The organism is Sediminimonas sp. (assembly GCF_024637375.1).
Taxonomy (GTDB): Bacteria; Pseudomonadota; Alphaproteobacteria; order Rhodobacterales; family Rhodobacteraceae; genus Sediminimonas.
In genome coordinates this window covers 1-55,895 of record NZ_JAGXFK010000074.1, presented here as the reverse complement: position 1 = coordinate 55,895, position 55,895 = coordinate 1, and the positions used below count along the sequence as shown (strand labels likewise).

General features: G+C 67.1%; 55 protein-coding genes and 1 pseudogene (1 of these 56 running past the window's edge). 31 read left to right on the top strand and 25 right to left on the bottom strand.

Going from position 1 to position 55,895, the window contains the following annotated elements; genetic code table 11:
* Positions 1-1,189, bottom strand: the 5' portion of a protein-coding gene (locus Q0L89_RS11980; RefSeq protein WP_296765371.1) for an ABC transporter substrate-binding protein. It extends 356 nt beyond the left edge of the window; only the first 1,189 of its 1,545 coding nucleotides appear in the window; the start codon lies at positions 1,187-1,189; its stop codon lies beyond the left edge, outside the window.
* Between the two features lie 277 nt (positions 1,190-1,466).
* Here Q0L89_RS11980 and Q0L89_RS11975 point away from each other — a divergent pair, with 277 nt between their 5' ends.
* On the top strand, positions 1,467-2,123 hold the full coding sequence (locus Q0L89_RS11975; RefSeq protein WP_296765369.1) for a GntR family transcriptional regulator: 657 nt from the start codon (positions 1,467-1,469) through the stop codon (positions 2,121-2,123).
* A gap of 142 nt (positions 2,124-2,265) precedes the next feature.
* Here the strand turns inward: Q0L89_RS11975 and Q0L89_RS11970 are convergent.
* Both Q0L89_RS11970 and Q0L89_RS11965 read right to left on the bottom strand, forming a co-directional pair.
* A pseudogene (locus Q0L89_RS11970) lies at positions 2,266-2,445 on the bottom strand (hypothetical protein); the annotation flags it as partial.
* A gap of 281 nt (positions 2,446-2,726) precedes the next feature.
* Positions 2,727-2,915: a hypothetical protein gene (locus tag Q0L89_RS11965; RefSeq protein ID WP_296765398.1), complete on the bottom strand. Its 189-nt coding sequence runs from the start codon at positions 2,913-2,915 to the stop codon at positions 2,727-2,729.
* Between the two features lie 65 nt (positions 2,916-2,980).
* Here Q0L89_RS11965 and glpD point away from each other — a divergent pair, with 65 nt between their 5' ends.
* The 6 genes from glpD (at position 2,981) to Q0L89_RS11935 (ending at position 9,044) form a co-directional block, all read left to right on the top strand.
* Positions 2,981-4,615: a glycerol-3-phosphate dehydrogenase gene (glpD, locus tag Q0L89_RS11960; protein WP_296765366.1), complete on the top strand. Its 1,635-nt coding sequence runs from the start codon at positions 2,981-2,983 to the stop codon at positions 4,613-4,615.
* Complete coding sequence (locus tag Q0L89_RS11955; protein WP_296765364.1) at positions 4,612-5,700, top strand: ABC transporter ATP-binding protein; 1,089 nt, start codon at positions 4,612-4,614, stop codon at positions 5,698-5,700. The genes glpD and Q0L89_RS11955 overlap by 4 nt, the downstream gene beginning before the upstream one ends.
* Before the next feature lie 14 nt (positions 5,701-5,714).
* Complete coding sequence (locus tag Q0L89_RS11950) at positions 5,715-6,794, top strand: ABC transporter ATP-binding protein (protein ID WP_296765362.1); 1,080 nt, start codon at positions 5,715-5,717, stop codon at positions 6,792-6,794.
* A gap of 28 nt (positions 6,795-6,822) precedes the next feature.
* Complete coding sequence (locus Q0L89_RS11945) at positions 6,823-7,701, top strand: carbohydrate ABC transporter permease (RefSeq protein WP_296765360.1); 879 nt, start codon at positions 6,823-6,825, stop codon at positions 7,699-7,701.
* 77 nt (positions 7,702-7,778) lie between these two features.
* Complete coding sequence (locus tag Q0L89_RS11940) at positions 7,779-8,555, top strand: carbohydrate ABC transporter permease (protein ID WP_296765395.1); 777 nt, start codon at positions 7,779-7,781, stop codon at positions 8,553-8,555.
* Positions 8,556-8,747: 192 nt separating this feature from the next.
* A complete protein-coding gene (locus tag Q0L89_RS11935) occupies positions 8,748-9,044 on the top strand; it encodes a GIY-YIG nuclease family protein (RefSeq protein ID WP_366937908.1) in 297 nt (98 codons plus the stop codon).
* Here Q0L89_RS11935 and Q0L89_RS11930 read toward each other — a convergent pair.
* Positions 9,041-9,322, bottom strand: coding sequence for a hypothetical protein (locus Q0L89_RS11930; RefSeq protein ID WP_296765355.1), 282 nt, complete (start codon positions 9,320-9,322; stop codon positions 9,041-9,043). The two genes, Q0L89_RS11935 and Q0L89_RS11930, sit on opposite strands and share 4 nt — an antisense overlap.
* A gap of 29 nt (positions 9,323-9,351) precedes the next feature.
* On the opposite strand from Q0L89_RS11930, the gene Q0L89_RS11925 reads away from it, so the two are divergent.
* From Q0L89_RS11925 to Q0L89_RS11890, 8 genes are all read left to right on the top strand, one after another.
* Positions 9,352-9,624, top strand: a complete 273-nt coding sequence (locus Q0L89_RS11925) for a DUF2160 domain-containing protein (protein ID WP_296765352.1) — start codon at positions 9,352-9,354, stop codon at positions 9,622-9,624.
* Positions 9,625-9,714: 90 nt separating this feature from the next.
* Complete coding sequence (locus Q0L89_RS11920) at positions 9,715-11,424, top strand: ABC transporter substrate-binding protein (RefSeq protein ID WP_296765350.1); 1,710 nt, start codon at positions 9,715-9,717, stop codon at positions 11,422-11,424.
* An 88-nt stretch (positions 11,425-11,512) separates the two neighbouring features.
* Positions 11,513-13,012, top strand: a complete 1,500-nt coding sequence (glpK, locus tag Q0L89_RS11915) for a glycerol kinase GlpK (RefSeq protein WP_296765347.1) — start codon at positions 11,513-11,515, stop codon at positions 13,010-13,012.
* A 123-nt stretch (positions 13,013-13,135) separates the two neighbouring features.
* Positions 13,136-14,137 (top strand): type I glyceraldehyde-3-phosphate dehydrogenase, encoded by a 1,002-nt coding sequence (gene gap / locus Q0L89_RS11910; RefSeq protein ID WP_296765345.1) that lies wholly within the window; start codon positions 13,136-13,138, stop codon positions 14,135-14,137.
* Between the two features lie 89 nt (positions 14,138-14,226).
* A complete protein-coding gene (locus Q0L89_RS11905) occupies positions 14,227-15,009 on the top strand; it encodes a ZIP family metal transporter (protein ID WP_296765342.1) in 783 nt (260 codons plus the stop codon).
* A gap of 379 nt (positions 15,010-15,388) precedes the next feature.
* Positions 15,389-16,354: an ABC transporter substrate-binding protein gene (locus Q0L89_RS11900; protein WP_296765339.1), complete on the top strand. Its 966-nt coding sequence runs from the start codon at positions 15,389-15,391 to the stop codon at positions 16,352-16,354.
* A 125-nt stretch (positions 16,355-16,479) separates the two neighbouring features.
* Positions 16,480-17,517, top strand: a complete 1,038-nt coding sequence (locus Q0L89_RS11895; RefSeq protein WP_296765337.1) for a proline/glycine betaine ABC transporter permease — start codon at positions 16,480-16,482, stop codon at positions 17,515-17,517.
* Positions 17,518-17,527: 10 nt separating this feature from the next.
* Positions 17,528-18,595, top strand: coding sequence for a glycine betaine/L-proline ABC transporter ATP-binding protein (locus Q0L89_RS11890; RefSeq protein WP_296765334.1), 1,068 nt, complete (start codon positions 17,528-17,530; stop codon positions 18,593-18,595).
* 69 nt (positions 18,596-18,664) lie between these two features.
* Here Q0L89_RS11890 and Q0L89_RS11885 read toward each other — a convergent pair whose 3' ends face one another.
* Positions 18,665-19,195, bottom strand: a complete 531-nt coding sequence (locus Q0L89_RS11885) for a transcription termination/antitermination protein NusG (RefSeq protein ID WP_296765332.1) — start codon at positions 19,193-19,195, stop codon at positions 18,665-18,667.
* Positions 19,196-19,358: 163 nt separating this feature from the next.
* Complete coding sequence (locus tag Q0L89_RS11880; RefSeq protein WP_296765329.1) at positions 19,359-20,624, bottom strand: DUF4010 domain-containing protein; 1,266 nt, start codon at positions 20,622-20,624, stop codon at positions 19,359-19,361.
* 266 nt (positions 20,625-20,890) lie between these two features.
* On the opposite strand from Q0L89_RS11880, the gene Q0L89_RS11875 reads away from it, so the two are divergent.
* On the top strand, positions 20,891-21,697 hold the full coding sequence (locus Q0L89_RS11875) for a hypothetical protein (protein WP_296765327.1): 807 nt from the start codon (positions 20,891-20,893) through the stop codon (positions 21,695-21,697).
* Positions 21,698-21,752: 55 nt separating this feature from the next.
* Here Q0L89_RS11875 and Q0L89_RS11870 read toward each other — a convergent pair whose 3' ends face one another.
* The 7 genes from Q0L89_RS11870 to Q0L89_RS11840 all read right to left on the bottom strand — a co-directional run bounded on the left by Q0L89_RS11870 (position 21,753) and on the right by Q0L89_RS11840 (position 27,535).
* Positions 21,753-22,304, bottom strand: a complete 552-nt coding sequence (locus Q0L89_RS11870; protein WP_296765325.1) for a hypothetical protein — start codon at positions 22,302-22,304, stop codon at positions 21,753-21,755.
* A gap of 87 nt (positions 22,305-22,391) precedes the next feature.
* Positions 22,392-22,958 (bottom strand): MFS transporter, encoded by a 567-nt coding sequence (locus Q0L89_RS11865; RefSeq protein WP_296765323.1) that lies wholly within the window; start codon positions 22,956-22,958, stop codon positions 22,392-22,394.
* Between the two features lie 186 nt (positions 22,959-23,144).
* Entirely contained in the window at positions 23,145-23,741 is a 597-nt protein-coding gene (locus tag Q0L89_RS11860; RefSeq protein ID WP_296765320.1) for a methyltransferase domain-containing protein, read from the bottom strand.
* Positions 23,738-24,415: a class I SAM-dependent methyltransferase gene (locus tag Q0L89_RS11855; RefSeq protein WP_296765318.1), complete on the bottom strand. Its 678-nt coding sequence runs from the start codon at positions 24,413-24,415 to the stop codon at positions 23,738-23,740. Before Q0L89_RS11855 ends, Q0L89_RS11860 begins: the two co-directional genes overlap by 4 nt.
* Positions 24,412-25,134 (bottom strand): hypothetical protein, encoded by a 723-nt coding sequence (locus Q0L89_RS11850; RefSeq protein WP_296765316.1) that lies wholly within the window; start codon positions 25,132-25,134, stop codon positions 24,412-24,414. The genes Q0L89_RS11855 and Q0L89_RS11850 overlap by 4 nt, the downstream gene beginning before the upstream one ends.
* A 226-nt stretch (positions 25,135-25,360) precedes the next feature.
* Positions 25,361-26,839, bottom strand: coding sequence for a D-alanyl-D-alanine carboxypeptidase/D-alanyl-D-alanine-endopeptidase (gene dacB / locus Q0L89_RS11845; protein ID WP_296765314.1), 1,479 nt, complete (start codon positions 26,837-26,839; stop codon positions 25,361-25,363).
* 93 nt (positions 26,840-26,932) lie between these two features.
* Positions 26,933-27,535, bottom strand: a complete 603-nt coding sequence (locus Q0L89_RS11840; protein ID WP_296765312.1) for a nicotinate-nucleotide adenylyltransferase — start codon at positions 27,533-27,535, stop codon at positions 26,933-26,935.
* Positions 27,536-27,788: 253 nt separating this feature from the next.
* Here Q0L89_RS11840 and ettA point away from each other — a divergent pair, with 253 nt between their 5' ends.
* Both ettA and Q0L89_RS11830 read left to right on the top strand, forming a co-directional pair.
* The gene (gene ettA, locus Q0L89_RS11835; RefSeq protein ID WP_296765309.1) at positions 27,789-29,444 is read left to right on the top strand and encodes an energy-dependent translational throttle protein EttA; all 1,656 of its coding nucleotides are present in this window, start codon (positions 27,789-27,791) and stop codon (positions 29,442-29,444) included.
* A 793-nt stretch (positions 29,445-30,237) separates the two neighbouring features.
* Positions 30,238-30,444 carry a cold-shock protein gene (locus Q0L89_RS11830; RefSeq protein WP_296765307.1) on the top strand — a complete coding sequence of 69 codons (207 nt, stop codon included), beginning with the start codon at positions 30,238-30,240 and terminating at the stop codon, positions 30,442-30,444.
* 285 nt (positions 30,445-30,729) lie between these two features.
* Here the strand turns inward: Q0L89_RS11830 and Q0L89_RS11825 are convergent, their stop codons facing one another.
* The 7 genes from Q0L89_RS11825 to Q0L89_RS11795 form a co-directional block, all read right to left on the bottom strand.
* Positions 30,730-31,065 (bottom strand): BrnA antitoxin family protein, encoded by a 336-nt coding sequence (locus tag Q0L89_RS11825; protein ID WP_296765305.1) that lies wholly within the window; start codon positions 31,063-31,065, stop codon positions 30,730-30,732.
* Positions 31,066-31,258: 193 nt separating this feature from the next.
* Positions 31,259-32,428 carry an ABC transporter substrate-binding protein gene (locus Q0L89_RS11820; protein ID WP_296765303.1) on the bottom strand — a complete coding sequence of 390 codons (1,170 nt, stop codon included), beginning with the start codon at positions 32,426-32,428 and terminating at the stop codon, positions 31,259-31,261.
* A gap of 58 nt (positions 32,429-32,486) precedes the next feature.
* Positions 32,487-34,364, bottom strand: coding sequence for a long-chain fatty acid--CoA ligase (locus tag Q0L89_RS11815; protein WP_296765301.1), 1,878 nt, complete (start codon positions 34,362-34,364; stop codon positions 32,487-32,489).
* Complete coding sequence (locus Q0L89_RS11810) at positions 34,355-35,125, bottom strand: ABC transporter ATP-binding protein (RefSeq protein ID WP_296765298.1); 771 nt, start codon at positions 35,123-35,125, stop codon at positions 34,355-34,357. Before Q0L89_RS11810 ends, Q0L89_RS11815 begins: the two co-directional genes overlap by 10 nt.
* Complete coding sequence (locus Q0L89_RS11805) at positions 35,122-35,892, bottom strand: ABC transporter ATP-binding protein (RefSeq protein ID WP_296765296.1); 771 nt, start codon at positions 35,890-35,892, stop codon at positions 35,122-35,124. The genes Q0L89_RS11810 and Q0L89_RS11805 overlap by 4 nt, the downstream gene beginning before the upstream one ends.
* Complete coding sequence (locus Q0L89_RS11800) at positions 35,889-36,986, bottom strand: branched-chain amino acid ABC transporter permease (RefSeq protein WP_296765294.1); 1,098 nt, start codon at positions 36,984-36,986, stop codon at positions 35,889-35,891. Before Q0L89_RS11800 ends, Q0L89_RS11805 begins: the two co-directional genes overlap by 4 nt.
* Before the next feature lie 4 nt (positions 36,987-36,990).
* The gene (locus tag Q0L89_RS11795) at positions 36,991-37,866 is read right to left on the bottom strand and encodes a branched-chain amino acid ABC transporter permease (RefSeq protein ID WP_296765292.1); all 876 of its coding nucleotides are present in this window, start codon (positions 37,864-37,866) and stop codon (positions 36,991-36,993) included.
* A gap of 438 nt (positions 37,867-38,304) precedes the next feature.
* Between Q0L89_RS11795 and Q0L89_RS11790 the strand changes: the two genes are divergently transcribed.
* Complete coding sequence (locus Q0L89_RS11790; RefSeq protein WP_296765289.1) at positions 38,305-38,922, top strand: methyltransferase domain-containing protein; 618 nt, start codon at positions 38,305-38,307, stop codon at positions 38,920-38,922.
* A 42-nt stretch (positions 38,923-38,964) separates the two neighbouring features.
* Here the strand turns inward: Q0L89_RS11790 and Q0L89_RS11785 are convergent, their stop codons facing one another.
* Positions 38,965-39,411, bottom strand: a complete 447-nt coding sequence (locus Q0L89_RS11785) for a DMT family transporter (RefSeq protein ID WP_296765287.1) — start codon at positions 39,409-39,411, stop codon at positions 38,965-38,967.
* Positions 39,412-39,436: 25 nt separating this feature from the next.
* A complete protein-coding gene (locus tag Q0L89_RS11780) occupies positions 39,437-39,859 on the bottom strand; it encodes a PaaI family thioesterase (RefSeq protein ID WP_296765284.1) in 423 nt (140 codons plus the stop codon).
* Between the two features lie 132 nt (positions 39,860-39,991).
* Here Q0L89_RS11780 and Q0L89_RS11775 point away from each other — a divergent pair, with 132 nt between their 5' ends.
* The 3 genes from Q0L89_RS11775 to Q0L89_RS11765 all read left to right on the top strand — a co-directional run bounded on the left by Q0L89_RS11775 (position 39,992) and on the right by Q0L89_RS11765 (position 41,470).
* On the top strand, positions 39,992-40,456 hold the full coding sequence (locus tag Q0L89_RS11775; RefSeq protein ID WP_296765282.1) for a c-type cytochrome: 465 nt from the start codon (positions 39,992-39,994) through the stop codon (positions 40,454-40,456).
* 102 nt (positions 40,457-40,558) lie between these two features.
* Positions 40,559-41,011 carry a cytochrome c gene (locus Q0L89_RS11770; RefSeq protein ID WP_296765279.1) on the top strand — a complete coding sequence of 151 codons (453 nt, stop codon included), beginning with the start codon at positions 40,559-40,561 and terminating at the stop codon, positions 41,009-41,011.
* Positions 41,012-41,056: 45 nt separating this feature from the next.
* Positions 41,057-41,470: a cytochrome c gene (locus Q0L89_RS11765; protein ID WP_296765277.1), complete on the top strand. Its 414-nt coding sequence runs from the start codon at positions 41,057-41,059 to the stop codon at positions 41,468-41,470.
* Positions 41,471-41,477: 7 nt separating this feature from the next.
* Here the strand turns inward: Q0L89_RS11765 and Q0L89_RS11760 are convergent, their stop codons facing one another.
* Positions 41,478-42,632 (bottom strand): alpha-hydroxy acid oxidase, encoded by a 1,155-nt coding sequence (locus Q0L89_RS11760; protein ID WP_296765274.1) that lies wholly within the window; start codon positions 42,630-42,632, stop codon positions 41,478-41,480.
* Between the two features lie 129 nt (positions 42,633-42,761).
* Here Q0L89_RS11760 and Q0L89_RS11755 point away from each other — a divergent pair, with 129 nt between their 5' ends.
* Positions 42,762-45,113, top strand: coding sequence for an ATP-dependent helicase (locus Q0L89_RS11755; RefSeq protein WP_296765272.1), 2,352 nt, complete (start codon positions 42,762-42,764; stop codon positions 45,111-45,113).
* A gap of 355 nt (positions 45,114-45,468) precedes the next feature.
* Here the strand turns inward: Q0L89_RS11755 and Q0L89_RS11750 are convergent, their stop codons facing one another.
* A complete protein-coding gene (locus Q0L89_RS11750) occupies positions 45,469-45,690 on the bottom strand; it encodes a DUF1127 domain-containing protein (protein WP_296765271.1) in 222 nt (73 codons plus the stop codon).
* Positions 45,691-45,889: 199 nt separating this feature from the next.
* Complete coding sequence (locus tag Q0L89_RS11745) at positions 45,890-46,522, bottom strand: exopolysaccharide biosynthesis protein (protein WP_296765269.1); 633 nt, start codon at positions 46,520-46,522, stop codon at positions 45,890-45,892.
* Positions 46,523-47,227: 705 nt separating this feature from the next.
* Here Q0L89_RS11745 and mraZ point away from each other — a divergent pair.
* From mraZ to Q0L89_RS11705, 8 genes are all read left to right on the top strand, one after another.
* Complete coding sequence (gene mraZ / locus Q0L89_RS11740; RefSeq protein WP_296765266.1) at positions 47,228-47,728, top strand: division/cell wall cluster transcriptional repressor MraZ; 501 nt, start codon at positions 47,228-47,230, stop codon at positions 47,726-47,728.
* 3 nt (positions 47,729-47,731) lie between these two features.
* Complete coding sequence (gene rsmH, locus Q0L89_RS11735) at positions 47,732-48,721, top strand: 16S rRNA (cytosine(1402)-N(4))-methyltransferase RsmH (protein ID WP_296765264.1); 990 nt, start codon at positions 47,732-47,734, stop codon at positions 48,719-48,721.
* Positions 48,722-48,724: 3 nt separating this feature from the next.
* Positions 48,725-49,075, top strand: a complete 351-nt coding sequence (locus Q0L89_RS11730; RefSeq protein ID WP_296765262.1) for a cell division protein FtsL — start codon at positions 48,725-48,727, stop codon at positions 49,073-49,075.
* Positions 49,072-50,847, top strand: a complete 1,776-nt coding sequence (locus tag Q0L89_RS11725; protein ID WP_296765259.1) for a penicillin-binding protein 2 — start codon at positions 49,072-49,074, stop codon at positions 50,845-50,847. The genes Q0L89_RS11730 and Q0L89_RS11725 overlap by 4 nt, the downstream gene beginning before the upstream one ends.
* Positions 50,848-50,891: 44 nt before the next feature.
* A complete protein-coding gene (locus Q0L89_RS11720; protein WP_296765257.1) occupies positions 50,892-52,385 on the top strand; it encodes a UDP-N-acetylmuramoyl-L-alanyl-D-glutamate--2,6-diaminopimelate ligase in 1,494 nt (497 codons plus the stop codon).
* Positions 52,382-53,830 carry a UDP-N-acetylmuramoyl-tripeptide--D-alanyl-D-alanine ligase gene (gene murF, locus Q0L89_RS11715; protein WP_296765255.1) on the top strand — a complete coding sequence of 483 codons (1,449 nt, stop codon included), beginning with the start codon at positions 52,382-52,384 and terminating at the stop codon, positions 53,828-53,830. The genes Q0L89_RS11720 and murF overlap by 4 nt, the downstream gene beginning before the upstream one ends.
* Positions 53,831-54,913: a phospho-N-acetylmuramoyl-pentapeptide-transferase gene (mraY, locus tag Q0L89_RS11710; protein ID WP_296765253.1), complete on the top strand. Its 1,083-nt coding sequence runs from the start codon at positions 53,831-53,833 to the stop codon at positions 54,911-54,913.
* 227 nt (positions 54,914-55,140) lie between these two features.
* The coding region (locus Q0L89_RS11705; RefSeq protein ID WP_296765251.1) for a hypothetical protein at positions 55,141-55,895 on the top strand (755 nt) is incomplete at its 3' end.

Sequence of the window (55,895 nt, the reverse complement as noted above, 5' to 3'; positions counted from 1 at the left end):
CCTGTTTCTGGTTCCAGCCGGCCACGTCGGTGGCAACGACTTCGCTGTTGATGCCGACCTCCTTGAGGTTCTGTTTCATCGCCTCGGCCCAGCGCTGCCAGGTTTCGCCATAGGGCAGCGGCAGGATACGCACCGGTTCTCCGTCATATCCCGCTTCGGCCAGCAGTTCCTTGGCCTTTTCGACGTCCTGATCGTACATGATCGTGTCGTCGGTGTAGAAATTCGTCTTGGACGACACGGGGCTGGTGGCGACCTTGCCGAAGCCGTTCCAGATCACGTCCCTGACGAATTCACGGTCCATCGCGTACATGACCGCCTTGCGGAAGTTCTTGTTGGCGGTCGGGCCTTCGCGGTTGTTCATCCACGCCATGGCGTGCGGCGCGAAATATTCCCAGCCCTTGCCGGTGGAACAGACGTTGTCCATTTCGGTCAGGCGTTTCACGTCCCAGTTCTCGACCGAGCCGCCGGGCAGAACGTCAACCTCGCCGTTCTCGAAGGCTACTGCGCGCGAGGCGGCATCCGGGATCACCCGATAGTACACCTCGTCCAGGTAGGGCTGCCCATCCAGGTAGTAGTCTTCGTTCTTGACCAGGTGGATATAGCTGCCCTTCTGCCATTCCTTGAACTTGAAGGGGCCGGTGCCGATGGGTGTGTTGTTGGCCGGGTTGTTGGCGAAATCGGTGCCCTCGTAGATGTGCTTGGGGACCATCGGCATGGTGCCGGCCTCGAACACGCCGATGAAGGGGCCGAAGGGATTCTTCATCTTGAAGACGACCGTGTGGTCGTCAGGGGCGGTGATGGTGTCGACATGTTGCAGGCTGACGCGCAGACGGGCGTGGGTTTCCCGCAGGAACGTGTCGACCGAAAACACCACGTCCTCTGAGGTGAAGGGCTCGCCATCGTGCCATGTCACGCCTTCGTGCAGGTTGAACGTATAGGTCATCCCGTCATCGGAGATTTCCCATGACTTGGCCAGCGAGGGCTGCGGGTTCAGGTCGGTGTCATAGCGCAGCAGGCTTTCATAGATGTCGCCCGCGACAAGCTGTGTGGGGCCGTTCTGAACCAGACCCAGCATCAGGCTGGGCGGTTCGGGCTGCACAACGATGTCAAGGCGCCCGCCTGCATCCTGGGCCATGGCCGGAAAGGCCAGCCCAAGCGACAGCAGGGATGCGGTAAAGAGGTTCTTCATTTGTATCTCCCTATTGGAATTGTCCGGTGATGCCACAGGCTGCCCGCATGTGGCAGGCAGGCCAAAGCGCCGGAACGTTCCGTGTCACGCCTGCCGGTTTTTCCGATCTTTGGCGCGTTGTGTTAGACCGGGGGCCGCAGGGCCACCCGTGCCCTAGGCTCGTCGGGGAACACGATCGAAGTCAAGCAAAATTGTCGACAGACGACACTTGTAGCGCTAGTGTTTGATCATGACGCGCGAAAATGAACCGTTGTTCGGACCTCTTGCGCGCGATGCCTTGTCTCAGCGGGTCGCGCAAATGCTGACCGATGCGATTGTGTCGGGCCGCCTAAAGCCCGGTGACCGGGTGGCGGAATCGGTGATCGCCCGGGAATTGGGCGTCAGCCGCGCGCCCGTGCGCGAAGCCGGCCGTCTGCTGGAAAGCGCGGGCTTACTGGTGTCGAAAGCCAACCGTGGGTTTTTCGTGCGCACGATCGATTCCGAAGATCTGGATTCGCTTTACGAATTGCGGCTTTGTATCGAGCGCGAAGCGGCCGCGCGCGTGGTACGCGAGGGGCGCGCCGCCACGATCATCCCGATCTTGGTGTCGCAGATAGAGGACATGATTGCCTCGGCCAGCGAGAACCATCTGATCTACCAGATAGATGTGGACCTGCAGTTTCACCGGACCATCGTGGACGCCAGCGGCAACCGGCGTTTCTTGTCGGTGTTCGACAATCTGGCTTCGGAAATCCAGGCATGCACGGCGTTGATCGAACGGGTGTTCGACGAACCGGGCAGGGTGGCGCGCAATCATTACCTGATCATCGAGGCGCTTGAGACAGGCGACGAGGCGGCGATACGCGCGGCGATGGAGTATCACATCGGCGTCGCGCGCAAGGCCGTGGTCGGCCATTTCCGCAAGCTCGAAGCCGAGGCCGGCGATCAGCCATGAGGCGGTCCGGTTCCGGCATATGCGAAATTCGCCGCCGTCCACGCCCCGCCTTCACCCCTTCGATCGGGCGCTGGGACACGACCTGGTCCATCCCTGATCATATAAACCCTCGCCGGCCGTCGCTGTTCTGCGGTGTCGCCTGTCAGATGGCATCCACCGCCTTGGCCAGCATATCGCGCACCTGGCCCGCGACGGCGTGCAGATCGGCATTGTCGATTGCCTGCATGGATGCGACCGGGTCGATGGCGCTTGTCTCCACCCCGTCGTCAACTGCGCGCAGGATGACGTTGCCGGGCAGCATCGCGCCCACCCGTGGCTCTATCTCCTTTGGTTATTTGAAAAAACCGAACGATTCGGAAGTGGCCATGGGCGGGAAACCCGTTGATTGGGCTAGAACCCACGTCAAGGCGTCGGGCTGTGTGTCATGGTGTCATGCAATATGCGCGGCTGTGTTCGCCCGGGCCGTGGCGGAAACACCCGGACCACCGGATTTCGGGTCCATGTGAGCATGACCTTGATGGTCATGCGGCAAGGGAAGACTCCGCGAATCGTCTGAATTGAACAGCTAGCGACCATAGTAGCTGAAGCTTCAAGCCCCGTCCCTCAGGCGCCGCGCGGCGCCGTCAGGATGATCGTCGCGCCCACAAGGCAGACCGCCGCGCCGATCATGTCCATCTGTCCGGCCTGTATCCTTCCGCCAGCCACATCCACAGCACCGAGGATGCGATGCAGACCCCGCCATAGATCCGCGATTGCTTTCGCAAATTGCCAAAACCGATCAAGAACGAACATTATTTGTTGACGGAACGCGCGCTTTCTGTTTCGTATTGAACAGTTTCGGTGATGGGGAGGAGCCAGTGCCGGCAGCTCGAAAAACGGGACCGGTCGATCTGTTCGTGATCGGCGGCGGGGTCAACGGCTTCGGGATCGCCCGCGATGCTGCCGGGCGCGGGCTCGGCGTCGAGCTGGCCGAGATGAACGATATCGGCTGGGCCACGTCATCGTCTTCGACCAAGCTCTTTCACGGCGGGCTGCGTTACCTGGAATACTTCGAGTTCCGCCTCGTGCGCGAGGCGCTGATGGAACGCGAGGTGCTGCTGCGCGCCATGCCGCATATCGCCTGGCCGATGCGCTTCGTTTTGCCCTACCACCCCGGCATGCGCTTCGAGGGCGACACGCCCACGTCAAAGCTTCTGAACACCGTCATGCCGTGGATGAGGGGCCGCCGCCCGGCCTGGGTCATCCGGCTGGGGCTGTTCCTTTACGATCACCTCGGCGGGCGCCGCATTCTGCCCGGCACCCGCGCGGTCGATCTGCGCAGCGATCCCGCCGGCGCGCCGTTGCAAGACAGGTTTCTCAAGGCATTCGAATATTCCGATTGCTGGGTCGAGGATTCGCGCCTGGTGGTGCTCAACGCCCGCGATGCCGAGGCCCGCGGCGCCCGCATCAACCCGCGCACCCGGGTCGTATCGGCCGAGCGCGCGGATGACATCTGGCGCGTGCGCATGGAATGTACCGAAACTGGCGCGACCCGCACCGTCGAGGCGCGCATGCTGGTCAACGCCGCCGGGCCGTGGGTCGGCGAGGTGATCCGCAACACCGCGCGGCTGAACTCCGGCGAAGGCGTGCGCCTTGTGCGCGGCAGCCACATCGTGACCCGCAAGCTTTACGATCACGACAAGTGCTATTTTTTCCAGGGCTCCGACGGGCGGATCATCTTCGCCATCCCCTACGAGACCGATTTCACCCTGATCGGCACCACCGACGCCGAACATGACGATCTCGACACGCCGCCCGAATGCACGCCCCAAGAGGCGCAATACCTGTGCGATTTCGCCTCGGCCTATTTCCGCGACCCGGTGACGCCCGACGATATCGTCTGGAGCTTCTCGGGCGTCCGCCCGCTATACGATGACGGCGCCAAGTCGGCCACGGCGGCGACGCGTGACTACGTCCTGTCGCTCGACACCGGCGCCGGTGCGCCGGTGCTCAACGTCTTCGGCGGCAAGATCACCACCTACCGGCGGCTGGCCGAGGCGGCGCTTGCCAAGGTGGCCGAGGCGCTGGGGCCGGTGGCGCCGCCATGGACGGCCGGGGTGCCGCTGCCGGGCGGCGATTTTGCCCTGGACGGGGTCGAGGCGTTGATCGCCGATCTGCGCGCACGTTATCCGTTTCTCGATGATTTCTGGGCCCGGCGCCTGGTGCGCGCCTACGGCACCGAGGCGACCGGGATCCTGGGCGAGGCGCGCACTGCCGGCGACATGGGCCGCGACTTCGGTGCGACGCTGACGGAAGCCGAAGTGCGCTGGCTGATCGCGCACGAGTATGTTCACACCGCCGCGGATGTCGTCTGGCGGCGCTCGCGGCTGGGCCTGCGTCTTGACGCAGGCCAGATCACGGCGCTCGATGAGTGGATCGCACACGAACGCGCGGGCGACGGCGACGGCATCAGCCGGGCGCAGACGCCCGCGCAAGGGGGGAGGCGCGCATGACGCTCACGTTGGAACGGGTCACGCGAACGGTTGGCGGGCAGGTGCATATCCACCCCACCGACCTGACGCTTGAAAACGGCACCATGAACGTGCTGCTGGGGCCGACGCAGGCCGGCAAGACGTCGCTGATGCGGCTGATGGCGGGACTCGACGTGCCCGACAGCGGCCGGATCATCTGGAACGGCTCGGATGTGACCGGCATGCGCGTGCAGGACCGCGCCGTCGCGATGGTTTACCAGCAGTTCATCAACTACCCGTCGATGAGCGTCTACGAGAACATCGCCTCGCCGATGCGCCTGCTGGGCAAGTCGCGCGCCGAGATCGACGCCGCGGTGCGCAAGACCGCCGACCTGATGCAGCTTGGGCCGATGCTGGAGCGCAAGCCGCTGGAGCTGTCGGGCGGGCAGCAGCAGCGCTGCGCGCTGGCGCGCGCGCTGGTCAAGGACGCAGGCCTGGTGCTGCTGGACGAGCCGCTGGCCAACCTCGACTACAAGCTGCGCGAGGAATTGCGCGCCGAGATCCCGAATATCTTCGCCGAGGCGGGCAGCATCTTCGTCTACGCCACCACCGAACCCGAAGAGGCGCTGCTGCTGGGCGGCAACACGGCGACGCTGTGGCAAGGCCGCGTGACGCAGGTCGGCCCCACCCCGCAGGTCTACCGCCAGCCCGTCGACGCCACCACCGCGCGGGTGTTCAGCGACCCGCCGATGAACTTTCTCGACATCGCCAAGCAAGGCGACCGACTGCTGTTCGGCGACGGCCAGTCGGCCCCGGCGCTGGGGGCGCTGGCGGCGCTTGCAGATGGCCGCTACACCGCCGGCTTCCGCCCCAGCCATCTCGAGATCGAACCGCAGCCCGGCGACAGCATGGAGTTCACCGGCCGCGTTGCGGTGACCGAGATCACCGGCTCGGAAACCTATGTGCACCTCGACCACCACGGCGCGCGCTGGGTCGGGCTCGTCCACGGGGTGCGCGACATCGCCCTGGGTCAGCCGCTGTCGGTCTACCTCGACCCCGCGCATGTCTACGTCTTTGCCGAGGACGGCACGCTGATCGCGCCCGCCGCCTACGCGCAGGCCGCCTGAGGGAGGAAACCGAAATGGCCAAGATCACCCTCGACAACCTGGCGCATTCCTACCTGCCCAAGCCCACCCGCGACGAGGACTGGGCGCTCAAGGAACTCAACCACGTCTGGGCCGACGGCGAGGCCTACGCCCTGCTTGGCGCCTCGGGCTGCGGCAAGTCCACGCTGCTCAACATCATCTCGGGGCTGCTGGTGCCCTCGCGCGGGCGCATCCTCTTCAATGACCGCGACGTGACCGACGCGCCGACCGCGGCGCGCAACATCGCCCAGGTGTTCCAGTTTCCCGTCGTCTACGACACCATGAGCGTGCGCGACAACCTCGCCTTTCCGCTGCGCAACCGCGGCGCCGACGCGACCTACATCGCCGAGCGGGTGCAGACCATCGCCCGCATGATCGACATGGAGGCCGCGCTCGACCGCAAGGCGCGGGGGCTGACGGCGGATGCCAAGCAAAAGATCAGCCTCGGCCGCGGCATGGTGCGCGAGGACGTCAACGCATTGCTGTTCGACGAACCGCTCACGGTGATCGACCCGCACATGAAATGGGAACTGCGCACCCAGCTCAAGGCGCTGCACCGCGAGTTCGGCCACACCATGATCTACGTCACCCACGACCAGACCGAGGCGTTGACCTTCGCCGACAAGGTGGTGGTCATGCACGACGGCCGGGTGGTGCAGATCGGCACCCCGCAAGAGCTGTTCGAGCGCCCCGCGCACACCTTCGTGGGCTATTTCATCGGCTCGCCGGGGATGAATCTGCTGGATGCCACGGTGAAGGACGACACCGCCCATATCGACGGCGCCGAGATCGCGCTGGGGCGCGGCTATGGCCAGCCCACGGGGCGGGTGCAGATCGGCGTGCGCCCGGAATTCACCCGCCTTGGCACCGGCAATGACGGGTTGCGCGTCAAGGTGGCCCGCGTCGAGGACGTCGGCCGGCACAAGATCGTGCGGATGGATTTCTTCGGTAACGAGATCAACGCCATCGTGCCCGAAGGCACCGAGATCGCGGCCGGGGAGGGCCGCGCGACATTCGATCCCGGCGCCGTCGGTGTCTATGTCGACGACTGGCGCATAGAGGGGCAGGCGGCCTGAGCCGCGCCCGGGGAGGGGAGCGAAAGACATGCACAAGACAGTCAATCACAAGGCGTGGTTTTTGGTCCTGCCGGTGCTGGTGCTGGTGGCGTTCTCCGCCATCATCCCGCTGATGACCGTGGTCAACTACTCGATCCAGGACAGCTTCGGCGGCGCGTTCTACCCGCTGGAAGACCCGTTCCGCTGGTTCCGCGAGACGCTGAGTTCGGACCGGGCGCAAAGCGCGCTGGCCCGCCAGGCGCTGTTCACCGGCATCATCCTGGCCATCCAGGTGCCGCTGGGAATATTCGTGGCGCTCAACATGCCCAAGCGCGGGTTCTGGGCTACCTTCTGCCTGGTGACGATGTCGCTGCCGCTGCTGATCCCGTGGAACGTGGTCGGCACCATCTGGCAGATATTCGGCCGCGTCGATATCGGGCTGCTGGGCTACACGCTGGATGCGCTGGGGCTGGATTACAACTACACGCAGGACGCGCTCGATGCCTGGGTGACGCTGGTGGTGATGGATGTCTGGCACTGGACGTCGCTTGTGGCGCTGCTGGCCTATGCCGGGCTCAAGTCGATCCCCGATGCCTATTACCAGGCCGCCAAGATCGACCAGGCCAGCCGCTGGAAGGTGTTTCGCTACATCGAACTGCCCAAGATGCGCGGCGTGCTGACCATCGCGATCCTGCTGCGATTCATGGACAGCTTCAAGATCTACACCGAACCCTTCGTCGTCACCGGCGGCGGGCCCGGCAACGCCACCACCTTCCTGTCGATCGACCTGGTGAAGATGGCGCTGGGGCAGTTCGACCTCGGTCCCGCGGCGGCGTTCTCGATCGTGTATTTCCTGGTGATCCTCGCCATCAGCTGGGTGTTCTACACGGTGATGACCAATCTCGACAAAGAGGAGGTGGGCCAGTGACCGACGCAACCGCCCCCCGCTCCGGCGCCCGCGCGCGCCGCGCCGTATTGCCCCGCGTGCGCGGGCGCACGGTGGTGATGGCGCTCTACCTGCTGTTCCTGATGCTGCCGATCTACTGGCTGGTGAACATGAGCCTGAAGACCAACGAGGAGATCCTGAGCACCTTCTCGCTGTGGCCGCGCGATCTGACCTTCGCCAACTATGCCACCATCCTGACCGACCCGAGCTGGTACATGGGCTACGTCAACTCGATCATCTACGTGACGATGAACACGGTCATCTCGGTGGCGGTGGCGTTGCCGGCGGCCTATGCGTTCTCGCGCTACACGTTCCTGGGCGACAAGCACCTGTTCTTCTGGCTGCTGACCAACCGCATGGCGCCGCCGGCGGTGTTCGCGCTGCCGTTCTTCCAGCTATATTCGTCGGTGGGGCTGTTCGACACGCACATCGCCGTGGCGCTGGCGCACACGCTGTTCAACGTGCCGCTGGCGGTGTGGATTCTCGAAGGGTTCATGCGCGGCGTGCCGCGCGAGATCGACGAGACCGCCTATATCGACGGCTACGGGTTCTGGCGTTTCTTCGTCAAGATATTCATGCCCCTCATCGCCAGCGGCATCGGGGTGGCGGCGTTCTTCTGCTTCATGTTCTCGTGGGTGGAACTGCTGCTGTCGCGCACGCTGACCGCAACCGAGGCCAAGCCGATCGCGGCCACCATGACGCGCACCGTCAGCGCGTCGGGCCTCGACTGGGGCGTGCTGGCCGCCGCCGGGGTGCTGACCATCGTGCCGGGGGCCCTGGTCATCTATTTCGTCCGCAACTACATCGCCAAGGGCTTCGCCCTGGGGAGGGTGTGATGGAACGGTTTGTTAACCTCTCCCGTGCCATCCTGGGGGCCGACCCGAGGATCGCCGCGCGTAGAGATCGTCCGGTCGAGCCGGACGATGACGGACGCGGCCCCGCGCGCGTCATCCTCGGGCTTGACCCGAGGTTCTCCTCGCGGACCAGTCGATGGGACGCTCAGCCCATGGCTATGGCGGACAACGAACATGATGCGAATGCCTGCCGTTTACATCGTGACGAACAAGCCGCGCGGCACGCTGTATATAGGCATGACCGGGAATCTCGGGCATCGCGTCTGGCAGCATCGCACCCACGCCCTGCCGGGCTTTACCGACCGTTACAATCTGACACGTCTCGTCTGGCTCGAAACCCATTCCGAGTTTCTCGAAGCGATCCGGCGCGAAAAGGCGCTGAAACGCTGGCGGCGCGCCTGGAAGGTCGCACTGGTCGAAAAGGGCAATCCGGCGTGGCGCGATCTGTGGTCCGATATCGCCATTCCCTAGGGTGGCATCCGGTTCCCGTCCCCGTCGTCACCGGGCCCGATGCCAAGGGCGCCGTCCGCGGGGATCGTCCGGTCGAGCCGGACGATGACGGACATGGCCGCGTGCGCGTCACCCCCGGGGCTGACCCCGTCCTCGGGCTTGGCCCTGTCGTCCTCGGGCTTGGCCCCGTCGTCCTCGGGCTTGGCCCTGTCATCCTCGGGCTTGACCCGAGGATCTCCGGCCTTGCGCGTCGTACGGCCGGGCCGGACGGTGACCCGCACGCACGCAAGCCGGCCCATGACACACACAAAGCTGGAGGGGTTTGAACATGACCTGGATGGCATGGACCACGCCGACCGCGATCTTCTTCATCGTCACCGCGGCACTGCTGGCGGTCTTCACCGTGATCGGTATCAAGTATCCCGAAACGCCGCGCCGCGGCATCCTGCGGATCGACACCACCCGCGGCGACCGCCTGTTCATCACCTTGCTGGGATCGGCCTTCATCAACCTGATCTGGTTGGGGCTGGAAGTCGGGCCGCAGCCCTGGGCGCTGCTGGTCTGCCTCGTCTACGCCGCGGCGGTGTTCCGCTGGGTGTGACGAGCAACGATGCGGCGGCCCGTGGGCGTCAATCCTGGCGGGCCGCCGCGACTGAAAAAAACCGAAGTTCCTACAAAACGGGAGGAAAACATGAGACTTGCAATGAAATCAACGACGGCGCTGGGGCTTGCACTTGCCCTCGGGGCCGGGCCGGCCTTCGCCGGCATGGAGGAGGCGCGCGAATTCCTCGACAGCGAGATCGAGCGCTCCGCGCTCACCCGCGCCGAACAGGAAGCGGAAATGCAGTGGCTCGTCGATGCGGCCCAGCCCTATCAGGGCATGCAGATCAACGTCGTGTCGGAAACCATCACCACGCACAAGTACGAGGCCGAGGTGCTGGCGCCCGCGTTCACCGCGATCACCGGCATCGAGGTCACCCACGACCTGATCGGCGAGGGCGATGTCATCGAGAAACTGCAAACCCAGATGCAGTCGGGGCAGAACATCTACGACGCCTACGTCAACGACGCCGACCTGATCGGCACCCACTGGCGCTACAAGCAGGTGCGCAACCTGACCGACTGGATGGCCGGCGAAGGGGCCGACGTGACCAGCCCGACGCTGGACATCGACGACTTCATCGGCACCCAGTTCACCACCGCGCCCGACGGCAAGATGTACCAGTTGCCCGACCAGCAGTTCGCCAACCTCTACTGGTTCCGCTACGACTGGTTCAACGACCCGGAAATCCAGGCCGAATTCAAGGATGAATACGGCTACGACCTGGGCGTGCCGGTCAACTGGTCGGCCTACGAGGACATCGCCGAGTTCTTCACCGGCCGCACCATCGACGGCAAGGAAGTCTATGGCAACATGGACTACGGCAAGAAAGACCCCAGCCTCGGCTGGCGCTTCACTGACGCCTGGATGTCGATGGCCGGCATGGGCGACAAGGGCGAGCCCAACGGCCTGCCGGTCGATGAATGGGGCATCCGCGTCAACGAGAACTCGCAGCCGACCGGCTCTTGCGTCTCGCGCGGCGGCGCCACCAACTCGCCGGCGGCGGTCTACGCCATCGACAAGTACAAGTACTGGCTGGAAAACTTCACGCCCCCCGCGGCGTCGGGCATGACTTTCTCCGAGGCCGGACCGGTGCCCGCGCAGGGCAACATCGCCCAGCAGATGTTCTGGTACACCGCCTTCACCGCCGACATGGTCAAAGAAGGCCTGCCGGTCATGAACGACGACGGCACGCCCAAGTGGCGCATGGCCCCCAGCCCGCATGGCGCCTACTGGGAAGAGGGCATGAAGGTCGGCTACCAGGACGTGGGGTCGTGGACGCTGATGAAATCCACCCCGGTGGACCGCGCCAAGGCGGCGTGGCTCTATGCGCAATTCGTGACCTCCAAGACCGTGGACGTCGAGAAATCGCATTTCGGGCTGACCTTCATCCGCGAGTCCTCGATCAACCACCAAAGCTTCACCGAGCGCGCCCCGAAACTGGGCGGCCTGGTCGAGTTCTACCGCTCGCCGGCGCGCGTGCGCTGGTCGGATACTGGCACCAACGTGCCCGACTATCCCAAGCTGGCGCAGTTGTGGTGGCAGAACATCGGCGATGCGTCCTCGGGCGCCAAGACCGCCAAGGCGGCGCTGACCTCGCTGTGCGAGGCGCAGGAAGACGTGCTCGCACGGCTTGAACGCGCCGGTATCCAGGGCGATCTGGGGCCCAAGCTCAACGAAAAGCGCGACGCCGACTACTGGCTTTCGCAGCCGGGCGCGCCCAAGCCGGCGCTCGACAACGAAAAGCCCGAACCGGTCACCGTGAGCTATGACGAACTGGTGAAATCCTGGCAGGACTGATAGCCCTGTCCCCGGTCGGGGCCTGCGGGCCCCGACCACCAGTGCCGCTCGCGCGCGGCGCCCACGACATCGAACGGAGCCGGCGGCAATGCGCTACATTCTCGCGATCGACCAGGGCACGACATCGTCGCGCGCCATCCTCTTCGACACCGCGATGCGCATCGCCGCCGTCGCGCAGGAGGAGTTCCCCCAGCATTACCCCGAATCCGGCTGGGTCGAACACGACCCCGGCGACATCTGGGTGACCACCGCGGGCACCTGCCGGCAAGTGATCGAACGCGCCGGCATCGACGCCGCCGACATCGCCGCCATCGGCATCACCAACCAGCGCGAAACGACGCTGGTATGGGACCGCACCACCGGCAAGCCGGTCCACAACGCCATCGTCTGGCAGGACCGGCGCACCGCGGCGCTGTGCGAGACGCTGCGCGAGGCTGGGCACGAAGCGGCGGTCATCGACCGCACCGGCCTGCTGCTCGACCCGTATTTCTCCGGCACCAAGCTGAAATGGATTCTCGACAACGTTGACGGCGCGCGCGCCCGCGCCGAGGCGGGCGATCTGCTGTTCGGCACCGTTGACAGCTACCTGATCTGGCGCCTTACCGGCGGCAAGGTGCACGCCACTGACGCCACCAACGCCGCGCGCACGCTGCTTTACGATATCCGCAAGGGCCGCTGGAGCCGCACCATGTGCGAGATGCTCGGCGTGCCCATGGCCATGCTGCCCGACGTGCGCGACAGCGCCGACGATTACGGCCACACCCGGGCCGACCTGTTCGGCCGTGCGATCCCGATCATGGGCGTTGCCGGGGATCAGCAGGCCGCCACCGTCGGGCAGGCCTGTTTCACGCCCGGAATGGTGAAATCCACCTATGGCACCGGGTGTTTCGCGCTCCTGAACACCGGTGCCGAACCCGTCGTGTCGCAAAACCGGCTGCTGACCACCATCGCATACCAGCTCGACGGGCGGCCCACCTACGCGCTGGAAGGCTCGATCTTCGTCGCCGGCGCGGTGGTGCAATGGCTGCGCGACGGCCTCGGCGTCATCCGCGAGGCGGCCCAGACGCAGCCGCTGGCCGAATCCGCCGACCCCCACCAGGACGTGGTGCTGGTGCCCGCCTTCACCGGGCTGGGCGCGCCCTATTGGCGGCCCGACTGCCGCGGCGCGATCTTCGGGCTGACGCGCAATTCCGGCCCGGCGGAGTTGGCCCGCGCGGCGCTGCAAAGCGTCGGCTTCCAGACCCGTGACCTGCTCGACGCGATGCGCGCCGACTGGGCCGGCCACGCCGCCGAGGCGGGCGAGGTCGCCACCCTGCGCGTCGATGGCGGGATGAGCGCCTCGGACTGGACGATGCAGTTTCTTGCCGACGTCATCGACGCGCCGGTCGACCGCCCGAAGGTGCTGGAAACCACGGCCCTGGGCGCCGCGTGGCTGGCGGGAATGCGCGCCGGGCTCTACCCGTCGCAGGCCGAGTTCGCCAAGACATGGGCGCTCGACCGGCGTTTCAGCCCGACCATGGACGCCGCGACGCGCACTGCGCTGACCGACCGCTGGAAACGCGCCGTCACCGCCACTTTGAACGTCTGAGCGGCACGGATGCCGCACAGCGCGGCGTTGCGGGTTGCGGCCGTGCGTCGATGTTAGCGCTACCTGCGCCGCTTGCGCGGCGCGAAAACGACACCAGGGAACAGACATGAAAGGACACAGACCATGACCATCAAGCTGGCGATCAACGGGTTCGGGCGCATCGGGCGCTGCGTGCTGCGCGCCCTTGTCGAGGAAGGCCGCCGCGACGTCGAGGTCGTCGCGATCAACGATCTCGCCCCCGTCGCGACGGCGGCGCACCTGCTGGCGCACGACACCGTCCACGGCCGCTTCGCGCACCCGGTGCAGGCCGACGGCGACCGCTTGGTCGTTGCCGGGCGCGAGATCCGCTTCACCGCCGAACGCGACCCGGCCGCCCTGCAATGGGGCGACGTTGATGTGGCGCTGGAATGCACCGGCGTATTCACCGACCGCGACGCCGCCGCGGCGCATCTGGACAACGGCTCTGACCGGGTGCTGGTCTCGGCGCCGGCCAAGGGCGCCGACCGCACCGTGGTCTTCGGCGTCAACCACGACAGCCTGACCAAGGATGACCGCGTGGTGTCGAACGCGTCGTGCACCACCAACTGCCTGGCGCCGGTGGCGATGGTGCTGCACCGCGAGTTCGGGATCGAGACCGGCTACATGACTACCGTGCACAGCTATACAAGCGACCAGCCCACGCTGGACGCCGCGCACCGCGATCTCTACCGCGCCCGCGCCGCGGCGGCCAACGTCATCCCCACCTCGACGGGGGCGGCCCGCGCCGTGGGGCTGGTGCTGCCCGATCTGGCCGGGCGGCTCGACGGGTCGGCCATCCGGGTGCCGACGCCCAACGTCTCGGCGGTTGACCTGTGCGTGATGCTGCGCCGCGCCGCGGATGTCGATGCGGTTAACGACGCCATGCGCGCCGCGGCGGGGCAGGGGCCGCTGGCGGGTATCCTGGGGCTGTCCGAGGCGCCGCTGGTGTCGTCGGATTTCAACCACGACCCGCGCTCGTCGGTCTTTGCCACCGACCAGACCCGGCAGACCGAGGGCGGCATGACCCGGGTGTTGAGCTGGTACGACAACGAATGGGCGTTTTCCAACCGGATGCTCGACGTTGCCGCCGCGATGGCACGCACCTGACGCGACGCGACAAACTGCGGGCAAAAGACGTAATTGCAAGTCGCTCGCAAAAATGGGAAATAACCTCCAAAGCTCAACAGGAGGTACTCATGGATTCGCTATCGCCCGTCATGCTCGGTTTTCTGGGCAGCCTGATCGCCGGATCGATGACCGCTGTCGGGGCAATCCCGGTTCTGTTCGGGCGCGTCCCGTCGCGGGGGACGCGCGACATGTCGCTCGGCTTTGCGGCCGGGGTCATGCTGTCGGCGTCGTTCTTTTCGCTGATCATCCCGGCGCTCGACGCCGCCGGGTTGCAGTATCAGAGCGCCGCCGCCCCGGCGGCCATCGTCTGTGTCGCCATCCTGCTGGGCATGGGTGCGGTGGCGCTGATGAACGAGAAGCTCCCGCACGAGCATTTCAAGCTGGGCCGTGAAGGGCCCGAGGCGGTCGCCCTGCGCCGCGTCTGGCTGTTCATCATCGCGATCACCATCCACAACTTCCCCGAGGGCCTTGCCGTCGGCGTGGGGTTCGGGGCGCACGGGCTGAGCGGCGGCATGCCGCTGGCGATCGGGATCGGGTTGCAGAACGTACCCGAGGGGCTTGCCGTCGCGGTGGCGCTTCTGGGCGAGGGCTACCCCAGGTGGCGCGCCTGGGGTATCGCCGCGCTGACCGGGCTTGTCGAACCCGTGGGCGGGTTGCTGGGCGCCGGTGTCATCGTCCTGTCGCAGCCGCTGCTGCCCTGGGGGCTGGCCTTCGCCGCCGGCGCGATGCTTTACGTCATCAGCCACGAAATCATCCCCGAAACCCACCGCAGCGGCCACCAGAACAAGGCGACCCTGGGGCTGTCGATCGGGCTGGTTCTGATGCTGTTCCTCGACGTCTGGCTGGGGTGAGGGCGGCGCGGCGGGGCGCACGACCCCGCCGCCGCCCCGACATTCCGCGCGGATTTGTCATCAACAGCCCGGTTGACAAGAAATGATATCAAATAATCCGGGCCCGCACTCCCGGCGCCTCGACGGCGCATAAGCCCTTTTCACATGGGAAAACATGCCGTTTCGCCCCGATTCGCACGTATCTTTCCCCGTTAACGCAAAATTTACGGCTTGAATCCTCAGCCACGCTAAATATCATTCGCCGCGACGGTCGGGCACGGGGCGCTGCGCCGCATTGCGGCAAGCCGCGACGGCCCACCGAATATGGAAACGCGGTGAGCGCGTTTCCCGTGCGAGTCTCGAAGACCGACACAACATACGAGGATTTACGATGAAACATATGACAAAGCTTCTTGGCGCAACCGTGCTGGCATTCCCGCTGGCATCCGGCGCGCAGGCACAGGAGTGCGGCGAGGTGTCGATCGCACAGATGAACTGGGCGGCGGCCAAGGTCACCACCGAGGTGGCCAAGTTCATTCTGGAAGAAGGCTATGGCTGCGACGTCACCCTGGTTCCCTCCGATACCGTCCCTGCGGTCACCTCCGTGGCCGAGAACGGCGAACCCGACGTGATCACCAACTTCTGGCTCAACTCGGCCGGCGATGCCTATGACAAGCTCGAAGAGCAGGGCAAGGTCAAGCGGCTGAACTCGGTGCTCCAACCCGGCGGTGTCGAAGGCTGGTGGATCCCGACCTACCTGGCCGAGGAATACCCCGAGCTGACCACCATTCAGGGCGTCATGGACAACCCCGAACTGGTCGGCGGGATGTTCAACAACTGCCCCGACGGCTGGGGCTGCCGCGTGGTCAGCGACAACCTGGTGCGCGCGCTGGATCTCGAAGGCGCCGGCATCGAGGTGTTCAACCATGGCTCGGGCGAAACGCTGGCAACCTCGATGGGTGCGGCGGTCAACGACAAGGAGCCCTGGTTTGGCTATTACTGGGGTCCGACGGTGCCGATGGGCAAGTACGACATGACCCGGGTCGATCTCGGCCCGGTCGATGCCGAAGTGCACGGTCGCAACCAGAACCCGGATACGCCGAACCCGGGTGTTTCCGACTTCCCGGCGGCGCCGATCCTGACCGCGGCGACCACCGCCTTTACCGAGAGCAACCCCGAAGTGACGGAGTTCTTCTCGAAGATGAGCTTCCAGACCAGCACCATGAGCAAGCTGCTGGCCTGGGCGGACGAGAACAGCGCCTCCTACGAGGAGACGGCCGTCTACTTCCTTGGCAACTACAAGGACCAGTGGGGCGAGTGGCTGAACGACTCCGCGCGTGAGAACCTCGCCGGCCTGCTCGAGTAAGCCCCGGCGTACCTGTCGGCGGGGGCGGCCTGCGTGCCGCCCCCGCCGCGATTATTCCTGCCCCCCGCCGCAACCCTATCCGCGACGTGCGGGTTTCCCGGCACGCATTCAGGAGCGCATGACAGATGGCAACCTATGACTTCGTGTTCTCGGCTCTCGGCCTGAAAGACTGGTGCGAGAGCGGTGGCGGCGGCAGCGCGCCGATGTCGCTGGCTGATCTCAGGGCCAGCTCACGGGGCGAAGAAGCCGCCGACGTTTCGATTTGGGAACTGCCCTTTCCGTCGATGGACGCATTCAATGCGGCGTGCCAGTCGTTCCCGCGCTCGCGCGAGCTGACCCTCGGGCTGGAGCAGGGGTTCCTGAACATCAAGGACAGCCTGAGCTTCGTGCTCGACCCGCTGACACAGCCGCTTAGCTGGGCGCTCGAAGCGTCGCTCTACGGCATCCTCAACACGCCGTGGTGGATCGTCCTTCCGCTTCTGATGCTGATCACCTGGCTGGTGTCGCGGTCTTTCGCGCTCCTGACTTTCGTGACGCTGGCCTTCGGCGGGCTGGCCTTCATCGACCACTACGAATACACCATGCAGACGCTGGCGATCATCTTCGTGTGCGCCTTCATATGCGTCCTCTTCGGGGTGCCGATAGGCATCGCCATGTCACGATCCAACACCATGCAACGCATGACGATCCCGATCCTCGACATGCTCCAGACGCTACCACCCTTTGTCTACCTGATTCCGCTGATCTTCCTGTTCAGCGTGACCGAGCCCAAGCTATACGGCATCGCCATCATCCTTTACGCCATCGTTCCGGTGATCCGCCTGACCGACCTTGGCATCCGCATGGTCGACAAGAGCGTGATCGAGGCCGCCGACGCCTTCGGCATGACCGACCGGCAGAAGCTGTTCGGCGTGCAGGTGCCGCTGGCGCTGCCCAACATCATGGCCGGCGTCAACCAGACGATCATGATGAGCCTCGCCATGGTGGTGATCGCCTCGCTGGTCTCGGCACCGGGCCTGGGCGTGCTGGTGCTGCGCGGCATCCGCAACCTCGAACTGGGCGTCGGCCTGGTCGCGGGGCTTGGCATCGTGCTGCTGGCGGTGATCCTGGACCGGGTCACCAAAGCATCGCTGGCGCGCATCAATACGACCCATAAATCGTGAGGATCAGCCGATGACCGGGAAGCGAACCCTTATCGAGATCAAGCATCTCTACAAGATCTTCGGCGCCGATCCCCAGGCCGCGCTCAAGCGCGTCCGCGAGGAGGGCTTGGGCAAGGAAGAACTGATGGAGGAGACCGGCCATGTGCTGGGCCTCAACGACATCAACACCGAGGTGCGCGAGGGTGACATCACGGTGATGATGGGCCTGTCGGGGTCGGGCAAGTCGACGCTGATCCGCCACCTCAACCGCCTGATCGAACCCACCGCGGGCGAGATCCTGCTCGATGGCGAGGACGTGCTGTCGCTGTCGCAGGAACAGTTGCGCCTCGTGCGCCGCGAACGCATGTCGATGGTGTTCCAGAACTTCGCGCTGCTGCCGCACTGGACGGTGCTGGACAACACCGGCATGGCCGCCGCGACGCGTGGCGACAAGCGCGCCGATTACGAAAAGGACGCGCACAAATGGCTCGACCGTGTCGGGCTGGGCGGCAACGCCGACCAGTACCCGCACGAGTTGTCGGGCGGCATGCAGCAGCGTGTCGGGCTGGCGCGCGCGCTGGCGTCCAACTCGCCGATCATGCTCATGGACGAGGCGTTCTCCGCCCTCGATCCGCTGATCCGCACCGACATGCAGGATCTCTTGCTTGAATTGCAGGCGGAATTGCAAAAGACGGTGGTGTTCATCAGCCACGACCTCGACGAGGCGCTGAAACTGGCCGATCACCTGGTGATCCTCAAGGATGGCTACGTCGTCCAGCAGGGCGAGCCGCAGAAGATCCTGCTGGAGCCCGAGGACGATTACATCGTCGACTTCGTTTCCGACATCAACCGCGCGCGGGTGCTGCGCGTGCGCTCGGTGATGAACGAAAGCGGCGCACCGCTGTCCGAAGGCGCGGTCGAGGTCGACCATGACGATACGCTGGAATCGGTGCTGGCGAAATCCGAGGGCGAAATGGCGGCCCATTTCGTGGTTACCCGCGACGGCAAGCGGGTTGGCACGCTGGACATGGCCGAGGTGGTAAAGGCGCTGGTGCCGGCCGAAGCCTCCGAAAGCGGCATGCGCACGCAAGCCACCTGAGCCGGCCACCGCCGGGTCACGACACGCAGGCCATCCGGCGGGGCTGCGCGCGGCCTGCCGCACAACGCCTCATCCGGCGCCCTCGGGCCGTGCCCCGCGCAGTTCCGCCACGTCCATCGCGACGCGCGTCTGCTGGCCCATGAGGTCCAGCAGCAGCCACACGCGCCGGTCGGGCGCCAGGCTTTCGACGGTGGCGACATAGTCGGCGAACGGCCCCGTGGCCAGCGTCACCCGGTCGCCGGGCGCAAGCGCCTGCGATTCCAGCAACTTGCCCTCGGCGTCGCAACGCGCCTTCAGTTGGTCCACCAGTTCGCCGGGTACGATGCGCGGCGCATTGCCGGCGCCGATCAGCCGGGTGATGCCGACGGTCGAATTGATCGCGCGCCAGTTGCCGCCCGCCGGGTCGAACGCGACGAAAATGTAGCCGGGAAACAGCGGCCGCAGATGGGTGACGAAACGGCCCCGCGTGCGCCGGGTTTCCTCCTGCACGGGCAGGAAGGTGGAAAACCCCTGCCGCTCGAGATTGCGCTTGGCAACCCGGTGGCTGTTGGGCTTGTGCTGGGCCAGAAACCAGCGGGCGCCGGAATCGCGATCTGTCATGGTACCCCCCTGTGCCTCCTGTGCCCGGTGATTTGCCCCCTGCACAGTGCGGACGAATCCCGGCACTATCAAGTCGCGAGTTTTCGCGGCTGCAAAATCGCGCTTGTGGCGAGGCGCCACCCCGCGCCTCGGGCCCGGTTTCCAGCGCGCAGACGCGTCCCGCTCAGCCCCACCACAGCGCCAGACCGCCGACGCCCAGCACCGCCACATAGGCCAGCGCCACGCGCCAGCCAAGGCCCGCACTGCCCGCGGCAAAGGACAGCCCGCCCTTGACGGCGGTGTTGACGGCGGCGGTGACGAAAACCGCCACCGCGCCCTGCGCCGGGGTGAAATCCGCGCCCACCAGCCGCGCCACCGAGATCGTCATCGCGTCCACGTCCGTGACCCCCGACAGCGCCGCGGCGGCATAGACGCCGCGCGCGCCCAGCCAGCCTTCGAGGTAATGCGTGGCCACGATCACCACCGCCAGAACCGCCCCGAACATCAGCGCCGCGCCCAGCTCCAGCGGGTTGCGCAGGGCGTCGGCGCGGTCCGCCGCGTCGGTGGCGTCGCCACTGCCCGCAAGCGAATGGATGACCAGCGCCGCGGCGAACCCCGCCGCCGCCATCGCCGCCATCGGCAGCGCCAGCGGCATTACCAGCCGCGGCTCGAACACCGCCACCAGCACCAGGATGCGCAGAAAGGTGACCGACCCGGCCAGCACCGTTCCGGTGGCCGCCAGCGGCACCAGCGCCGCGTTCTGCCGCGCCAGCCGCGCCAGCGCCACGGTGGTCGAGGTCGACGAGGCCAGCCCCCCGAACAGCCCCGTGGCCAGCACGCCGATGCGCGCCCCCGCCAGCCGGATCGCCACGTAGCCGAAAAACGACAGCCCCGCCACTATCACCACCGCCCACCATATCTGGTAGGGGTTGAGCACCCCGCCGGGCCCGAAACCCCGGTCGGGCAGCAGCGGCAGCACCGCCACCGACAGCACCGCCAGGCGAAGCAGCGCGTCAAGCTCCAGCTGCTCGACCCCGGCGACCAGCCCGTGCAACCGCCGCTTCATCGACAGCAGCAAGGTCGCCACCACCGCCACCACCGCCACCGGCGCCATGGCGCCCAGAACCGCCGCGGCGCCCAGCCCGAAGACCAGCAGCATCGCCACCTCGGTGGTGATCCCGCGGTCGTCGTCGGCGCGCATCCCCGCCCAGTGACCGACCGCGACCAGCGCCGCCAGCCCGGCAAACCCCAGCCCCAGGACCACCGGCGCGGCCAGCGTCGCCAGCCAGCCCGTGACCGCGCCCAAAAGCGCCGTCAGCGCAAAGGTGCGGATGCCGGCCATGCGCGCACCCTCCGAGGCGCCGCGCCCCTGCCAGCCGCGCTCGACCCCGAACAACAGCCCGATCGCCAGCGCCAGCCCGAACCGCATGAAAAGATCAACGTCACCCATGCCCGCCACACTGCCTTACCCGCATGCAAGCGTCCAGCAGATGGTGGGGTGGGGGCGCCTGCTGTTCGGCAACGGAAGGGATCGACGTTCGAGGGCGGCAAACCGGGGCGGCCGCCCGAATCCGACGCGGCGAAATGCACGCCCACGCCGTAGCGGACGCATCACCTGCCCCGACCTTTTCATGACGGTGGAGTTGACACGCATTGCAGCAATCCGGTGAAATATTGCCACGACATCATGCGGTTCCTGGCTACGTGAAAGGAGGTGTGAAAGACGTGCCGGAAATGTGTTTCGAACGGTTTTCGTATATCTTCTCACGGCCCGATACCAAGCAGGGCAAGCTCGATCTGCGTGCCGATCTCTATCTTCCAGGCAATTCGACGGGCCCTTGGCCGCTTGTGGTCTGGGCTCATGCCGGGGGATTTCGCGCCGGGACGCGGCGCAACCGAAAACACGGGCTGATCGCGGAAACGTTGGCTCGGGAAGGCTACGCCATGGCGTGTATCGACTACCGCCTGGCGCGCCCGCCCGCTGTTCTGACCGCCCCGGCACGGCGGGCCATGGGCGCCCTGATCCGGGATTCCGAAAAATGGGGCGAAGAGATGCAGGAGCCCTTTCGCCGCCAGCGCCCGATCGCCGTGGTCGAAGACATCTGCGCATTCTTCAAATGGATCAACATACGGCTGGAACACTTCAACCTGACGGGAGAGTTTGTCCTCGGCGGGTCCTCCGCCGGCGGAATATCGGTACTCAATGCCATCATGCTGCATGACGTTATTGGTCAACCCCTCCCGACCATACGGACCGGCCTGGTTCTTTCGGGTGGTTTCGCGTACCCGTCCTTCTGGCGGCCGACCGACACGAGGTTCCTGGCGATCCACAACCCGAACGACGCGCATGTCCCTTTCTCGTCGGTCGCGCGCATCAACGAACTGGCCGGCGATCAGCTTGATCTGATAGCTGCGCCGGAACAACCACACGGCTCGCCATGTCTGTCCCCGGCCGAACCTTTGCCGGTTGCGGTGCGCCGGCTCGTTGCCTTCGATCAACGGCAATCGTTTGAGGAAGCTTGAACCGCTTTCGCATGCGCTCTGGCCGTCAAATGGGCGCACCCCGGGTTGCCCCCGGTCACGGGCGCGCCATCAGCGCGCCGCGCAGGGGCTGTTCAACCGCGTGACGGTCCCGCAGCAGCAACGCCGTCGCCGCCGGAAGCGTGGCTGCGCCAAGGAACATCGTCCCGGCCCCGTAGGCATCCGCGACAACGCCCGCGATGGCCGGGCCCAGGATGCTCCCGCCCGCCATGGCCAGAAGGGCCGCCGTGAAACTGAACGACGGCAGCAATGGAAACAGCCGTTCCGACCAGAACGCCAGCACGGCGCTTGTCATCATCACCTGCACCCCCTGCAGCCCGGCCGACGGGATCAGACCCAGCCAGCTTCCCGGTGCAAACGCGACAAGCGCGACCGACAGCGCGCCGGCCATCATCAGAAGCCGCAAAAGCCGTGGCAGACCGATCATCGCCCGCACCCGCCCGGCAAGCAGCCCGACCAGGCCGAAGACGCCGTACACGACGAAGACCACCGCCGGCGTGGCCGCGACGGGCACCCCGGCCACGCCGCCGCTGTCAAGCATGTGGTCGGCCGCGAAGGAGATATAGATCGACGAGGTCGTTCCGTACACGAAGGCGATGGCGAAAAGGGGCAGCGCCCCGACCTGCAGAACGTTGTGCCAGCCCTTTTGCGGAATGCCCTCGGGGTTCTTCTCGACCTAGCGCAGGGCGGCCTGGTTGGCAATCAGCGCGACGGCGCCCGCCGCCGCGAAGACCATCCAGAAAACTCGCCAGGACAGGCCTGTCAGCACCATGACGAGCGCCGCGAGGCCGGCGCCAACGACCCCGATACTGGTGCCGGTGCTTATCTGCGACAGGGCCGTCGGCCGGTTCACGTCGCAGACCTTGCGGTGAACCGCGTCGTTGAACGGCGTCCACGCGAAACCGGCACTCGACGCGGCTAGGAACACGCCGACCGCCAGGATGGTTGCGGTGGGCGCGAGGGCGACAATTGCCATGCCGGCCGTGGCCGCGATCATGCCCGACAGGACAGGCGCCTTCGGCCCCCGCCGCGTCAGCAGGGCCTGCGCGATCAGCAGCCCGGCGAAGAACCCGAGAAACCCAAGGCTCGAGACGAAGCCGACCGCCGTGGTCGACATCGAGAACGCCGATCTGAATTCCGGCACGAATAGGCCAAACCCCATCCGCCCCGGCCCGTAACTGATGGCGGTCGCTGCAAACCCGGCGGCGGAGAGGCTCTGGAAATAGGTAATGATGCCCTCCACGTCTGTCTGGCATCCCGATCGGCAAGGCGGCTGGGTGCAACGTGGGCACGCGCGCGGCGCAAGACAACGTGGCACCGGCGGAAATCGCCGCCCCGCCCGCCGCATCGGCCTTGCTGCAATTGCGAAAATAACACTTCGCACCCGCGGGAACAGTGCCCAAGCCGCAGCTTGCGCCCCCGGTCCCGGTCAGGCGCGGGTGAACACCGCCATCTGGCTGGCGCCGCCCAGGTCGGGGTGCGCCCCGGCGATGTCGGTGATGGTGACATCAAAGCCCCTGCCGCGCACCGCGCGCGCGCACCAGGTGCGGAACTGCGCCCGCGTCCACTCGAACCGGTGATCGGGGTGGCGGCGGCGGCGCGCCGGCACGCCCAGCAGGCGGTTGAACTCGGCGTTGGGGGTGGTCAGGACCACGCGCGCCGGGCGCAGGCGCGAAAACAGCGCCTGTTCCAGCCGCGATAGCTGGCCGGGCTCGATATGCTCGATCGTCTCGACCAGCACCGCGCAATCCCATCCGACCAGGTCGTCGGGCGGCGCCAGCATCGAGCCGAGGCGCAGATCGACCCGCCCCGCCGTCGCCGCCACGCGCGCCAGCCGTGCCCGCGCGCGGGCTAGCGCGCCCTCGTCGATGTCGAGCCCCACCAGCGCCGCGATGCACGGCTCGGCGGCCAGCCGCACCAACATGTCGCCGTCGCCGCAACCCAGGTCCAGCACCCGCGCCGGGGCGCCCGCGCGCACCGCCGCCATCACCGCCGCCATGCGTTCCTCGTGCAACTGCCCGGTCATGCCGGCGCCGGGCGCTGCAACAGCGCCACGTCCTTGGCCGGCACCTCGCAGCGCCAGCCCCACAGCCGCGCCAGGTGGTGGAACGTCTCTTCGCGGTAAAAGATCACATGTGTCGGGTCCATGCGGTAGTGCCAGCTCGCAAAGCGCGCGTCGTCGGTCTGGAAACAGCTCATCACCGCCAGCCAGCCGCCCGGGCGCACCAGCGCCCGCAGGCGGTCGAACTCGGCCGCCGGGTGGTGGAAATGCTCGGCCGTCTCGGTGCAGGTGACGAAATCGTAGCACGCCTCCAGCGGCGCCGGGTCGGGGGCGAAGAACGGATCGTATAGCGCCACCTCGTGGCCCGCCTCGCGCAGCATTGCCGCCAGCGCCGGGCCGGGGCCGCAGCCGTAATCCAGCCCCGCCGCCGGCCCCGCCAGTCGCGCCAGCAGCGGATCGGCCAGCTTCGACAGGAAACGCCGGTAGCGCGGGTCGTCGACATCGTTTTCGTGATGCAGGTAATGCGCGTGCTCATCCGCGCGCGCCGGGTGGTGCGCGGGGTCGAGAAACCGCACCCCGCAGGCCGGGCAGCGGCGGTAGGCGCGCGCGTCGATCACCGCGAACGGCACCGTGGCCCCGGCGCGGCACAGCGGGCAGGGCGGGGCGGTGCCGGTATGCGGGGCGGCCGCGCCGCTCATGCCCGCGCCGTTCGCGCCAGGTACACCGTCTGCGTGAACGGCCGCCCCGTCAGCGGGTTGTCGAAGGTCACCGGCGCGGCCCAGGCAGTGGCATAGACCGCCTCCAGCCGGTCGACGAACCGCTGATCCGTCACCTTGTCCGACCACAGCCCGAAGATGCCGCCCGGTTTCAGGTGCCGCGCCAGCGCGCGCAGGCCCTCGGGCTGGTAGAAGCTGTCGCTGTGCGCGTCCAGCAGGTGATCGGGGGCGTGGTCGATATCGGCGAGGATGGCGTCGAAACGCCGCCCCCGGTGTGCTGCGTCAAAGCCCTCGGACCCGCGCGCCATGGCAAAGAAATCGCCCTCCACCAGCCGGCAGCGCGGATCGTCGGCCAGCGCTGTGCCCATCGGCAGCAGCCCCGCCTCGTGCCACTCGATCACCGGGGCGAGGTACTCGATCACCCGCAACTCCGCGACCCCGGGCCGTTCCAGCACCGCCTGCGCGGTATAGCCCAGCCCCAGCCCGCCGACCACCACCTCGGGCGCCTGCGCCTCGCAGGCTTCCAACCCCAGCCGCGCCAGCGCCACCTCGGAGGCGGTGAACAGGCTGGTCATCAGGAACTCGTCGCCGAGCTTGATCTCGAACACGTCGACGCCCAGCTTGGCATCGCGGCGCCGCCGCAGGCTCAGCGTGCCGATCGGCGTCGGGCAGTAATCCAGTTCCTCGAAAAGGCGGCTCATGGCGGGCGGGCTCCGTTCGGGGCAAAGGGCGCGGCGGGGCAGGGATCAGGCGCAGCGGTACCCGCGCCACCTACCTCCGTCAAGCGGGCGGCGGCGGGGGCGGGGCCATGCTGAAAGCATGTGCCATGCGCGATGCGCGGCCACCGTCGCCGTTCGAAAAAGGCGCGGATCGGCACATCCCGGCGGTACGAAACGCCCGGGCTGGCGGTACAAGACGGGACTGCCGTCAGGCGTATAGCTGCTCCCACCGGGTGATCAGCTCACGTTGCAGACGCCGCGCGCGGCGGCTCCAGGGCCGTGCGCCGCTGGGGCGCTCGCGCTGCGCGCGGGGGATCTCGGCGCGCCTTGAAAGGTCCGCGGAAAAGACCGCGAAAGCCAGGTCGCGCCCGCCATCGCCTTCGATGTAACCGGCCAGCCCGCTTACGAAATTCAACGTTCCGGTCTTGGCGCGCACGGTGATGTCGTTGGCGTTCCCGGCGTCGGAAAGCTGTACCTGGATGGTTTTCAGCAGCGGTTCCAGCGCCTGCCGCGCGGGGGCCGACACCAGCGCGCGCACCATGTCGGCCGCCTGCAGCCGCGATCCGTCGCTCAGCCCGGAATGGTCCACCAGCGCGACATCCGCCATGCCCATCTCGACCTCGGTCCATCGGCTCATCAGCTCTGCCGAAGCACGCAGGCCCACGGGCTGTCCGGTGCGTGCGCTGCTCGCGCTCATGCCGATCATTTCTGCCGTCAAGTTATTGGAATACTTCAGCATTGCGCGCAATATCGTGGTCAGGTCATCGCTGTGATGCACGGCGATCTCGCGGCCCCCGGGGGCGGTTTCGGCGATTTCCTCGCGCGGCAGCTCGATGCCATGCGCTCGCGTCAGGGTGCGGAACACGTCCGCTGCGTACAGGTCGGGCCGCCGCACCGGCAGCCACCGCGCGCCGCCGTTGCCAAGCGCGCCGCGCGCCACCGTCCAGTGATCCACGCCAGCCTTTTCGCTGTAGGTATAGACCGGCATGCCGCGGTCCACGACCGTTATCCGCGCCATTTCCACCGCGGGACGATAGCGCCCTGCGCGGGCGTCCAGGGTGACGCCGTAGTCCTTGCCGGCGCGCGTCCACCCAAATCGTATGCGGTTGAAATTCAGCGCCAAGCCACAGATCGCGGGGTTGTAGCTGACATGCGCGGGCTGCGCCGCGTCGATCTGCCGGGTATAGGGCAGCGCCCCCGTCCAGACCACGAACCGCCCGCGCACCTCGCGCAGGCCGGATGCCTTGAGATCGGCGGCCAACGCCGCCAGCCCGCGGGTGTCCAGCGTCGGGTCGCCACCCCCGGAAAGCACCAGGTCGCCCTCCAGCACCCCGTCGCGCAGCGTGCCCCGGGCCAGCAGCCGGGTGGCAAAGCGATGCTTTTCTCCCAGGGTATCAAGCGCATAGAGCGCCGTGATCGTCTTTGCCACGCTGGCCGGCGGCAGGCCGCGCGCGGCGTGGCGATCCTCCAGCATCTCCCCGGTACGCGCATCCGCCACCGCGTAGGAGACAACGCCATCGGGCAGCGCCTGCGCGATCAGCGACTCGGCCTCCGCCGGGACGCCCGGCGCCACATGGCTGGGACGCAACCGTGGCCGCAGCGATGTGCTTATCGCCGCCGACGCCGCACCGGCCAGCAGGCTGCCCGCACCGGCCAAAAAGAGGCGCCGTGAATACTTATTAACCATTGCGAAAAACTAGTGCACCGCAGGGGGTTGCGCAAGTGGTGCCCGCGTGCCGGCGGATGCGTCCGGTGGGGCCTGCAAGGCCGGCGGCAGCGGTCATCGGCGCCAATCCCCGCGCGAGCGGATCATTGATGACGATACATCAACCATGGGCACGTTGACGAAACACCAGGCCGGTGGCGCGGCCCCGGGCAGCAGGTGGCTGGCCCGCGCCCCCAACCGCGCCGCGCGGTAGATTCGCGCCGCCCGCGACACCCGCGCCGATATCCGCTGCCCCGGTCGTGCCAGAACCCCGACGGGAACCCGCGCCATGATGTCGTGCCAGTTCTGCCATTGGTCGAACTGCCCCAGGTTGTCCGCCCCCATCAGCCAGACAAAGCGCACCCCGGGATAGAGCCCTTGCAGCGCCGCAAGGGTCTGGGCGGTGTGGCGGGTTCCCAGCCGCTGTTCGATGTCGGTGACCGTGACGCGCGGGTGCGCCATGACCTGCCGGGCACGCGCAAGCCGCTGCGGCATCGGCGCGGGGCCATCGGCCTTGAGCGGGTTGCCCGGGCTTACCAGCCACCACACGCGGTCCAGCCCGAACAGCTTGAACGCCTCGCGCGTGATATGGGAATGCCCGGCATGGGCCGGGTCGAACGACCCGCCGAGGATGCCGATTCTCTGACCGGCCCGCGCGACCGGAAAGTGATACCTCATGCTGCGCCCCTTCATCCTTGCGCGTCTGCGCGCCCGTCGCTGCCGGCGTCGCGACAGACCCAGCCGATAGCATGCGCCCGCGCGGTTATCCACGCCGTTCGCGGGGCGCGTTCGGCGGCCGGCCCGGCCGGGTGGGGTGCCGCCGGGGGCCGGCCGCGCACGCGCCGCCCTCTTGCCCCGCCCGGGCAATGTCACTAGACACGGTCAACGCATCCACCATGACCTTAAACGCGCAGTTTGCCGGGGAGTCGCAATGGCCTCTTATCAATACGTCTATCACATGTCCGGAGTGTCCAAGACCTACCCCGGCGGCAAGAAGTGCTTCGAGGACATCCACCTCAACTTCCTGCCCGGCGTCAAGATCGGCGTCGTCGGCGTCAACGGCTCGGGCAAGTCCACGCTGCTGCGCATCATGGCCGGCCAGGACACCGATTTCACCGGCGAGGCATGGGCGGCCAAGGGCGCGCGCGTGGGCTACCTGCCGCAGGAGCCCGAGCTCGACCCGTCGCTCGACGTGCGCGGCAACGTGATGCTGGGCGTGGCCGAGAAACAGGCCAAGCTGGAGCGCTTCAACGAACTGGCGATGAACTACTCGGATGAGACCGCCGACGAGATGGCCGCGCTTCAGGACGAGATCGACAGCGACAACCTGTGGGATCTCGACGCGCAGGTCGATGTCAGCATGGAGGCGCTGCGCTGCCCCCCCGACGACGCCGACGTGACCACCCTGTCGGGCGGCGAAAAGCGCCGCGTGGCGCTGTGCAAGCTGCTGCTGGAAGCGCCCGACATGCTGCTGCTGGACGAGCCCACCAACCACCTCGACGCGGAAACCATCGCCTGGCTGCAACAGCACCTGGTCGAGTACAAGGGCACCATCCTGATCGTCACCCACGACCGCTATTTCCTCGACAGTATCACCGGCTGGATACTCGAGCTCGACCGCGGTCGCGGCATCCCCCACGAGGGCAATTATTCAAGCTGGCTGGAACAGAAGGCCAAGCGCCTGGAGCAGGAGGCGCGCGAGGACAAGTCCAAGCAGAAGACCCTGCAACGCGAACTGGAATGGATGCGCGCCAGCCCCAAGGCGCGGCAGGCCAAGTCGAAGGCGCGCATCAACAGCTACAACGAGATGGCGGGCCAGTCGGAACGCGAAAAGGTGGGCCGCGCGCAGATCATCATCCCCAACGGCCCGCGCCTGGGCAATAAGGTGATCGAGGTGAACGGCCTGAAAAAGGCCAAGGGCGACAAGCTGCTGATCGAGGATTTGACATTCTCGCTGCCGCCCGGCGGCATCGTCGGCGTGATCGGCCCCAACGGCGCCGGCAAGACGACGCTGTTTCGCATGCTCACCGGGCAGGAAGAGCCCGACGAAGGCACCATCGAATATGGCGACACGGTGCAGCTGTCCTATGTCGATCAGAACCGCGATGAACTCAACCCCGACGACAACGTCTGGGAGGCCATCGCCGACGGGCTCGACATCATCAAGCTGGGCGATGCCGAGGTCAACGCCCGCGCCTATTGCTCGGCCTTCAACTTCAAGGGCGGCGACCAGCAGAAAAAGGTCGGGCTGCTTTCGGGGGGCGAGCGTAACCGCGTCCACATGGCGCGGCTCTTGCGCTCGGGCGGCAACGTGCTGCTCCTGGACGAGCCGACCAACGATCTGGACGTGGAAACCCTGCGCGCGCTCGAAGACGCGCTCGAAGACTTCGCCGGCTGCGCCGTGGTCATCAGCCACGACCGGTTCTTCCTCGACCGGCTGTGCACGCATATCCTGGCCTTCGAGGGCGAGGCCCACGTCGAATGGTTCGAAGGCAACTTCGAGGCCTACGAAGAAGACAAGAAACGCCGCCTCGGCGCCGACGCGGTGGAGCCCAAGCGGGTGAAGTTTAAGAAGTTCACGAGGTGAATGAAATGCCGAACTGCAATCCGCCAAAGTCGCGCGATTGCCGACGCGCGCGGGGGCGATCCAACCGTTGAGCGGGGCACTTTATGTTGCCACGTCTGCGTAACCTCGATGCCGCGCGCCCAGCCTCACCAAATCGCCGCCGCGTGGGGGCGCGTCGGCGATCGCGCGGCGGCCTGCGGCCTTGATTCCGCGCGTGTATCGCATCACACTCGGCGCAGGAGATGCAGCAGCAAGCGTAGGGTGGGCAGTCCTGCCCACCAATTCCACCCCCCGCGCCATGGTGGGCAATAATTGCCCACCCTACATCTCGGGCCGTTCCGCCCGGCGGCGCAGGGGCAATCGTAGGGTGGGCAGTCCTGCCCACCAATTCCACCTCCCGCGCCACGGTGGGCAAAATTGCCCACCCTACATCTCGGGCCGTTCCGCCCGGCGGCGCCGGAGCAATCGTAGGGGGCAGGTATATTGAGCGCGAAGCGCGATTTTCCAGGATTGGCGCAATCGCCGCCGAGAAAGAGGAGCAAAAGAAGCTCCCGCAGACGGCCCCCAAGGGCACCGAAGCGCCTAAGGGTGACTAGGCTGCAAGTGTCGCGTATCGGGTGATTGCAAGATGGCTGATGCCGCGCGGGCTACGATTACCCCTTGCTATCCGCCTTCAAAACCGTCATACGGCCCATGCAACGTTATTCTACCTCGACCCTGACTTCCTTAACCGGCACTCAGTTCTTCGACTCAGACTGACTACGCCGGGCTGCCGCACCAACGCGGGCAGCATACATCATAAGGAAGACTTCACATGTCCAATGGCACCGTGAAATGGTTCAACACCACCAAAGGCTTCGGCTTCATCGCACCTGAGACCGGCGGCAAGGACGTTTTCGTCCACATCTCCGCTGTCGAGCGTGCCGGGCTGACCGGCCTGTCCGACGATCAGAAGGTCACCTTCGACGTCGAAGCCGGCCGCGACGGCCGCGAGAGCGCGACGAACATCGCCCTGGCCTGAGCCGGACGCGACACGATTCGGAAAGGGGCGGCTTCGGCTGCCCCTTTTTGCGTTCAGCCCACCAATTCCACCCCCGCGCCACGGTGGGCAAAATTGCCCACCCTACATCTCGGGCCGTTCTGCCCGGCGGCGCAGGCGCCCGCGCGGCTTCTCCCCCGTCATCCTCGGGCTCGCCCCGAGGATCTCCGCCCCACCAGATCCTCGGGGCAAGCCCGAGGATGACTCCGTGGGCCGAGGATGACTTCGGGATCCGGGGACGACGCCCACCGGGCCGGGGCAGGGGCCTCAGCCCTCCGCCTCCTCCTCTTCCCCCGCCACCCGTTTCGCCAGGTAGGCATCCAGCCGCACCTCGCCCGCGATCTTCATCTGCGCCCATGTCCTGAGCAGCCGGTTGATGCGCGCGTGATAGCCGCGCCCCATCGCGCGATAGAACCGCGCCACCGACCGGTCGAGGTAAAGCGTCACCTTCTCGCGCGGCTCGTCCACGTCCGTGTCGGCCTCCAGCGTGTGCCAGGCGTCGGGCACCTCCTCGGCCAGCGTCGAGGTGATCCAGCCGTCGCGGTTGAGGTGGATGAGGTCGCGCATCAGCCTGTCGCGGGCCAGGCGTTCGGTCTTGCTCATGCGGGCCATGGGTCTCTCCGGTTGCGGGGGAGGGAGCATCCCGCGTCCCGGTTAACGCGGCCCTTGCCGCCCGCGCGGGCGCACCGCCGCGATACCGACGTTATACCGACGCCATACCGCCCGCCGTTTTGCCCCCCACGAAAAAGGGGGCGCCAACCGGCGCCCCCTGGTGTTCCCGCCAATGTGGCCCGGCTCACTCGATGGTCTTGACCAGTTTCCACGAGCCGTTATCGACGACCGAGACGTAGATCTCGGATGCCGCGACGTGGTCGTCGGCGCTCATCCTGACGTGGTTGCCGGCGACCTCGTCGGCGTAGTCCAGGCTTTCCATCGCTTCGATGAACTTCTCGCGGGTGGGCTCGGGGCCCGCGTTTTCAAGCGCGCGCACCATGATCTCGGCCGCCGAGCGGCCCAGCAGGGCACCGGTGCCGGGGAAGGATTCGCCGGTCGCCTCGGTGTAGTCCTTGACCCATTGCGCCACCTCGGGGGTGTCCATGCGCGCCTCCAGGTCCTGCCAGCCGGCGCCGGCATAGAGGCCGCCCATCACGCCCTGCTGCGCCAGGCCCTTGGCCACCACGGTGTGAAAGCCCGCGCTGGAGGTCAGGAAATCAAGGTCTTCCATCCCCATCTTGTGGGCGGTGGCGACCACGTTGATTGTCTGGCCCACGCCAAGCGCCAGCCCGACCGTGTCGCATCCGGCCTCGCGGATCTTGCCCAGTGCGCCGGTGAAGTCGCTCTGGTCAGGCTTGTGCTGGGTCTCGGTGCCGAACTCGGCGCCCACCTCGGCGGCGGCGTCCTTGACGCCCTGCTCGATCTCGGTGCCGAAATCGGTGGGCAGGTACATCAGGCAGAAGGTCTGCGCGCCCTTTTCCTCGGCCAGGTAGGTGGCCGTTGCCTTGACGCCCTCGTAATAGGATGCGGTGCCGGCGAATTTCCACGGCGCGGGCGGGTCGACCATCTGCCGCGCGGCGGTCAGCGGGCTCACATTGGGGATGCCCTTGGGCCCCATCAGCTTGAACATCGCAAGGTTGTGCGGCGTGCCCAGGCTGAGCAGCATCGCGAACACTTCGTCACGGTTGATCAGCTTGTTGGCCGCCTGCACCGCGCGCGGCACCTGGTAGCCGTGATCCTCGGTGATGTAGGTGATCTTGCGGCCGTGCACGCCGCCATCGGCGTTGATCTGGTCGAAATAGAGATTGGCGGCGGTGACCGCGGGCACCGAGAAGGGCGCGAAGATACCCGACATGTCGTGCGCGCCGCCGATCCTGATCTCGTCCTCGGTGACGCCATTGCCGGCGCTGACGCTACCGGCCGCGCTCAGCGACAGGGCCGCTGTGGCGGCGATTGCCTTGATTGTCCTCATTGTCTTTCCTCCCGTTTGGTTTTCAGTGGCTTGAACGTGCCTGCCCGGTGCCTCCCCGTCACGCGCGAGCCTGGTACATGCTTTCTATCAGATCAGCGTGGCGTTTGTTGACGTAATTGCGCTTGAGCTTCATCGTCGGGGTCAGTTCCTCGTCCTCGGCGGTCAGCAGGATGTCGATGAGGCGGAAATCCTTGATCTGTTCGACCTGCGCGAAGGCGGTGTTGGTTTCGGCCACAACCTGCCCGATCAGTTCGCGCACTTCCGGCGCGCGGGTGAGCGAGGCGAAATCGGCATAGGGTATCTGGTGGTCCTGCGCGAAGCGTTCGACGTTTTCCTGGTCGATCATGATCAGGCAGGTCAGGAACTTGCGCCCATCCCCGATCACCACCGCATCCGAGATGTAGGGCGAGAATTTCAGCCGGCTCTCGATCTCGGCGGGGGTGATGTTCTTGCCGCCGGCGGTGATGATGATGTCCTTGAGCCTCCCGGTGATCGTCAGGCACCCGTGGTTGTCGATCCGGCCCACGTCGCCGGTGCGCAGCCAGCCGTCATCGGTGAAGGTCTCGGCGGTCTTCTCAGGCTTGTTCCAGTAGCCGGCGAACACCGCGGGGCCCTTGATTTGCAACTCGCCATCCTCGGCGATGCGCAGGCCCAGCCCCGGCAGCGGCGGGCCGACGGTGCCGATGTGGTTGTCCTCGACCGTGTTCACGGTGGCCACGCCCGAGGTTTCGGTCATCCCGTAACCCTCGATCAGCTCCACCCCGATGGCCGCGAACCAGCGGATCAACTCGGGCGATATGGGGGCCGCGCCCGAGGTGCAGCGCCGGGTGCGCGCCAGCCCCACGAGGTTGCGCAGGTTGCGCAGCACCAGAAGGTCGGCCAATGCCAGGTTGAGCCGCGCGCCCAGCCCCATGGCGCGGCCCTCCTGGCGCGCCACGACCCTTCGCATGCCCGCGGCAACGGCCCAGTCAAACGCGGTGCGCCCGATCCACCCCGCCTCCGAGCGCATGATCGTCACCCGGCTATAGACCTTTTCCCAGATCCTCGGCACGCCGGTAAAGCTGTGCGGACTGACCTCGCGCAGGTTGTCGAACACCGTCTCGGGGCTTTCGGCGAAGTTCACCCGGCAGCCCGCGAGTATGGGAAACTCGACCGAGATCAGCCGCTCCAGCACATGACACAGCGGCAGGAAACATAGCAATTCGTCGTCGCGGTAATAGTCCAGAATCTCCTGCCCCGCGGACAACTGGTAGATCATGTTGCGGTGGGTAATGATCGCCCCCTTGGGTGGGCCGGTGGTGCCCGAGGTATAGATCAGCATGCGCGGGTCGCCCGGCCGCACGGCCGAAATCGCGGCCTCGAAGCGATCGGTGTGGACGGTCAGTTCCTCCTCGCCGATATCCAGCAATTCGTCGAAGAACATCACCTGCGGGTCGTGGAAATCGGCCAGCCCCTCGCGGTCGAAGACGATGACCTTTTGCAGGCCGGGCATCTGGCCGCGGACCTCCAGGAACTTGTCGAGCTGCTCGTCGTTCTCGACGAACAGGAACACGGCGCCCGAGTCGTTGACCAGGTAGGCAAGCTGTTCGGCGCTGTCGGTGGTATAGACGCCCGACGGGATGCCCCCGACGGCGGCGACGCCCAGATCGCAATAGAGCCATTCGCGCCGGTCCTCGGACAGGATCTGCACCGGCTGGCCCTTTTGCAGCCCCATCGACAGCAGCGCCAGCCCGACGCAGCGCCCACCGTGATAATAGTCGTTCCAGCCGTAAGCCTGCCAGATGCCCAGCTTCTTTTCGCGGTGCGCGACCTTCTCGCCCATTTCGGCGCAACGCTTGGCCCAGAGCGCGACGACGGTCTCGCACCCGTCCAGAATGATCGGCTCATCGTCCGCAATGATCCCCTGATCGGCCCCGTGCGCCACGCTCACCTCCATGTCTTGCGCCGTTTCCAGCGTTTCTGACCGCGCTGGCCCTCGTCCTGCCGGCCAAGGTAGAATTCCTGGATATCCTCGGAATTTCGCAACTCCTCGCTGCTGCCGGCCATCACGATACGTCCCATTTCCAGCACATAGCCCTTGTGCGCGGTTTGCAGTGCGACGTTGGCGTTCTGCTCGACCAGCAGCATGGTCACGCCCCGTTCCGCGTTGAGGCGCTTGATGATCGCGAAAATCTCTTGCGTCAGCAGCGGCGACAGGCCCAGCGACGGCTCGTCCAGCAGCATCAGCCGCGGTCGCGCCATCAGCCCGCGGCCGATCGCCAGCATCTGTTGCTGGCCGCCCGACAACAGGCCCGCCGCCTGTGCCCGGCGCTCCTTGAGCACCGGGAAATAGGAATAGACGATTTCGAGATCCTCGGCGATGCCCGCGCCCTTGCGGCTGTAGGCGCCCATGCGCAGGTTTTCAGCGACCGTGAGGTAAGGGAACACCTCGCGCCCCTCGGGCACATGCGCCAGGCCCATGCGCACGATCCGGTCGGGGTCCATCCCGTCGATCCGGGTGCCGTCGAACTCGATCTGGCCCTTCTCCGGGTCCATCAGCCCCGACACCGTCTTCATCAGCGTCGTCTTGCCGGCCCCGTTGGCGCCCAGGATGGTGACGATCTCGCCTTCCTGCACATCCAGCGTCACGCCGCGCAGCGCCATGATCGCGCCGTAGAACGTCTCGACGTTGCGCACTTGCAGCACGGCTTGGGTCATTGCGCCACCTCCGTGCCCAGGTAAGCCGCCTGCACGCCCGGGTCGGCCTGCACCTGCGATGGCGTTCCCTGCGCCAGCGGCTTGCCGTTGGCCACCGCCAGCACCCGGTCGGAGACCTGCGAAACCAGGCGCATGTCGTGTTCGACCATCAGCACCGTCAGCCCCATGTCGCGGCGCATGTCCTCGATCCAGAAGGCGACGTCCTGGCTTTCCTCGACCGACAGGCCCGAGGCGGGTTCGTCCAGCAATATCAGCTCGGGCCCCACGGCCAGCGCGCGCCCGATCTCGACCACCTTGCGCACGCCGTAGGGCAGGCCGGCGATCATCTTTTCGCGGTAGGCTTCGAGTTCGAGAAACTCCATCACCTCTTCGACGCGGTGTCGGTGCGCCCGTTCGGCCCGGCGCACCGCGGGCAGGAACAGCATGTCCTGGATGAAATTTGTGCTGCGGTGGACGTGCCGCCCCATCAGCAGGTTGTCCAGAACCGTGGAGTGATCGAACAACTCGATGTTCTGGAAGGTGCGCGCGATGCCCAAGGGCGCGACCTGGTGCGCCTGAAGCCCGGTGATGTCGCGCCCGTTGAAGCGGATCGTGCCGCGGGTGGGCGCGTAGATGCGCGAGATCAGGTTGAAGATCGTCGATTTTCCCGCCCCGTTGGGCCCGATGATCGAGAACACCTCGCCCGGCGCCACGGCGAACGAGACGCCGTCCACGGCCTTGACCCCGCCGAAGTGAATCGCCAGATCCTCGACCTCCAGAAGGCTCATTTCTGACGCTCCGTTTTCAGGTAGGATTTCTGCCGCCGGAACATGTCGCGCCGGGCCAGGGGGAACAGCTCGACCCAGGCCTTGATCTTCAGCCAGCGGCCGTAAAGCCCGGTCGGCTCGTAGATGATGAAACCGATCAGGATCATCGCGAACAGCATCGTGTCGAGCCCCGGCATGCCGCCGATATCGACGCCGAGGCTGTCGCGCGCCACCCCGCGCAGGATAGTAATGGCTTGCGGAACCGCGGTGATCAGGATGGCGCCGAAGAACGCCCCCTGGATGAACCCCAGCCCACCGATGGTGACCACCAGCAGCAGGTTGATCGAGATGAAGATCGAGAACAGCTCGTAGTTGAAAAACGCGATGTAGTGGCCCATCAGCGCCCCGGCCAGACCGGTCATCGCGCACGACAGGCCAAAGGCCAGCGCCCGCGTGCGGGTGACGTTGATGCCCAGGGCGCGCGCCGAAACCTCGCTGTCGCGCACCGCCAGGAAACTGCGCCCGGTGGGGCTGCGCAGCAGGTTGGCATAGGCCCAGGTCACCGCGACCACCACCGCCAGGCACAGCCAGTAGAAGCGGTCGAGCTGCCCGTAGCGATCGAAATCAATGCCCGCGATCTGAATCGCGGGCGCCATGATGCCGCCGACGCCGCCGGTGATCGGCTCCGCGATGATGATCATTTCCTCGACGATGACGAACAACGCCAGCGTCGCGATGGCCAGGTAGATGCCCGACATGCGCACCGCCGGGATCGCCACCAGCGCGCCGAACAACCCCGCCGCCAGCGCCGCCGCCGGGAAGGTCACCACGAAGGGCAGGCCGGCGTTCATCAGGGCGGTGTCGGTATAGGCCCCGATCGCCAGGAACGCCGCGTGGCCCAGGCTGACCTGCCCGCTATGGCCGACCAGCAGCATCAGCCCCATCCCCGCCAGCGCCCAGATCAGGGTGTTGGTGGCCTCGGCCAGGTAATACTCGCCCACCAGGAAGGGCAGCGCCGCCATCACTGCCACCAGTGCCACGATGCGCGCGCGCGCCCAGCCGTCCTTGTGCAGGTCGATGTCGCGGTCGTAGCTGGTCTTGAAGATCACTTTCATGCGCTCAGACCTTCTTGGCGTGCATTTGCGCGAACAGCCCGTTGGGCCGCGTCACCAGCACCGCGAGCATGATGATGTAAGGCGACATCTGGCTGAAACCGCCGGGCAGGTAACGCGCCGCCAGGGGCTCGACCACGCCGATCAGGATGCCGCCCAGAAGCGCGCCGGGCAGGCTGCCGAAGCCGCCGATCACCGCGGCGGCGAACGCCTTGATGCCCAGCAGGCCGATATTGGGGTCGATCGCGCCCTTCGAGGCATAAAGCACCCCGGCTACGGTGGCGACCATCCCCGACAGCGCCCAGATGATCGAGTTGATGCGCCGCACCGGCACGCCCACGATATAGGCCGCCATCTGGTTTTGCGATGCCGCCTGCGCGGCCAGGCCGATGCGGGTGTAGGCAAAGAACCCCCACAGCGCCACGGTCAGCAGCGCGGTGACCAGGATGGTGACGATGTCGGCGAGCGAGATGTTGACACCGCCCATCGACAGGTTGCGGCCGGCGAACGGGGTTTCCAGCACCAGCGGCGAATAACCCCAGATCGAACCGGCGATGAATCGCAGCACGAACCCCAGGGCGATGGTCAGGATCACCAGCGCGAACTGCGGTTGACCGAATATCTGGCGCACCACGAAGCGGTCGATCCCGTAGCCGACTCCGCCCATCAGCACCGCGGCCAGCGCCACGCCGGGAATGAACGCAAGCCCGAGATGATCGGAATTGACCAGCCCGAGCGCGATGAATGCGCCCAGCATCATCATGTCGCCCTGGGCGAAGTTCACCCCTTCGGTGGCCTTGTAGATCAGCACGAACCCCAGGGCGACCAGCCCGTAGACGCACCCTGTTGCGACCCCCCCGACAAGAAGCTGGATCAGGTCCATGGGGCGCACCGGCAATCGAATTGGGGCACGGCACGGGGCCGCCCTGCGATAGCTGTCATAGAATATGTCCTCCCTGCCCTGATTTTTTGCGGGCTTGGGAGAAACTAAACAAGCGTCGCGAAACCCTGTCAATGTCGCCGGTGCCGCACGTTGCCGGGTTTCGGGCGCGACGCAACGTAAATCGGGCAGGGGCATGGCGGCGGCGCGCGCCAGCGCGTCAAGGAACTTGCCAGGGCCGGCCTGCGTCAATTGCACGCGGTCCTCGGGCGTGGTCAAGCACCGGCAGGTCTTTCCCGAGCGCGAGGCCTTGTCGGGCGGGTGACGGCGGCGGCGTGTCGCCGCCCTGATGTCGTTTTTAGCCGTGAGTTGTCGCTTTTTGCAAATCCCGCCGGCAACTGCTATCGCTGCGCGCAGGAAAAAATCAACAAGGAGACCGACGTGAGCACCAGTAGTTTTCTCGACAACATCTATTCCGTCGATGGCGGTGACGACATGCGCCGCTACTACGATGACTGGGCCGAGAGCTATGACAGCGACCTGCACGACAGCGACTACCGCACGCCGCGCCGCGCGGCCGAGGCGCTGGCCGCCTATCTGCCCGACCGCGATGCGCCGGTCCTTGATTTCGCCTGCGGCACCGGCCTGTCGGGCGAGGCGCTGCACGCGGCCGGGTTCACCGCGGTTGACGGCACCGACATCTCGCAGGGGATGCTCGACAAGGCACGCACCAAGGGGGTTTACCGCGAGCTGTGGCGGATGAGCGCCGATCGGCCGCTCGACACCGGCGGACGGCACTACCGCGCGATCACCGCGGTGGGGGCCATCGGTGCCGGCGCAGCCCCGGTGGAAAGCATCGACGCCGTGATCGACAACCTTGAGCCGGGCGGGATTTTCGTCGTCTCGTTGAACGATCACACGCTGGAAGACCCGCAGTTCGAGGCGCGGTTGAACGCCGCCATCGCCGACGGCCGGGTCGAAAAGCTGATGGCCGAAGACGGCCCCCACCTGCCCGAGATCGGCCTTGGCGCGCGGGTCTGGGCGGTACGGCGGCTGTAGTCGCGTCGCGGCCAGCCTTTGGCGCGCGGGGGCGGCGGCGGCTCAGAGCTTCTGGGTCAGGAACACCCCCGCCGCCATCAGGGCGATGCCGCCCATGCGGGCCATCGTCAGCGGGTTGGGGCGCGCGCCGAGCAGGCCGAAATGGTCGATCGCCGCGGCGCTGATCAACTGCCCCAGCAACACGAAGAAAATCGCGTTGCCGACCCCGAAATGCGGCGCGACGAAGGTGATCGACAGCACGTAGAACGCCACCAACAGCCCGGCCAGGAACAGGTGGCGCGGCGCCCCGACCGCGCGGGTCAGCGCCTGCGGTCCGGCGGTGGCGAACAGCACCACCAGCGCCGCGCAAAGCGCCACCAAAAACAGGATCACCGATGCCGCCGCCGGCGCAGCCATGCGCGCGCCGAGCGCGGCATTGAGCGCCGCCAGAATCGGGATGCCAATCCCCGCGGTCAGCATGATCAGGGCGTAAACTGTCGTTGTGGGCATCGCGGTGTTGCCTCCTTGGTGGGTCTCAGGGTGCGTCGGGCGGCACGAAAAAGGTTGCCGTGGCCGACGCGATCAGCCGGTCGTCGGGCAGGGCGTGCATGTCGGCTTGCGCGAACAGCATCGCCTTCCCAGCCCGGCGCACCCGCGCCACGCAGCGCACGCGGTCGCCGCTGCCCGGGCGCAGGAACTGGGTGTCGAGGTTGGTCGTCGCCACCGGGCGCGGGTGGCCGTAGTGACCGGCGGTGGCGATCACCATCGCGGTGTCGGCCATGGTGGCCAGCGCCTGCCCGCAGACGATGCCGCCGATACGCGCGATGTCGTCGGTGATCGGCATCGACAGCACCGCCTGTTGCGGGCTGATCTCCTCGACCGTCAGGTCGAGCGCCCGCACCCAAGGGGCAAAGGCGTGTGCCAGAAAATCCTGCGCCTGCGCTGAATCGAAGCTCATCACTGGTCTCCCTGCCGCGTTTCGCGCGCCCACCATGGCGTGGGCGGGCAGGTTTGTCACCGGTCTTTGCGCACCGGCGCTGGCCCTTGGCCGTGAAACCCTGCTAGGGTACCCAAACGGGGAGGCCAAGAGATGGCGGATCGGATCGGCAGGATGGTGGCAGTGGCCGCGGTGCTGGGGCTGGCGGGGCTGGCGGGCTGCGATGAAGGCGGCGCCGGGCCTTGGCAGGGGCTTGCCGCCGCGCCGGATGCCGCGTCGCCCGAGGTCAGCCGCGGGCGCGCGGCCTATCGGCGCCATTGCACCGCCTGCCATGGGCCCGAGGGGCGCGGCGACGGGCCGCTTGCCGCCGATCTTCCGGTGGCGCCTGCGGACCTGACGATGCTGAGCGCCGCCAACGGCGGGCAGTTTCCCCGCGACAGGGTCTATGAGCAGGTGCATGGCTACCCTGGGCGTTTCAACACCTCGGTAATGCCCGAGTTCGGGCCGCTTCTGAAAGGGCCGCGCGTGCCGGTGGTGGCCGGGGACGGTGCCGTCGTGCCGACCCCGCGGGCCGTGGTCGACCTGGTGGCATGGCTTGAACATGTGCAACGGAACTGATTCCGAGCAAGGTGCGCGGCGTGCGCCGCGTGTATAGACTCGACCGGCAAGCCCGCTGTAGGCCGCGCCGATCCAAGGATGACACGGACAGGAGGACAAGTGATGTTTTTCAAGGCAATGACCCCCGGACGTGCCGTCGCGGCGGCGCTGGCCGCGCTGATGGCGGTGGCCGGGCCGGTGGGGCCGGCGGCAGCCGAAACCGGCAACGCGCCCGGCAATGCGGATGACGGCCGCGCGCTCTACATGGAATACTGCGTTGCCTGCCACGGACCGGCGGCTGAGGGCGCCGGGCCGATGGCCGGGGTGCTGACGATCAAGCCTGTCGATCTGACGGCTCTCGCCGCGAACGACCCCGATGGGCGCTTTCCGCGCGGCCGCGTCGTGCGGCGTATCGACGGGCGCGACCCGCTGGTCAGCCATGGCAGCCCGATGCCCGTCTACGGGTTCTTTTTCGAGGGCAGCGATGTCGCACTGCGTACCGACGCCGGCCAACCGATCATGACCAGCCAGCCTGTCGCCGATCTTGTGTCCTTCCTGGAAACGCTTCAGGATTGATCAACGCCGGCGCTACCGCCGCCCGGCCGCACGAGGAGCATGCCGATGAAATACTGGATGATGGCCGTGGGCGCCGCGGGGGTGTTCGTGGCCTGTGCCACGCCCGAGATGCCGTTGCCGCCCGAAGGCGCCGCGCTATATGACGAGAACTGTGCGCTCTGCCATGGGCCGGGCGGGCGCGGCGACGGGCCGCTGGCGGCGGGGCTCGACCCCGCACCGGCCGACCTGACGCGCATCGCCGCGCGCAATGGCGGGGTATTCCCGCGTGCCGACGCGCTGTCGACCATCGACGGCTACACCCGCATGGATCGCGCCGACATACCCCAGGAAATGCCCGAGTTCGGCCTGCTGCTGCGTGGCGAAACGGTGCCGGTGGACGTGGGCGACGGCAAGCTGACGCCGGTGCCGCGCCCGCTGGCGGCGCTGATGGTCTATCTGGAAAGCATCCAGGAAAGCTGAGCACGGCCTACAGCGACAGCGCCGGCGGCGCCGCGACCAGGCGGCCGGGCAGATCGGACAGCCGGCGCGCGCCCAGTTGGCCCATGTTGGCGTCCAGATCGCGCCGCAGCATGTCGATCAGATGCGCCGGGCCGGCCGCCCCGAGGGCCCCGAGCGCGTAGTGCCAGGCGCGGCCCAGCATCACGAAATCGGCGCCCAGTGCGATGGCGCGCACCATGTCCAGCCCGCCCTCGATGCCGCTGTCGAAAATGACGGGCAGGCGCGTGGCGGCGCGGATCGCGGGCAGCGCCTCGATGCTGGCGGGGGCGGCGTCGAACTGCCGCCCGGCATGGTTGCTGATCCATATTGCGTCAACGCCCGCTGATTCCAGCGCGGGCACGTCGCGCGCGTCCAGCACGCCCTTGACCACCAGCGGCCCGTCCCATGCGGCGCGCAGCGCGTGCAGGTAGCCCATGTCGGGCGAGGTGCGCAGCATGTACCCGGCATGCTCGGTCGATCCCAGCCCGGTGATCGCGCCTGCGTAATCGTCGATCAGCCGCATGCGCGGCATGCCCTGCCGCGCCGTGCCCAGTGCCCAGGCCGGGCAGCGCGCAACCTGCGCCATCAGTCGCGGCGTCAGGCGCGGCGGGCTCGTCAGGCCGGATCGCGACTGCCGCTCGCGGCGGCTGGCCACCGGCACATCCGCCGTCAGAACCAGCGTGGTGAACCCGCAATCGCGCGCACGGGTCAGCATGTCGTCGCGGATGCCCGTGTCGCGCGGCGGATACATCTGAAACCAGCCGTTGCCGTCGAGATGCGGCGCGACATCCTCGGGCGTGCGGCTGGCGACGGTCGACAGGCCATAGGGCAACCCGGCTTCGGTGGCCGCGCGCGCCAGCAGGCGTTCGGCATCGGGCCAGAACAGCCCCGACATGCCCACCGGGCTGACCCCGAAGGGCAGCGGGTGGTGCCGCCCCAGCAGGGTGGCGGACAGATCGGCGCTGAATTCGCCGTGCAGGATCGAGGGCATCAAGAGCACCTCGTCGAGCTTGCGGCGGTTGCGCGCCTGCGTGGCCTCGGTGCCCGTGGCGCTGTCGAGGTACTCGAAGGCGAACCACGGGATGCGGCGGCGGGCGCGGGCCTTGAGATCGGCAATGGCCGGGTATCGTCGGTGCAGGTCCATGCGCTTTTGTGGGGCGGGCGCAACGGTTTGGCAAGGGCCCCGCGCGAGTCCGCGGGGGTGTGAAATTTCGCTGGAACATCCCGCGAACATGCCTTTCGCTCGGACGCGGGTCGGGCTAATGTCGGCAGCATGAGCGATTTCGATGAAACCGACGCCTTTGAAGGCGCCTCATTGTCGGCCCGCGCCATGGCCGCGCGGCCGGCGCCCTATCTCGACGATCTCAACCCCGCGCAGCGCACCGCGGTCGAGACGCTGGATGGCCCGGTGCTGATGCTGGCCGGCGCGGGCACCGGCAAGACCCGCGCGCTGACCGCGCGCATCGCGCACCTGCTGGCCACCGGGCGGGCGCACCCTGGTGGGATACTGGCGGTGTCCTTCACCAACAAGGCCGCGCGCGAGATGAAGGCGCGCGTTGGCGCCCTGACGGGTCAGGGAAGCGAGGGCATGCCGTGGCTGGGCACCTTCCACGCGATCTGTGTCAAGCTGCTCAGGCGCCACGCCGAACTGGCCGGGCTGAAGTCGAATTTCACCATCCTCGACCGCGACGACCAGTTGCGCCTGCTCAAGCAACTGGTGCAGGCGGCGGGCATCGACGACAAGCGCTGGCCGGCCCGCCACCTCGCCGGGGTCATCGACGGCTGGAAGAACCGCGCCTGGACCCCCGACAACCTGCCCGCGGAGGAGGCAAGCGCCTATGACGGCAAGGGGCCGGCGCTTTACAAGCTCTACCAGGCGCGGCTGCGCGAGCTGAACGCGGTGGATTTCGGTGATCTGCTGTTGCACATGGTCACGATTTTTCAGGCCCACGAGGACGTGCTGGCACAGTATCAGCAGCGGTTCCGCTATATCCTCGTGGACGAGTACCAGGACACCAACGTGGCGCAATACCTGTGGCTGCGGCTGCTGGCGGGCGGGCATCACAACATCTGCTGCGTGGGCGATGACGACCAGTCGATCTATGGCTGGCGCGGCGCCGAGGTGGGCAACATCCTGCGCTTCGAGAAGGATTTTCCCGGCGCGCACGTCGTGCGGCTGGAGCAGAACTATCGCTCGACCCCGCATATCCTGGCCGCCGCAGGCGCGGTGATCGCCGGCAACGAGAACCGGCTGGGCAAGACCCTGTGGACCGATGCGCAGGAGGGCGAAAAGGTACGCCTGATCGGCCACTGGGACGGCGAGGAAGAGGCGCGCTGGATCGGCGAGGAGATCGAGGCGATGCAACGCGGCACCCGCGGCATGCGGCCCTTTTCGCTGGATGAAATGGCGATCCTCGTGCGCGCCAGCCACCAGATGCGCGCCTTCGAGGACCGCTTTCTGACCATCGGCCTGCCCTACCGGGTGATCGGCGGGCCGCGGTTCTACGAGCGTCAGGAAATCCGCGACGCCATGGCCTATTTCCGGCTGGTGGTCAGCCCCGCCGACGACCTGGCCTTCGAGCGGATCGTGAATACCCCCCGGCGCGGCCTTGGCGACAAGGCGCAGCAGGCGATTCGGGCGGTGGCGCGCGAACGCGGCATGCCGCTGCTGGACGCGGCGGCGTGCGCGGTCGAGGAGGGCGCGATCAAGGGCAAGGGGGCGTCGGCGCTGCGGCAACTGGTGATCGACCTGGCCCGCTGGGGCCGGATGGTGGGCGGCACCGAGGTAAGCCATATCGAACTGGCCGAAACGATACTGGACGAATCGGGCTACACCGCGATGTGGCAGAACGACAAGACACCCGAGGCGCCGGGGCGGCTGGAAAACCTCAAGGAACTGGTCAAGGCGCTGGAAGGGTTCGAGAACCTGACCGGGTTCCTGGAACATGTCAGCCTGATCATGGACAACGACAGCGACGCGGGCGAGGCGAAGGTGTCGATCATGACCCTGCACGCCGCCAAGGGGCTGGAATTTCCCGCCGTGTTCCTGCCGGGGTGGGAAGACGGGCTGTTTCCCTCGCAACGCTCGATGGACGAAAGCGGCCTCAAGGGGCTGGAGGAGGAACGCCGCCTCGCCTATGTCGGCATCACCCGCGCCGAAGAGGTCTGCACCATATCCTTCGCCGGCAACCGGCGCGTTTTCGGCCAATGGCAAAGCCAGATGCCGTCGCGTTTCGTTGATGAATTGCCCCCCGATCATGTCGAGGTGCTCACGCCGCCGGGGTTGCATGGCGGGCCGATGGGCGGCTCGGGCGCGGGCGTGGCGGACAGCGAGCTCGACCAGCGCGCGGCGCGGGCCGATGTCTACGATTCGCCGGGCTGGCGGCGCCTGCAGCAGCGCACGGCGCGCCGACCCGTGGCGCAGCCGCACGCGGCGCGTGCCACCGTGATCGACGCCACCGCTACCAGCGCCCACACCATGGGCGAGCGGGTTTTTCACCAGAAGTTCGGCTACGGTGCGATCACGGGGATCGATGGCGACAAGCTGGAAATCGCCTTCGACAAGGCCGGCACCAAGAAGGTCGTGGCGCGGTTCGTGACCGCGGCGGACGACATGCCGTTCTGAACACCCGGAGACGCCCTGCCGTCGCGCGCTGCCTTCGGCCTTGCGCGCGCGCCGGCGGTACGCTCCACCTTCACGCCCCTTGCGCCAATGGTCACGGGGGCGTGGTGGTGAACCTTCATGATGATCGGGATGATAGCGGATCGGCAAAAAGAAATCGGCGACGCCCAGGGAGGAGGGGGCGCCGCCGATCCTTGTCTACGACCTGCGCCCAGGGAGGAGGAGGGGCGCTTGCCGTATTTCGTTTGGCCCGGTGTCCGGGCCGGTATCCAACGCGACGGCATCAGGGAGGAGGAGGATGCCGCCGCCTTGTCTCAGGGTTTCCGGGGAGGAGGAGAGGAAACCCTGATTCTCAGCATCAGGCGCAAGGCCCGTATGCGTGTTCCATTGCCACCGACCGGATCTGCGTCCGGGAAAGGCCGATATCGGCAAGCTCGCGGTCCGACAACTCGGACAGTTCGCTGACCGTTTCACGGAAGGCGGCGTAGCGCGCGTGCCGTTCGGCCAGCGACTTGAGCATCGCGCTGATCCGGTCAACAAGAGCAGAGCGCGGGGCGCGGATGTCGGTTACGTGTGCCATGTTCGTTTCACTTTCGTCACAATTCGCTTGGGCGATATCTTGTTGCCCTGTTGAGATCGAATATACGTAGTTTCTGCGGTTGCACAATGGACAGATCGGCAATGCTGCTATGCAGAAAATGCATATGAAGACCTGACCTATTTTTTGTGCAAACTGCCGCGAAATTGGGCGTATGGCCAAGTGGAAAGGGGGCGGGCCGTCAGCCGAGTGCAAGCACCGCAGTGCCGGACAGTATCAGCGCCGCGACCAGCAGGATGCCGTAGCCCAGCAGCATCAGCACCCCGTCGCGCACGAAAATGCCCAGCCCGAACAGCGCCATGGCGGTGGCGACGACCGAGGTCAGAAAGGGCACGAACTCGATGATTGGCATCATCAGCGGGATGACGCAGCAAAGGACCAGCGCGACCAGGTTGCCCGGCCGGTCGGTCAACCCGGTAATGCGCTCGTTCAGATAGGGGTCGAGCCGCTTGAGCAGCGGGCGGAGCGATTCGAGCGCCCGCACCAGGCGCCGGCACGAAAGGCTGCGCCGCAACAGTACCTGCGGCAGCCACATTGCCGGACGGTCGAGGATGATCTGCACCGCGACCAATCCGATCATCGCCGCCAGGATCGTGGGCACCGCCGGCACCGCAGAAAGCGGCGAGACGATCAGCAGCGACGGCACCAGCAGCAGCGCGCCGAACGACCGCGTGCCGAGCGCCGTGACGATGTCGCCAAGGCTGACGGGATCGTCCGGCGCGCGCCCCCGGCCGACCGCTTCAAGCTGGTCGAGCAACCGTTCGAGGTTGTCGTTTCCGGCAAAGCCGTCTGGGCGCGGCAGATGATCTGACATGGGGTCCGTTGGGCGAGGGGCGAGCCGTTGCGCGAAAGATACGGGCTGGCGATGAAACTGCAAGCCCCCGCTGCGCCGCGGAATCGAGCGCGCCCACGAGATACCACACGGGAAACCATGGGACACGCCTGCGCCGGGCTGCGGCAGGCGTCGAATCGCGGTGCAGGATTCGCGGGGTCAAGGCCGTCTTCAGGCCGTGAAGGGCGCGATTTCACTGCAAATCCGCCGCCGAGATCAAAAAATTCGGGAATTCGTGGGAAAAATCCGGATGCGGCCTGAATGTCAATATATGGTGTCCGTTTTGATTTGTATCGCAATGGAGGGTGTAGTGGGGGTGGTTCTCCGCTGCCAATGCACGTCGAGATGGCGCGTTGTAGGGCCTTTTGAAGAGATATCAGGAAAGAAAATAATTGATTTCCATAAATTCCCATGGCATCCCTATTTGCACGATGGGACGGGAAATAGGGGCACCAAACGACCCCGCAACAACTCCCAAGAGCAGGTTTCATACAGGCCCCGCTCTCATCGAGACGACGAATCCGGCGCGCGGGCGAGCAGACATCCCCCCAGGTGGCGCGCGCAGTCGGAAACCCCGCGAGCAGCGGGACGAGGGCGGCGGATTGGGCAGTGGCAGCAGCTCAATCCGCCGTTTCGTTTCCGAGGGGTCGAAAATTCAGGGGATGCAAACAGAAGGATCACGGGACAGTGGTTCGCAGGTTCAGAGGTGAAAGCCACCACAAGGTGGACAGCAAGGGGCGGGTGTCGATTCCGGCCTCCTTTCGCCGTGTTCTCGAGGCCGGCGACCCGAACTGGACCGAGGGCCTCAGCCCCGATCTGGTGATCGTCTACGGCGATCACCGCCGCAATTACCTTGAATGCTACACGATCGACGCGATCACCGAGGTCGACGAGAAGATCGACGCGCTGCCGCGCGGCTCGATGGAGCGCAAGATGCTCCAGCGCCTGTTCCATGGGCAATCCTACCCCACCAACGTGGACGAGACCGGCCGCCTGGTGCTGCCGGCCAAGCTGCGCACCAAGATCGGGCTGGAAAACGAGGCGTTCTTCATCGCCGCCGGCGACACTTTCCAGATATGGAAGCCCGAAACCTACGCGGCCGAGGAAGCCAAGACCGAAGAATGGCTCGACGAGTTGCCCGAGGATTTCGACCCTCTCATCCTGCTGGACCGCGACAAGGGGGAATAAGCGTTGCCCGGCTCGCCCCACAGCCATGACGCGCCCGCCCATGTCCCGGTCCTGTTGCAGCCGCTGTTGCGGGCGGTGGCGCCGGTGCACGGGGTCTGGGTGGATGGCACCTTCGGCGCCGGTGGCTACACCCGCGGCCTGCTTGCAGCGGGCGCCGGGCGCGTCATCGCCATCGACCGCGACCCGCTGGCGTTTCGCATGGCCGAAAGCTGGATCGGCGATTTCGCGGGCCGCATCGATTGCGTCGAGGATGTCTTTTCGTCCCTTGACTGCCATGCCCAGGATGTTGACGGCGTGGTGCTGGATCTCGGGGTATCGTCGATGCAGCTCGATCAGGCCGAGCGCGGCTTTTCCTTTTCGCGCGACGGGCCGCTCGACATGCGCATGAGCCAGTCCGGACGCAGTGCCGCCGACCTGGTGGCCGAGCTTGACGAGGCCGACCTGGCCGAGATCCTTTATGTCTATGGCGAGGAGCGCGCCAGCCGTCGCATCGCGCGCGCCATCGTGCGTGCCCGCGCCCAAACGCCGATCACCCGTACCCGGCAATTGTCGGAAATCGTCGAATCCTGCCTGCCGCGCCGGCGCCCGGGTCAGTCGCACCCCGCCACGCGCAGTTTCCAGGCGCTGCGGATCGCGGTGAACGACGAATATGCCGAACTGGTGGGCGGGCTGGAAGCCGCCGAGCGCGCCCTGCGGCCGGGCGGCAAGCTGGCGGTGGTGACCTTCCACTCGGTCGACGACCGCATCGTCAAGCGTTTCCTGCAAGCGCGCACCGACACCGGCGGCGGCGGCAGCCGCCACGCACCCGACCGACCGCAGCGCGCGCCGCAGTTCACGCAAGCGATACGCAAGGCGATCGGCCCCGACGACGATGAACTGGCCGCCAACCCGCGCGCCCGCAGTGCCCGGCTGCGGGTGGCCGAACGTACCGATGCGCCGCCGGGGCAGAGCGATGCACGCAGCCTCGGCATGCCGACGCTGAAAGGGGGGTAAGACATGCGCACCGTATTCTACGTTCTGGCCGCGCTGGCGGTGATCGGGCTGGCCTATTGGGCCTATCACGAGAACTACAAGACCCAGCTTGCCCTCAAGCGGACCGAGCAGTTGCAGTACGATATCGCCCGCGCCCGTGCGCGGCTGTCGATGCTGCGCGGCGAGTGGGCCTATCTCAATCGCCCTGACCGGCTGCGCGAGCTGGCCGATCTCAACTTCGACAAGCTGGGGCTCATGTCGCTGGCGCCCGAACAATTCGGCAAGGTCGACCAGGTGCCCTATCCGCCGCAGAAAGCGCGGCATGTGCCGATTACCGGCGTTGTCGATGCGATGGCGGTGGAGGACCGGCCATGATCCGCACCCCGCTGCGCCCGCTGGCGCGGATTCTCGACGCGCGCGGCAAGGGCGAGAACCCCGATGCCATTGAACACGAAAACCTGCGCCACAGGCACGAGGAAATGCGCGACCGCGCGCGCATACAGGCCGAAGGCCGCCTGCTGCTGTTGGGGGTGACATTTCTGGCGCTGTTCGTGCTGGTCGGGGGGCGCATGGCCCTGATTGCCGGGTCCGAGCCCGCCGAGCCGCGCGCCAGCGCCGCCGGCGCCCAGATACGGGCGCAGCGGGCCGACATACTCGACCGGCGCGGACGCATCCTTGCCACCAACATGGAGACCTTTTCGCTCTACGCGCAGCCGCCGCAGATGATCGACCCCGCCCATGCCGCCGACCGGCTGGCGGCGATCTTTCCAGACCTTGACAGCGACGCGCTTCTTGCCCGGTTCACCGGCAAGCGCAAATTCCTGTGGATCAAGCGCAAGATCAGCCCCGAGCAGAAACAGGCAGTGCACGACATCGGTGACCCGGGCCTGCTGTTCGGGCCGCGCGAGATGCGGCTTTACCCCAACGGGCAGCTTGCCGCGCACGTCCTGGGCGGTGCGCGGTTCGGGCGCGAGGGTGTGAACGCGGCCGAGGTTGTCGGCGTCGCCGGTGTGGAAAAGAAGCTCGACGAGATGCTGCGCGATCCGGCGCGCGGCGGTGCGCCGGTGCGCCTGTCGCTTGACCTGACGGTGCAGGCGGCGGTCGAGCGGGTGCTCTCCGGCGGCATGTCGCTGATGAATGCCATGGGCGCCGCCGCGGTGGTGATGGACGTGCGCACCGGCGAGGTCGTTTCGGTCGCCTCGCTGCCCGACTTCGACCCCAACGACCGCCCTTCCGCCGTCGGTGGCACCGAAAGCCCGGTGTTCAACCGTGCCGTGCAGGGGGTCTACGAGTTGGGCTCGACCTTCAAGATATTCGCCGTGGCGCAGGCGATGGACCTGGGGCTGCTCACCCCCGAAACCATGGTCGATACCTCCGGGCCGTTGAAGTGGGGCAAGTTCAGGATTCGCGACTTTCACGACTACGGCGCCGAGATGACCGCCAGCGAGGTCATCGTGAAATCGTCGAACATCGGCGCGGCCCGCGTCGCGCAGCAGATCGGCGCCGAACGGCAACAGGAATTCCTGCGGGAAATGGGGCTGCTCGACCCCGTGCCGCTGGAAATCATCGAAGCGGGCGGCAGCCAGCCGCTGCTGCCGCCGCGCTGGTCCGAAATATCGGCGATGACGATTTCCTACGGTCACGGGATTTCCGTCTCGCCGCTGCATCTCGCCACCGCCTATAGCATCATCGCCAACGGCGGCCGGCAGGTACGACCCACGATCCTCGCGCAGCCGGGGCGCACGCCCGGCAAGCGGGTCATCAGCCCCGAGGCGGCGGCCGCGGCGCGGCGCATGCTGCGCCAGGTGGTCACCGAGGGCACGGCAAGCTTTGGCGAAGTGGCGGGCTACGCGGTTGCGGGCAAGACCGGCACCGCCGATAAACCCGACCCGCGGGGGGGCTATTACGATGACAAGGTGATCGCCACCTTCGCCAGTTTCTTCCCCGCGCACGCGCCCCGCTACGCGCTGGTTGTGACGCTGGACGAGCCGGTCGAGACATCGGGCCCCGAGCCGCGCCGCACAGCTGGCTGGACGGCGGTGCCCGTGGCCGCCGAGATCATCCGCCGCATCGCGCCGCTTCTGGGGGTGCGCCCCGAGATTGAACAGCCGCCCGCGGCTGGTATAACGCTGACATCGTCCAACTAGGTCGGGCCGGCCGGGCCGGGCCGCAATGACGCGGGGAGCGACAGGTGGCGCAAGCGACATCACTCACGGATCTCGGCCTGACCGCCCGCGGCGGGCGCGAGGCCACGATCACCGGGCTGGCGGTGGATAACCGCAAGGTGCGCGCCGGCGACCTGTTCGCGGCGCTGCCCGGCGTGCGCGTGCACGGCGCACGCTATGCCGGTGCGGCGATCGAGGCGGGCGCGGCGGCGGTTCTCACCGATGCCGAGGGCGCCCGTATCGCGGCCCCCGCGCTCGACGCGGCCGGCGTGGCCGTGGTGGTGGCTGAAGACCCGCGCCAGGCCCTTGCCTGCGCCGCGGCGCTGTGGTTCGGGGAACAGCCCGGATGCATGGTTGCGGTCACCGGCACCAACGGCAAGACCAGCGTCGCCACCTTCACCCGCCAGATATGGGAGGAACTCGGCAAGCCCGCCGTCAACCTGGGCACCACCGGGGTTGAGGGCGCGTGGCAGGCGCCGCTGGCCCACACCACGCCCGAGCCGGTTACCCTGCACCGGCTGCTGCGCGATTGCGCGCGCGCCGGCGTTACCCACGCGGCGATGGAGGCGTCCAGCCACGGGCTGGCGCAGCGGCGGCTCGACGGGGTGCACCTGTGCGCCGCGGCGTTCACGAATATCAGCCAGGATCACCTCGATTACCACGCCGACTTCGATGAATACTTCAACGCCAAGGCAGGGCTTTTCACCCGCGTTCTGCCACAGGACGGCGTGGCGGTGATCAACATCGACACTCCGCGCGGCGACGAGATGGCCGAAATCGCGGCGATGCGCGCGCGCAGCGTTATCCGGGTGGGCCGCGCCCCGGCGGCCGACCTGCGCATCACCGGCCAGCGATTCGACCCGACGGGGCAGGATTTGCGCCTGGAATGGGCCGGGCGCGCCAGCCAGGTGCGGCTGCCGCTGATCGGCGGGTTCCAGGCCGAGAATGCGGCGCTGGCCGTGGCGCTGGTCATTGCCTGCGGTGCCGATCCCGACCGCGCGATCGAGGCGCTTGCCGCCCTGACCACGGTGCGCGGGCGCATGCAACTGGCCGCCCGGCGCGGCAGCGGGGCGGCCGTGTTCGTCGATTACGCCCACACGCCCGACGCCGTGGCGACCGCGCTCCAGGCGCTGCGCCCCCATGTCATGGGGCGGCTGATTGCCATCATCGGCGCCGGTGGTGACCGTGACACCACCAAGCGCCCGCTGATGGGCCGCGCCGCGGCCGAACATGCCGACGCCGTGCTGGTGACCGACGACAACCCGCGCAGCGAGGTGCCCGCCGCGATCCGCCGTGCGGTGCTCGACGGGGCCCGGGGAACGGGGGCGCACGCGATCGAGGTCGCCGACCGGGCCGAGGCGATCCTGCGCGGGGTCGACATGCTGGGGCCGGGCGATGCGTTGCTGATCGCCGGCAAGGGCCACGAATCCGGGCAGGTCGTCGGCGACACGGTGTTTCCCTTCGACGATGCCGAACAGGCCAGCCTGGCGGTATCGGCTCTGGACGGGGGCGTGGCATGACGCTGTGGACGGCCGGCGACGGCGCCGCCGCGACCGGTGGCCGGGCGCAGGGCGACTGGGCGGCGACGGGCGTGTCGATCGACACGCGCACCCTGGCGCCCGGCGATCTGTTCGTGGCGCTCAGCGCGGCGCGCGACGGGCATGATTTCGTGGCCGAGGCGCTGCGCAAGGGCGCCGCCGCGGCCATGGTCAGCCACCGGCCCGAGGGTGTTGCGGCGGATGCGCCCTTGCTGCTGGTCGGTGACGTGCAGGCGGCGCTGGAGGCCCTGGGCCGCGCTGGCCGCGCACGCAGCGCCGCGCGGGTGGTGGCGGTGACCGGGTCGGTGGGCAAGACCTCGACCAAGGAAATGCTGCGCGCGGTGCTTTCAGGGCAGGGGCGCACCCATGCCGCCGAAGCCAGCTACAACAACCATTGGGGCGTGCCGCTGACGCTGGCGCGGCTGCCGGTCGATGCCGACTTCGCCGTGATCGAGATCGGCATGAACAGCCCCGGCGAAATCGCGCCCCTGTCGCGGCTCGCGCGCCCGCATGTGGCGATGATCACCTCGGTCACCGCCGCCCACCTGGCGGCCTTCGACAGCATCGAGGCCATCGCGCGCGAAAAGGCGTCGATCGTCGCCGGGTTGGCGCAGGGCGGCGTGACCGTGATCAACGGCGATCAGGAGGTGAGCGCCATCCTGCAAGAGGCCGCGCAGGCCGCCGGCGCGCGGGTGCTGACATTCGGCGAGGGCGCGTCGAACGACTATTCGCTGGGCGACATCACGCTGCGCGAAAGCGTCACGGTGGCGCGCGGGCGCATGGCGCAGGGCGATACGCTGCTGTTCAAGGTCAAGGCGCCGGGCCGGCACTTCGCCGTCAACGCCATGGGGGTGCTGGCGGTGGTCGATGCGCTGGGCCTCGACCCCGGGCTGGCGGTGTCGGACCTGGGCAACTGGCACCCGCCCTCGGGCCGGGGCCTGCGCGAGCGCGTGATCCTCGACCCCGCGCACGAGGATCTGACGCTGGACCTGATCGACGACGCCTTCAACGCCAACCCCGCCTCGGTCGCGGCGGCGCTTGAGGTGCTGGCCGCGGCCACCCCGCGCCACGACACCGGGCGCGTGGCGCGCGGCCGGCGCATCGCGGTGCTGGGCGACATGCTGGAACTGGGCCGCGACGAGGCAGCCATGCACGCCGCGCTGGCCGAACTGCCGCACATTGCGGCGCTGGACCGGGTGCACTGCGTGGGCCACCGCATGGGCGCGCTGTGGCGGGCGTTGCCGACGGGCCGGCGCGGCGAGTGGGTCGAGACCGCCGAGGCGATGGCGGCGCGCGCCCACCACCTGATCGACGCGGGCGACGTGGTGCTGGTCAAGGGCTCGAAGGGCAGCCGGGTGAGCCTTGTCGTTGACGCGATCCGCAAACTGGGCCATGGCGGCCGGCACTCAGACAAGGAAACGCGCTAGATGCTGTACTGGCTGACCGAGTTCTCGCAGGGCGGCGACGTCTTCAACCTGTTTCGCTACATCACCTTCCGGGCCGGTGGCGCGTTCATGACGGCGCTGGTGTTCGGGTTCATCTTCGGGCCGCCGCTTATCGGGGTGCTGCGCAAGCGCCAGGGCAAGGGCCAGCCAATCCGCGAGGATGGCCCGCAGGGGCACTTCACCAAGGCCGGCACCCCCACCATGGGCGGGCTGCTGATCGTCGGCGCGCTGCTGTTCTCGACATTGCTGTGGGCGCGGCTCGACAACCCCTATGTCTGGCTGGTGCTGTTCGTCACCATGGCCTTCGGCACCATCGGGTTCGCCGACGATTACGCCAAGGTATCCAGCCAGAGCAGTGGCGGCGTGCCGGGGCATGTGCGCTTTGGCCTGGGGCTGATCATCGCGGCGGTGGCCGGGTGGTGGGCGACGCAGTACCACCCCGACGCGCTGCAATCGCAACTGGCGCTGCCGGTGTTCAAGGATACGCTGATCAACCTCGGGTATTTCTTCGTGCCCTTCGCGATGATCGTGATCGTCGGCTCGGCCAACTCGGTCAACCTGACCGACGGGCTGGACGGGCTGGCGATCATGCCGGTGATGATCGCCAGCGCCACGCTGGGGGTGATCGCCTACGCGGTCGGGCGCGTCGATTTCACCGACTACCTCGATCTGCACTACGTGCCCGGCACCGGCGAGCTGCTGATCTTCACCGCCGCGCTGGTCGGCGGGGGGCTTGGGTTCCTGTGGTACAACGCGCCGCCGGCGGCGGTGTTCATGGGCGACACCGGCAGCCTTGCGCTGGGCGGGGCGCTGGGCGCCATCGCGGTGGTCACCAAGCACGAGATCGTGCTGGCCATCGTCGGCGGGCTGTTCGTGGTCGAGGCGCTGTCGGTCATCATCCAGGTGATCTATTTCAAGCGCACCGGCAAGCGGGTGTTCCTGATGGCGCCGATCCACCACCACTACGAGAAAAAGGGCTGGGCGGAATCCACCATCGTGATCCGCTTCTGGATCATCGCGATGATCCTGGCGATGATCGGTCTGGCGACGCTGAAGGTGCGGTAAGAACGGCCCGCCCCCCACGGGCGGGACACGGCCGCGCGCCGGCTTGACTTGTCGCCCGGGCTTGCCCCGGGCAGCCCCCGACCCTCCCCACGGGAGGGGGCTTCACCCCTCCCGGGGTCAGGGGCAGCCCTTCCCTTTTTGCGTGTGTCGGGTAGGGTGGCTTCCCGATGACTTTGGATGGCGCAGCCATGTGGGACGTAATTCTTGCCTTTCTGGAAGGAAATGCGGTGGTACTCGGATCCGCCGCTGCGGGTCTGGCCATCGTCGGCTTTGCATGGGCCTTCGTGACGAAGCCTTTCAAACGTGACAAGCCCACCCAACTCGCCGCCGATACAATCGATCAGATCAAGCCGCCGCAAGCCAAGGACGGCCCGGCGCTGACCGTTCCCGAATTCATCCGCCTGCGCCGCGAGCTCAAGGCCGACCTTGAACAGGAACTGGCCAATGCGCAGGACGCGGAGAAAGAACAACTGCGCGCGCGCATCGCGGAACTGGAAAGCCAGATCGCCAACCCCGAGGAAGCCCTGGCCAAGGCCCGGGAGCGCATTGCCGAGTTGGAGGCGCTGCTTGATCGCGAGGGCAACCATATCGGCGCTGACCGCATCCAAGAGGCCAAGGCGGCGCTGGAGCAGGGCGACTATTCCATCGCCGACGATATCTTCGCCGAGATCGAGGCCCGCAACGAACTCGCCGTGCAGGAAACCGCCCGCGCAGCCCATGGCCGCGGCGAGGTGGCCGAGGCCGAGGTGCGCTGGCACGACGCCGCCCGGCACTATGCGGATGCCGCACGGCTGGACCCGGGATTCGACACCCTCAAAAAGGCCCGGGAGTATGCTTGGCGGGCGGGAAACCTCGACGCCGCGCATCGCTACGGGGCGGACCTGGTGGCCTTTGCCCGAGATGAAGGCACGCAGGAACAGCTCGCGATGGCCCTGAATGAACACGCCCTGACGGTCAAGGCGCAGGGGCGGTATGCGGAGGC

Coding starts and splice junctions, on each gene's coding strand:
- Q0L89_RS11965 (WP_296765398.1), bottom strand. CDS start 2,915: ATGTTCGTTCTTGATCGGTTTTGGCAATTTGCGAAAGCAATCGCGGAT.
- Q0L89_RS11955 (WP_296765364.1), top strand. CDS start 4,612: ATGACGCTCACGTTGGAACGGGTCACGCGAACGGTTGGCGGGCAGGTG.
- Q0L89_RS11950 (WP_296765362.1), top strand. CDS start 5,715: ATGGCCAAGATCACCCTCGACAACCTGGCGCATTCCTACCTGCCCAAG.
- Q0L89_RS11945 (WP_296765360.1), top strand. CDS start 6,823: ATGCACAAGACAGTCAATCACAAGGCGTGGTTTTTGGTCCTGCCGGTG.
- Q0L89_RS11940 (WP_296765395.1), top strand. CDS start 7,779: ATGGCGCTCTACCTGCTGTTCCTGATGCTGCCGATCTACTGGCTGGTG.
- Q0L89_RS11935 (WP_366937908.1), top strand. CDS start 8,748: ATGATGCGAATGCCTGCCGTTTACATCGTGACGAACAAGCCGCGCGGC.
- Q0L89_RS11930 (WP_296765355.1), bottom strand. CDS start 9,322: ATGGGCCGGCTTGCGTGCGTGCGGGTCACCGTCCGGCCCGGCCGTACG.
- Q0L89_RS11925 (WP_296765352.1), top strand. CDS start 9,352: ATGACCTGGATGGCATGGACCACGCCGACCGCGATCTTCTTCATCGTC.
- Q0L89_RS11920 (WP_296765350.1), top strand. CDS start 9,715: ATGAGACTTGCAATGAAATCAACGACGGCGCTGGGGCTTGCACTTGCC.
- glpK (WP_296765347.1), top strand. CDS start 11,513: ATGCGCTACATTCTCGCGATCGACCAGGGCACGACATCGTCGCGCGCC.
- gap (WP_296765345.1), top strand. CDS start 13,136: ATGACCATCAAGCTGGCGATCAACGGGTTCGGGCGCATCGGGCGCTGC.
- Q0L89_RS11905 (WP_296765342.1), top strand. CDS start 14,227: ATGGATTCGCTATCGCCCGTCATGCTCGGTTTTCTGGGCAGCCTGATC.
- Q0L89_RS11900 (WP_296765339.1), top strand. CDS start 15,389: ATGACAAAGCTTCTTGGCGCAACCGTGCTGGCATTCCCGCTGGCATCC.
- Q0L89_RS11895 (WP_296765337.1), top strand. CDS start 16,480: ATGGCAACCTATGACTTCGTGTTCTCGGCTCTCGGCCTGAAAGACTGG.
- Q0L89_RS11890 (WP_296765334.1), top strand. CDS start 17,528: ATGACCGGGAAGCGAACCCTTATCGAGATCAAGCATCTCTACAAGATC.
- Q0L89_RS11885 (WP_296765332.1), bottom strand. CDS start 19,195: ATGACAGATCGCGATTCCGGCGCCCGCTGGTTTCTGGCCCAGCACAAG.
- Q0L89_RS11880 (WP_296765329.1), bottom strand. CDS start 20,624: ATGGGTGACGTTGATCTTTTCATGCGGTTCGGGCTGGCGCTGGCGATC.
- Q0L89_RS11860 (WP_296765320.1), bottom strand. CDS start 23,741: ATGACCGGGCAGTTGCACGAGGAACGCATGGCGGCGGTGATGGCGGCG.
- Q0L89_RS11855 (WP_296765318.1), bottom strand. CDS start 24,415: ATGAGCGGCGCGGCCGCCCCGCATACCGGCACCGCCCCGCCCTGCCCG.
- Q0L89_RS11850 (WP_296765316.1), bottom strand. CDS start 25,134: ATGAGCCGCCTTTTCGAGGAACTGGATTACTGCCCGACGCCGATCGGC.
- dacB (WP_296765314.1), bottom strand. CDS start 26,839: ATGGTTAATAAGTATTCACGGCGCCTCTTTTTGGCCGGTGCGGGCAGC.
- Q0L89_RS11840 (WP_296765312.1), bottom strand. CDS start 27,535: ATGAGGTATCACTTTCCGGTCGCGCGGGCCGGTCAGAGAATCGGCATC.
- ettA (WP_296765309.1), top strand. CDS start 27,789: ATGGCCTCTTATCAATACGTCTATCACATGTCCGGAGTGTCCAAGACC.
- Q0L89_RS11830 (WP_296765307.1), top strand. CDS start 30,238: ATGTCCAATGGCACCGTGAAATGGTTCAACACCACCAAAGGCTTCGGC.
- Q0L89_RS11825 (WP_296765305.1), bottom strand. CDS start 31,065: ATGAGCAAGACCGAACGCCTGGCCCGCGACAGGCTGATGCGCGACCTC.
- Q0L89_RS11820 (WP_296765303.1), bottom strand. CDS start 32,428: ATGAGGACAATCAAGGCAATCGCCGCCACAGCGGCCCTGTCGCTGAGC.
- Q0L89_RS11815 (WP_296765301.1), bottom strand. CDS start 34,364: ATGGAGGTGAGCGTGGCGCACGGGGCCGATCAGGGGATCATTGCGGAC.
- Q0L89_RS11810 (WP_296765298.1), bottom strand. CDS start 35,125: ATGACCCAAGCCGTGCTGCAAGTGCGCAACGTCGAGACGTTCTACGGC.
- Q0L89_RS11805 (WP_296765296.1), bottom strand. CDS start 35,892: ATGAGCCTTCTGGAGGTCGAGGATCTGGCGATTCACTTCGGCGGGGTC.
- Q0L89_RS11800 (WP_296765294.1), bottom strand. CDS start 36,986: ATGAAAGTGATCTTCAAGACCAGCTACGACCGCGACATCGACCTGCAC.
- Q0L89_RS11795 (WP_296765292.1), bottom strand. CDS start 37,866: ATGGACCTGATCCAGCTTCTTGTCGGGGGGGTCGCAACAGGGTGCGTC.
- Q0L89_RS11785 (WP_296765287.1), bottom strand. CDS start 39,411: ATGCCCACAACGACAGTTTACGCCCTGATCATGCTGACCGCGGGGATT.
- Q0L89_RS11780 (WP_296765284.1), bottom strand. CDS start 39,859: ATGAGCTTCGATTCAGCGCAGGCGCAGGATTTTCTGGCACACGCCTTT.
- Q0L89_RS11775 (WP_296765282.1), top strand. CDS start 39,992: ATGGCGGATCGGATCGGCAGGATGGTGGCAGTGGCCGCGGTGCTGGGG.
- Q0L89_RS11770 (WP_296765279.1), top strand. CDS start 40,559: ATGTTTTTCAAGGCAATGACCCCCGGACGTGCCGTCGCGGCGGCGCTG.
- Q0L89_RS11765 (WP_296765277.1), top strand. CDS start 41,057: ATGAAATACTGGATGATGGCCGTGGGCGCCGCGGGGGTGTTCGTGGCC.
- Q0L89_RS11760 (WP_296765274.1), bottom strand. CDS start 42,632: ATGGACCTGCACCGACGATACCCGGCCATTGCCGATCTCAAGGCCCGC.
- Q0L89_RS11755 (WP_296765272.1), top strand. CDS start 42,762: ATGAGCGATTTCGATGAAACCGACGCCTTTGAAGGCGCCTCATTGTCG.
- Q0L89_RS11750 (WP_296765271.1), bottom strand. CDS start 45,690: ATGGCACACGTAACCGACATCCGCGCCCCGCGCTCTGCTCTTGTTGAC.
- Q0L89_RS11745 (WP_296765269.1), bottom strand. CDS start 46,522: ATGTCAGATCATCTGCCGCGCCCAGACGGCTTTGCCGGAAACGACAAC.
- Q0L89_RS11730 (WP_296765262.1), top strand. CDS start 48,725: ATGCGCACCGTATTCTACGTTCTGGCCGCGCTGGCGGTGATCGGGCTG.
- Q0L89_RS11725 (WP_296765259.1), top strand. CDS start 49,072: ATGATCCGCACCCCGCTGCGCCCGCTGGCGCGGATTCTCGACGCGCGC.
- murF (WP_296765255.1), top strand. CDS start 52,382: ATGACGCTGTGGACGGCCGGCGACGGCGCCGCCGCGACCGGTGGCCGG.
- mraY (WP_296765253.1), top strand. CDS start 53,831: ATGCTGTACTGGCTGACCGAGTTCTCGCAGGGCGGCGACGTCTTCAAC.